Annotated in this window: 63 protein-coding genes, 8 tRNA genes, 2 pseudogenes and 1 riboswitch (1 of these 74 running past the window's edge); of the genes and pseudogenes, 56 read left to right on the top strand and 17 right to left on the bottom strand. The window is 53.7% G+C overall.

The features are described 5' to 3' along the window. The 4 genes in view from pduD to pduA are tightly spaced (at most 18 nt apart) and all read right to left on the bottom strand, a layout consistent with a single transcriptional unit that may run on beyond the window. On the bottom strand, window positions 1–547 hold the 5' portion of the coding sequence (gene pduD, locus APU02_RS16140) for a propanediol dehydratase medium subunit PduD (protein ID WP_042284166.1). It extends 122 nt beyond the left edge of the window; only the first 547 of its 669 coding nucleotides appear in the window; it begins with the start codon at window positions 545–547; its stop codon lies beyond the left edge, outside the window. A 10-nt stretch (window positions 548–557) separates the two neighbouring features. Then, entirely contained in the window at window positions 558–2,222 is a 1,665-nt protein-coding gene (gene pduC / locus APU02_RS16135; RefSeq protein ID WP_060570650.1) for a propanediol dehydratase large subunit PduC, read from the bottom strand. A gap of 18 nt (window positions 2,223–2,240) precedes the next feature. Continuing rightward, window positions 2,241–3,053, bottom strand: coding sequence for a propanediol utilization microcompartment protein PduB (pduB, locus tag APU02_RS16130; RefSeq protein ID WP_042284162.1), 813 nt, complete (start codon window positions 3,051–3,053; stop codon window positions 2,241–2,243). Next, window positions 3,050–3,334 (bottom strand): propanediol utilization microcompartment protein PduA, encoded by a 285-nt coding sequence (gene pduA, locus APU02_RS16125; RefSeq protein WP_042284159.1) that lies wholly within the window; start codon window positions 3,332–3,334, stop codon window positions 3,050–3,052. Before pduA ends, pduB begins: the two co-directional genes overlap by 4 nt. A 523-nt stretch (window positions 3,335–3,857) precedes the next feature. Here pduA and pduF point away from each other — a divergent pair. The 23 genes from pduF to ldtA all read left to right on the top strand — a co-directional run bounded on the left by pduF (window position 3,858) and on the right by ldtA (window position 24,005). Continuing rightward, the gene (pduF, locus tag APU02_RS16120) at window positions 3,858–4,673 is read left to right on the top strand and encodes a propanediol diffusion facilitator PduF (RefSeq protein WP_060570649.1); all 816 of its coding nucleotides are present in this window, start codon (window positions 3,858–3,860) and stop codon (window positions 4,671–4,673) included. A 198-nt stretch (window positions 4,674–4,871) separates the two neighbouring features. Then, complete coding sequence (gene pocR / locus APU02_RS16115) at window positions 4,872–5,789, top strand: regulatory protein PocR (protein ID WP_042284155.1); 918 nt, start codon at window positions 4,872–4,874, stop codon at window positions 5,787–5,789. A 314-nt stretch (window positions 5,790–6,103) separates the two neighbouring features. Then, a riboswitch (cobalamin riboswitch) is annotated at window positions 6,104–6,279 on the top strand. 88 nt (window positions 6,280–6,367) lie between these two features. Further along, window positions 6,368–7,747 (top strand): cobyrinate a,c-diamide synthase, encoded by a 1,380-nt coding sequence (locus tag APU02_RS16110; RefSeq protein WP_060570648.1) that lies wholly within the window; start codon window positions 6,368–6,370, stop codon window positions 7,745–7,747. Further along, window positions 7,744–8,703, top strand: a complete 960-nt coding sequence (cbiB, locus tag APU02_RS16105; protein ID WP_060570647.1) for an adenosylcobinamide-phosphate synthase CbiB — start codon at window positions 7,744–7,746, stop codon at window positions 8,701–8,703. The genes APU02_RS16110 and cbiB overlap by 4 nt, the downstream gene beginning before the upstream one ends. 10 nt (window positions 8,704–8,713) lie before the next feature. Further along, on the top strand, window positions 8,714–9,346 hold the full coding sequence (locus tag APU02_RS16100) for a cobalt-precorrin-8 methylmutase (RefSeq protein WP_042284148.1): 633 nt from the start codon (window positions 8,714–8,716) through the stop codon (window positions 9,344–9,346). Then, window positions 9,343–10,482: a cobalt-precorrin-5B (C(1))-methyltransferase CbiD gene (cbiD, locus tag APU02_RS16095; protein ID WP_060570646.1), complete on the top strand. Its 1,140-nt coding sequence runs from the start codon at window positions 9,343–9,345 to the stop codon at window positions 10,480–10,482. The genes APU02_RS16100 and cbiD overlap by 4 nt, the downstream gene beginning before the upstream one ends. Next, window positions 10,476–11,081, top strand: coding sequence for a cobalt-precorrin-7 (C(5))-methyltransferase (locus APU02_RS16090; protein WP_060570645.1), 606 nt, complete (start codon window positions 10,476–10,478; stop codon window positions 11,079–11,081). The genes cbiD and APU02_RS16090 overlap by 7 nt, the downstream gene beginning before the upstream one ends. Further along, window positions 11,071–11,640, top strand: a complete 570-nt coding sequence (locus tag APU02_RS16085; RefSeq protein ID WP_042284138.1) for a decarboxylating cobalt-precorrin-6B (C(15))-methyltransferase — start codon at window positions 11,071–11,073, stop codon at window positions 11,638–11,640. The genes APU02_RS16090 and APU02_RS16085 overlap by 11 nt, the downstream gene beginning before the upstream one ends. After that, on the top strand, window positions 11,633–12,406 hold the full coding sequence (locus APU02_RS16080; RefSeq protein WP_060570644.1) for a cobalt-precorrin-4 methyltransferase: 774 nt from the start codon (window positions 11,633–11,635) through the stop codon (window positions 12,404–12,406). The genes APU02_RS16085 and APU02_RS16080 overlap by 8 nt, the downstream gene beginning before the upstream one ends. Then, entirely contained in the window at window positions 12,387–13,442 is a 1,056-nt protein-coding gene (gene cbiG, locus APU02_RS16075; protein WP_060570643.1) for a cobalt-precorrin 5A hydrolase, read from the top strand. The genes APU02_RS16080 and cbiG overlap by 20 nt, the downstream gene beginning before the upstream one ends. Beyond that, window positions 13,442–14,167 carry a precorrin-3B C(17)-methyltransferase gene (locus APU02_RS16070; RefSeq protein ID WP_042284130.1) on the top strand — a complete coding sequence of 242 codons (726 nt, stop codon included), beginning with the start codon at window positions 13,442–13,444 and terminating at the stop codon, window positions 14,165–14,167. Before cbiG ends, APU02_RS16070 begins: the two co-directional genes overlap by 1 nt. Further along, a complete protein-coding gene (locus tag APU02_RS16065; RefSeq protein ID WP_060570642.1) occupies window positions 14,164–14,964 on the top strand; it encodes a cobalt-precorrin-6A reductase in 801 nt (266 codons plus the stop codon). Before APU02_RS16070 ends, APU02_RS16065 begins: the two co-directional genes overlap by 4 nt. Continuing rightward, entirely contained in the window at window positions 14,961–15,755 is a 795-nt protein-coding gene (locus APU02_RS16060; protein ID WP_060570641.1) for a sirohydrochlorin cobaltochelatase, read from the top strand. Before APU02_RS16065 ends, APU02_RS16060 begins: the two co-directional genes overlap by 4 nt. Further along, the gene (locus APU02_RS16055; protein ID WP_060570640.1) at window positions 15,752–16,465 is read left to right on the top strand and encodes a cobalt-factor II C(20)-methyltransferase; all 714 of its coding nucleotides are present in this window, start codon (window positions 15,752–15,754) and stop codon (window positions 16,463–16,465) included. Before APU02_RS16060 ends, APU02_RS16055 begins: the two co-directional genes overlap by 4 nt. Then, window positions 16,462–17,199, top strand: a complete 738-nt coding sequence (cbiM, locus tag APU02_RS16050; protein ID WP_060570639.1) for a cobalt ECF transporter S component CbiM — start codon at window positions 16,462–16,464, stop codon at window positions 17,197–17,199. The genes APU02_RS16055 and cbiM overlap by 4 nt, the downstream gene beginning before the upstream one ends. 1 nt (window position 17,200) lies before the next feature. After that, window positions 17,201–17,482, top strand: a complete 282-nt coding sequence (locus tag APU02_RS16045) for an energy-coupling factor ABC transporter substrate-binding protein (RefSeq protein WP_042284121.1) — start codon at window positions 17,201–17,203, stop codon at window positions 17,480–17,482. Beyond that, window positions 17,469–18,146 (top strand): energy-coupling factor ABC transporter transmembrane protein, encoded by a 678-nt coding sequence (locus APU02_RS16040; RefSeq protein WP_060570638.1) that lies wholly within the window; start codon window positions 17,469–17,471, stop codon window positions 18,144–18,146. The genes APU02_RS16045 and APU02_RS16040 overlap by 14 nt, the downstream gene beginning before the upstream one ends. 8 nt (window positions 18,147–18,154) lie before the next feature. Next, a complete protein-coding gene (locus APU02_RS16035; RefSeq protein ID WP_060570637.1) occupies window positions 18,155–18,979 on the top strand; it encodes an energy-coupling factor ABC transporter ATP-binding protein in 825 nt (274 codons plus the stop codon). After that, window positions 18,976–20,496, top strand: coding sequence for a cobyric acid synthase (locus tag APU02_RS16030; RefSeq protein WP_060570636.1), 1,521 nt, complete (start codon window positions 18,976–18,978; stop codon window positions 20,494–20,496). Before APU02_RS16035 ends, APU02_RS16030 begins: the two co-directional genes overlap by 4 nt. Next, the gene (gene cobU / locus APU02_RS16025; protein ID WP_042284113.1) at window positions 20,493–21,035 is read left to right on the top strand and encodes a bifunctional adenosylcobinamide kinase/adenosylcobinamide-phosphate guanylyltransferase; all 543 of its coding nucleotides are present in this window, start codon (window positions 20,493–20,495) and stop codon (window positions 21,033–21,035) included. The genes APU02_RS16030 and cobU overlap by 4 nt, the downstream gene beginning before the upstream one ends. Next, window positions 21,032–21,775, top strand: a complete 744-nt coding sequence (gene cobS / locus APU02_RS16020; protein WP_060570635.1) for an adenosylcobinamide-GDP ribazoletransferase — start codon at window positions 21,032–21,034, stop codon at window positions 21,773–21,775. The genes cobU and cobS overlap by 4 nt, the downstream gene beginning before the upstream one ends. Window positions 21,776–21,800: 25 nt before the next feature. Next, entirely contained in the window at window positions 21,801–22,859 is a 1,059-nt protein-coding gene (cobT, locus tag APU02_RS16015; protein WP_060570634.1) for a nicotinate-nucleotide--dimethylbenzimidazole phosphoribosyltransferase, read from the top strand. Window positions 22,860–23,072: 213 nt separating this feature from the next. Further along, a complete protein-coding gene (ldtA, locus tag APU02_RS16010) occupies window positions 23,073–24,005 on the top strand; it encodes a L,D-transpeptidase (protein ID WP_060570633.1) in 933 nt (310 codons plus the stop codon). Window positions 24,006–24,066: 61 nt separating this feature from the next. Here ldtA and APU02_RS16005 read toward each other — a convergent pair. After that, a tRNA-Asn gene (locus APU02_RS16005) sits at window positions 24,067–24,142 on the bottom strand. Between the two features lie 99 nt (window positions 24,143–24,241). Continuing rightward, the gene (locus tag APU02_RS16000) at window positions 24,242–25,729 is read right to left on the bottom strand and encodes an EmmdR/YeeO family multidrug/toxin efflux MATE transporter (protein ID WP_060570632.1); all 1,488 of its coding nucleotides are present in this window, start codon (window positions 25,727–25,729) and stop codon (window positions 24,242–24,244) included. A 160-nt stretch (window positions 25,730–25,889) separates the two neighbouring features. Between APU02_RS16000 and APU02_RS15995 the strand changes: the two genes are divergently transcribed. Next, window positions 25,890–25,965, top strand: a tRNA-Asn gene (locus tag APU02_RS15995). A 56-nt stretch (window positions 25,966–26,021) separates the two neighbouring features. On the opposite strand, the gene APU02_RS15990 is transcribed toward APU02_RS15995, so the two are convergent. The 3 genes from APU02_RS15990 to APU02_RS15980 form a co-directional block, all read right to left on the bottom strand. Next, complete coding sequence (locus APU02_RS15990) at window positions 26,022–27,476, bottom strand: AMP nucleosidase (RefSeq protein WP_042284105.1); 1,455 nt, start codon at window positions 27,474–27,476, stop codon at window positions 26,022–26,024. A gap of 115 nt (window positions 27,477–27,591) precedes the next feature. Continuing rightward, window positions 27,592–28,908: a shikimate transporter gene (shiA, locus tag APU02_RS15985; protein ID WP_060570631.1), complete on the bottom strand. Its 1,317-nt coding sequence runs from the start codon at window positions 28,906–28,908 to the stop codon at window positions 27,592–27,594. 208 nt (window positions 28,909–29,116) lie between these two features. Next, window positions 29,117–29,192, bottom strand: a tRNA-Asn gene (locus tag APU02_RS15980). Window positions 29,193–29,515: 323 nt separating this feature from the next. Here APU02_RS15980 and nac point away from each other — a divergent pair. Both nac and cbl read left to right on the top strand, forming a co-directional pair. After that, entirely contained in the window at window positions 29,516–30,433 is a 918-nt protein-coding gene (nac, locus tag APU02_RS15975) for a nitrogen assimilation transcriptional regulator NAC (protein WP_060570630.1), read from the top strand. A 101-nt stretch (window positions 30,434–30,534) separates the two neighbouring features. Beyond that, on the top strand, window positions 30,535–31,485 hold the full coding sequence (cbl, locus tag APU02_RS15970; protein ID WP_060570629.1) for an HTH-type transcriptional regulator Cbl: 951 nt from the start codon (window positions 30,535–30,537) through the stop codon (window positions 31,483–31,485). Window positions 31,486–31,518: 33 nt separating this feature from the next. Here cbl and APU02_RS15965 read toward each other — a convergent pair. Both APU02_RS15965 and mtfA read right to left on the bottom strand, forming a co-directional pair. Then, window positions 31,519–31,594, bottom strand: a tRNA-Asn gene (locus APU02_RS15965). 100 nt (window positions 31,595–31,694) lie between these two features. Beyond that, window positions 31,695–32,492, bottom strand: coding sequence for a DgsA anti-repressor MtfA (gene mtfA / locus APU02_RS15960; protein ID WP_060570628.1), 798 nt, complete (start codon window positions 32,490–32,492; stop codon window positions 31,695–31,697). A gap of 93 nt (window positions 32,493–32,585) precedes the next feature. Between mtfA and APU02_RS15955 the strand changes: the two genes are divergently transcribed. Further along, window positions 32,586–32,675 (top strand) — tRNA-Ser (locus APU02_RS15955). 66 nt (window positions 32,676–32,741) lie between these two features. On the opposite strand, the gene APU02_RS15950 is transcribed toward APU02_RS15955, so the two are convergent. From APU02_RS15950 to APU02_RS15935, 6 genes are all read right to left on the bottom strand, one after another. Continuing rightward, window positions 32,742–33,785 (bottom strand): tyrosine-type recombinase/integrase, encoded by a 1,044-nt coding sequence (locus tag APU02_RS15950; RefSeq protein WP_060570667.1) that lies wholly within the window; start codon window positions 33,783–33,785, stop codon window positions 32,742–32,744. Further along, window positions 33,724–34,002 carry a DUF4224 domain-containing protein gene (locus tag APU02_RS25305; RefSeq protein ID WP_072197137.1) on the bottom strand — a complete coding sequence of 93 codons (279 nt, stop codon included), beginning with the start codon at window positions 34,000–34,002 and terminating at the stop codon, window positions 33,724–33,726. Before APU02_RS25305 ends, APU02_RS15950 begins: the two co-directional genes overlap by 62 nt. 69 nt (window positions 34,003–34,071) lie before the next feature. Continuing rightward, entirely contained in the window at window positions 34,072–36,282 is a 2,211-nt protein-coding gene (locus APU02_RS15945) for an exonuclease (protein WP_060570627.1), read from the bottom strand. A gap of 141 nt (window positions 36,283–36,423) precedes the next feature. Next, a complete protein-coding gene (locus APU02_RS15940) occupies window positions 36,424–36,762 on the bottom strand; it encodes an Rrf2 family transcriptional regulator (RefSeq protein WP_239692876.1) in 339 nt (112 codons plus the stop codon). Window positions 36,763–36,802: 40 nt separating this feature from the next. Continuing rightward, the gene (locus tag APU02_RS26695; RefSeq protein ID WP_192841983.1) at window positions 36,803–36,943 is read right to left on the bottom strand and encodes a hypothetical protein; all 141 of its coding nucleotides are present in this window, start codon (window positions 36,941–36,943) and stop codon (window positions 36,803–36,805) included. Between the two features lie 407 nt (window positions 36,944–37,350). Continuing rightward, a complete protein-coding gene (locus tag APU02_RS15935) occupies window positions 37,351–37,737 on the bottom strand; it encodes a helix-turn-helix domain-containing protein (protein ID WP_060570626.1) in 387 nt (128 codons plus the stop codon). Between the two features lie 101 nt (window positions 37,738–37,838). On the opposite strand from APU02_RS15935, the gene APU02_RS25300 reads away from it, so the two are divergent. The 29 genes and pseudogenes from APU02_RS25300 (at window position 37,839) to APU02_RS25290 (ending at window position 53,427) form a co-directional block, all read left to right on the top strand. Then, a complete protein-coding gene (locus APU02_RS25300; protein ID WP_072197136.1) occupies window positions 37,839–38,075 on the top strand; it encodes a Cro/CI family transcriptional regulator in 237 nt (78 codons plus the stop codon). Continuing rightward, window positions 38,063–38,617: a toxin YdaT family protein gene (locus APU02_RS15930; protein ID WP_060570625.1), complete on the top strand. Its 555-nt coding sequence runs from the start codon at window positions 38,063–38,065 to the stop codon at window positions 38,615–38,617. The genes APU02_RS25300 and APU02_RS15930 overlap by 13 nt, the downstream gene beginning before the upstream one ends. A 41-nt stretch (window positions 38,618–38,658) precedes the next feature. Next, window positions 38,659–39,645 (top strand): DnaT-like ssDNA-binding domain-containing protein, encoded by a 987-nt coding sequence (locus APU02_RS26995; protein ID WP_060570624.1) that lies wholly within the window; start codon window positions 38,659–38,661, stop codon window positions 39,643–39,645. Then, window positions 39,557–40,102 (top strand): replication protein P, encoded by a 546-nt coding sequence (locus APU02_RS26260; protein WP_239692875.1) that lies wholly within the window; start codon window positions 39,557–39,559, stop codon window positions 40,100–40,102. The genes APU02_RS26995 and APU02_RS26260 overlap by 89 nt, the downstream gene beginning before the upstream one ends. 14 nt (window positions 40,103–40,116) lie before the next feature. Continuing rightward, complete coding sequence (locus tag APU02_RS15915; RefSeq protein ID WP_060570622.1) at window positions 40,117–40,533, top strand: PerC family transcriptional regulator; 417 nt, start codon at window positions 40,117–40,119, stop codon at window positions 40,531–40,533. 5 nt (window positions 40,534–40,538) lie between these two features. After that, on the top strand, window positions 40,539–40,871 hold the full coding sequence (locus APU02_RS15910; protein WP_060570621.1) for a DUF977 family protein: 333 nt from the start codon (window positions 40,539–40,541) through the stop codon (window positions 40,869–40,871). Continuing rightward, the gene (locus tag APU02_RS15905; protein WP_060570620.1) at window positions 40,868–41,323 is read left to right on the top strand and encodes an ead/Ea22-like family protein; all 456 of its coding nucleotides are present in this window, start codon (window positions 40,868–40,870) and stop codon (window positions 41,321–41,323) included. The genes APU02_RS15910 and APU02_RS15905 overlap by 4 nt, the downstream gene beginning before the upstream one ends. 86 nt (window positions 41,324–41,409) lie before the next feature. Then, a pseudogene (locus tag APU02_RS26990) lies at window positions 41,410–41,994 on the top strand (DUF550 domain-containing protein); the annotation flags it as partial. 178 nt (window positions 41,995–42,172) lie between these two features. After that, on the top strand, window positions 42,173–42,526 hold the full coding sequence (locus APU02_RS15895; RefSeq protein ID WP_060570619.1) for a helix-turn-helix transcriptional regulator: 354 nt from the start codon (window positions 42,173–42,175) through the stop codon (window positions 42,524–42,526). 17 nt (window positions 42,527–42,543) lie between these two features. After that, complete coding sequence (locus APU02_RS15890; protein WP_060570618.1) at window positions 42,544–43,026, top strand: ImmA/IrrE family metallo-endopeptidase; 483 nt, start codon at window positions 42,544–42,546, stop codon at window positions 43,024–43,026. A gap of 364 nt (window positions 43,027–43,390) precedes the next feature. Further along, window positions 43,391–43,498 (top strand): annotated as a pseudogene (locus APU02_RS26985) (DNA methyltransferase); the annotation flags it as partial. A 171-nt stretch (window positions 43,499–43,669) separates the two neighbouring features. After that, window positions 43,670–44,779, top strand: coding sequence for a recombinase RecA (recA, locus tag APU02_RS15885; protein ID WP_060570617.1), 1,110 nt, complete (start codon window positions 43,670–43,672; stop codon window positions 44,777–44,779). A gap of 38 nt (window positions 44,780–44,817) precedes the next feature. After that, window positions 44,818–45,051: a hypothetical protein gene (locus APU02_RS15880; RefSeq protein ID WP_060570616.1), complete on the top strand. Its 234-nt coding sequence runs from the start codon at window positions 44,818–44,820 to the stop codon at window positions 45,049–45,051. A gap of 43 nt (window positions 45,052–45,094) precedes the next feature. Further along, the gene (locus APU02_RS15875) at window positions 45,095–45,496 is read left to right on the top strand and encodes a DNA-binding protein (RefSeq protein WP_060570615.1); all 402 of its coding nucleotides are present in this window, start codon (window positions 45,095–45,097) and stop codon (window positions 45,494–45,496) included. After that, window positions 45,493–45,696: a hypothetical protein gene (locus APU02_RS15870; RefSeq protein ID WP_060570614.1), complete on the top strand. Its 204-nt coding sequence runs from the start codon at window positions 45,493–45,495 to the stop codon at window positions 45,694–45,696. The genes APU02_RS15875 and APU02_RS15870 overlap by 4 nt, the downstream gene beginning before the upstream one ends. Next, window positions 45,697–46,731: a DUF968 domain-containing protein gene (locus tag APU02_RS15865; RefSeq protein WP_060570613.1), complete on the top strand. Its 1,035-nt coding sequence runs from the start codon at window positions 45,697–45,699 to the stop codon at window positions 46,729–46,731. A gap of 12 nt (window positions 46,732–46,743) precedes the next feature. After that, window positions 46,744–47,343: a hypothetical protein gene (locus APU02_RS15860; RefSeq protein ID WP_060570611.1), complete on the top strand. Its 600-nt coding sequence runs from the start codon at window positions 46,744–46,746 to the stop codon at window positions 47,341–47,343. A 338-nt stretch (window positions 47,344–47,681) separates the two neighbouring features. Continuing rightward, window positions 47,682–47,755 (top strand) — tRNA-Ile (locus APU02_RS15855). Between the two features lie 4 nt (window positions 47,756–47,759). Continuing rightward, window positions 47,760–47,836 (top strand) — tRNA-Arg (locus APU02_RS15850). 1 nt (window position 47,837) lies between these two features. Then, a tRNA-Gly gene (locus APU02_RS26610) sits at window positions 47,838–47,909 on the top strand. A 228-nt stretch (window positions 47,910–48,137) separates the two neighbouring features. Next, on the top strand, window positions 48,138–48,326 hold the full coding sequence (locus APU02_RS26980) for a hypothetical protein (RefSeq protein ID WP_060570610.1): 189 nt from the start codon (window positions 48,138–48,140) through the stop codon (window positions 48,324–48,326). 88 nt (window positions 48,327–48,414) lie between these two features. Next, window positions 48,415–48,801 (top strand): phage holin family protein, encoded by a 387-nt coding sequence (locus APU02_RS15840; RefSeq protein WP_060570607.1) that lies wholly within the window; start codon window positions 48,415–48,417, stop codon window positions 48,799–48,801. Next, window positions 48,788–49,069 carry a phage holin family protein gene (locus APU02_RS15835; RefSeq protein WP_072197135.1) on the top strand — a complete coding sequence of 94 codons (282 nt, stop codon included), beginning with the start codon at window positions 48,788–48,790 and terminating at the stop codon, window positions 49,067–49,069. Before APU02_RS15840 ends, APU02_RS15835 begins: the two co-directional genes overlap by 14 nt. Beyond that, on the top strand, window positions 49,069–49,611 hold the full coding sequence (locus tag APU02_RS15830) for a glycosyl hydrolase 108 family protein (RefSeq protein ID WP_053528454.1): 543 nt from the start codon (window positions 49,069–49,071) through the stop codon (window positions 49,609–49,611). The genes APU02_RS15835 and APU02_RS15830 overlap by 1 nt, the downstream gene beginning before the upstream one ends. Beyond that, entirely contained in the window at window positions 49,608–49,877 is a 270-nt protein-coding gene (locus APU02_RS15825) for a hypothetical protein (protein ID WP_053528455.1), read from the top strand. The genes APU02_RS15830 and APU02_RS15825 overlap by 4 nt, the downstream gene beginning before the upstream one ends. A 276-nt stretch (window positions 49,878–50,153) precedes the next feature. Further along, window positions 50,154–51,035 carry a hypothetical protein gene (locus tag APU02_RS26975; protein ID WP_239692874.1) on the top strand — a complete coding sequence of 294 codons (882 nt, stop codon included), beginning with the start codon at window positions 50,154–50,156 and terminating at the stop codon, window positions 51,033–51,035. Window positions 51,036–51,038: 3 nt separating this feature from the next. Beyond that, the gene (locus tag APU02_RS15810; RefSeq protein ID WP_060570605.1) at window positions 51,039–52,505 is read left to right on the top strand and encodes a hypothetical protein; all 1,467 of its coding nucleotides are present in this window, start codon (window positions 51,039–51,041) and stop codon (window positions 52,503–52,505) included. Next, a complete protein-coding gene (locus APU02_RS15805; protein ID WP_060570604.1) occupies window positions 52,487–53,077 on the top strand; it encodes a hypothetical protein in 591 nt (196 codons plus the stop codon). Before APU02_RS15810 ends, APU02_RS15805 begins: the two co-directional genes overlap by 19 nt. After that, window positions 53,077–53,427, top strand: coding sequence for an HNH endonuclease signature motif containing protein (locus tag APU02_RS25290; protein WP_032433023.1), 351 nt, complete (start codon window positions 53,077–53,079; stop codon window positions 53,425–53,427). The genes APU02_RS15805 and APU02_RS25290 overlap by 1 nt, the downstream gene beginning before the upstream one ends. Window positions 53,428–53,540 lie beyond the last annotated feature (113 nt).

Genomic DNA, 53,540 nt, shown 5'->3' with positions numbered 1-53,540 from the left:
GCACCGGTTGCGGCGATTCACGCTTGGCATAGCGCGCGGCGTTTTTACCGATCTGCCGGTAGGTCGCCAGCGTCAACAGCGGCGCCTGCGGGAACAGCTCCAGGTTAGAAAGCGGCGGCAACCCCTGCTGGTGGATCACGGTGGTGCCTTTCGACTGAATGCCGATAGAGATACCGGAGCCACTCAGTCGGTTGCCTTCGACCGCGACAAACGCCACGTCGGAGGATTTAAAGCAGCGAATCACGCGCGCTTTGATGCCTTCTTCTTCAATGCCGGCAATCACTTCGCGCAGGATGCTCTTATGCGGCAAGCCAACAATGTTGACTGTCTGAGAGAGACCGAACGCCGGACCGACCGCAATGACCACTTCGTCCTGTTGCGTGCCCTGTTTCGCCTCGCCGATTTCGGTCAGAAAGCTGTCTCCTGTTGGAGCGGCAGAAGCGGCAGCGCTACCCGGCGCGCGAAAGGAGACCGGCTTATCGCTGGTCTGCATTTCAGACAGCACGTCTTCGATAATCTGGCGCAGCAGTTTTTCATTGATTTCCATTGTTCACCCCTTAGCCAAGCTCGTTGGGATCAAGTGCGCCAGGGATGTTTTTAATCTCTTCCCAGCGTTCGCCCTGCAGGCGATAACCTGTTGCCGGACCGGCATAATCGTTGACGTCATTGACCGCAGAGAGCACTTGTCCGTCGCCGACGATGATGGCGGAGGTGTGCAGATAGTCCCCGGTTAACTTCGCTTTCTGGATGTTAAGCATGTCCTGCGCCACGTCGGTAAAGCCGCCCTGAGCCAGCGCTTTTACGACTTCCAGACCATTTCGGTTCTTATTGATGATCTCCTGAGCGAACTTAATGTCTTCAACGATGTTACGTTCCGGCATATCCTTCGAGCCGTGCGCGTAGGTGGCGGCTTCCACTTCTTCATCGGTGATCGGCGGCAGGCCCATCCCGGAGAATACTGCCTGCAGCGCGCGCGCCGCTTTGTTACGAATGGCGATAACGTCTTCTTCGCGGACCGGACGCAGGCCGCCGTCGACCTTCAGGTCACGTTGAATAACGTTGTAGTCATCGAAGTCCTCTGCGTCTTCGTTGGAGCCGGCAAACATGTTGTCGTAGTTCGGCACCGCGGAATAACCGGACGAGATAAAGTCCGTTCCCGGCAGAAACTGCATCAGCAGGCGGGCGGTCCGGCGCATATCGGAGTGGGTAAAGGTCTGGTCATTACTGGAGGCGCATTCCAGATCCAGTGACGAACAGATCAGGTTTTCAGCCAGTACCGCACGGATCCCGGAAGGAACGGCGGACGGAACGCCGATGCAACTCACCGAACCGTTTTGCAGTCCCTGAACGCCAGCCGCTTTGGTGATGTAAATGCAGCGCGCTTCGAGGTAAAGCATGGATTTCCCTTCCGCGTAGCCCATCTGCACTTCTGAGCCGGAACCGGAGGTGAAGCGCATTTTCAGTCCGCGAGAGGCATAAGAGGACGCGAGAAACCCTTTCGACCACGGCGTATCGTCACCGTCGGTAAATACCGGTTCGGTACCATAAACAGAGATGGTTTCGGCGTAGCAGGTGTGGCCCAGCATACCGAGCTTTAACTCTGTGGCTTCTTCCAGTGAACACTGGGTGAGAACCCCAGGACGCCCCACCTGCGAACCTACGAGCAGAGCGATAGCGTTGAACGGCGCATAGCGCGCGACGGCAACGGTGGTTTCCTGTTCGTCAAAACCGCGCCATGCCCCTTCGGCGGCGTCAGCGGCGATCTGTACCGGGTTATCTTTAACGTTGGTGACGTGGGCCTGCTGAGACGGCGTGCGACGGGCGCGCATTTTCTGCATTGCCATCATCATCTCAACCACGTTCATGTGGGAGACCACTTCGACAATTTTCGCTGGGGTCATTGCGGTGGTGAGCGGCACAATATCGCTGCGCTTCACGTTTGGATCGCACAGCATATTGGCGAGCTTGACGGAGTCCATCGCCATCACCTCTTCCGCGCGCGCCAGGTTAATGCCGTAGCGGGCAATGAAGTGGTCGATCAGGTCAAACTCGCTGACGGATTTGCCATCCAGTTCGGTTACCGCGCCGTTAACGATTTTAATCGAGGGTTTCGGATCGTTCGGGCTTTCCATCGCAATGAAGCCTTCTTCGATCCACTCCTTAACGAACCCGTCCTGGTTAACAGGGCGTTTCGCCAGTGCTTCAAATCTTTTCGATCTCATGAATGAGCCTCACGGATATCAGATATAGGACGGGCGATCGTTTTTCGGTTCGCTACCGAGTGTCGCCAGCACGGTTTTGCCGATTTCACGCGCGGAGATAACCGCCTGACGCACCGCGCCGGAGTCGCCGGAAATCACCAGAATCGCTTCGTTACTGAAGCTGGTGCCATGCGCTGGCGAGCTGTACGCGACAACGTCGACATTGGCGGATTTCAGAGCGGTATCCGCCATCAGCACGCCGACCGATGCCGGCGCGCCGACAATCACGCCGCAGGCGCGGCCAACAGGAGCGCCGAAGGCTTTTTCCAGCGCATAGCTGGCGCGGGCGGTATATTGAAGCTCGATGTGCCCGGCCTCGTTGCCATAGACATCGCCAAAAGTGCGGTCGAGTTCTTTTAATGCGACTTCGATCCCCCGCTTGACGTCAGAAACGTCATTCCCGCCCAAAATGATCAGCGAACCGTGACCGGCGCCGCCTTTGGTGTCGCGCGGCAGTTCAATGCTGACCACTTCGGTGTTGGTGGCTTTTACCGCTTCGTCTGCCGCCATAATGTGCGGACCCGCGCCGGTACGCGCCCCCAGAATGCCGATAGAGCGATAGCGCTTTTCAAGCTTCATTGCTTCAAGTAGAGCGCTGTCGACGTTAGCGATAACCAGACCGACGGTGTCGCCAATCGCGGTGCCTACAAATTCCGTTAAACTGCAGCTTTTCTCTGCCATAGCCGTCTCTCGTTTTGGATGGGGTGTATCAGGGGTACCCGTTTGCGCAGGCGTCGCCACACGGGCGATTACCTGTGCCATGATCTGTTCAACCAGTTCATTGCTGCTCATGGGTTAATTCCCTTCGGTAAGATTTTTTCAACATCGGTATGCGGGCGCGGAATCACGTGTACGGCTTTCACTTCTCCCACGTTGCCTGCCGCGGCAGCACCGGCATCGGTCGCCGCTTTTACGGCGCCGACGTCACCGCGAACGATGACGGTTACCAGGCCTGAGCCAATTTTTTCGTAGCCGACCAGCATGACATTGGCCGATTTCACCATGGCGTCTGCGGCCTCTATGGCGGCAGTCAAGCCTTTGGTTTCTACCATTCCTAATGCTTCTTGTTGCATAAAGACCTCGCGTGGGTTGTCCCGATATTCATGACTATAAAAAGAAGCGAGGAAAAAGAATGGCTGACTTGACAGTATGCGTGGAAAAATAGTTGGCGCTGAATGTGATTAATTTGGTGTGAATTGTTTTATGTGACTGTTTTTAAATGGTGTTGATATTTTTATGAATAGTAAAAATTGGTTTTTGTGATTCCATTTTTACATTTTCAGGCGTGACATAAATAATTTATTTTGTTATGGGCGGGAAAGGGAAGTGTGACCTTTATAGAAAAAAGGAAACCTGCAAATAACGAATTTTTATTATCTTTAAGTTTGCGGTTTAAATGCCTGACTGCGTGGTTAATGCCTGTTTGTGAATAATGCAATGGCAAAAATTTGTTATCTCAACACGATTTTTCAGAGCCCCGGCAGGTTCAGTTTGCCAACAATTTTCAGCCAGCCGTTTTTATAGTAAGTGTCGTTGTACTCTACGGCCAGCAAGGGTCCGCTGGTCAGACACGAACGCTTCTAAGAAGGTGTCACAATGAATGATTCACTGAAAGCGCAATGTATTGCCGAGTTTTTGGGCACCGGGCTGTTTCTGTTTTTTGGCATCGGCTGTCTTAGCGCTCTGAAAGTCGCTGGCGCCAGCCTCGGTCTCTGGGAAATTTGCATCATTTGGGGTCTGGGTATTTCCCTGGCGGTGTACCTGACAGCGGGGATCTCCGGGGCGCATCTCAACCCGGCGATTACCGTCGCGCTCTGGCTTTTTGCCTGTTTTCCGGGGCGCAAAGTGTTGCCTTACACCGTTGCCCAGGTGGCAGGGGCGTTTGGCGGCGCAGTATTGGCCTATCTGCTGTATGGCAGTTTGTTCACCGAGTATGAAACCGCCCACAACATGGTGCGCGGTAGCGTCGACAGTCTGTACCTGGCCAGTATTTTCAGTACTTATCCGGCGGCTGCGCTGAACGTGTGGCAGGCGGCTGGCGTCGAAGTGGTTATCACCTCGATTCTGATGGGACTGATTATGGCGTTGACGGACGACGGCAACGGTGTGCCAAAAGGGCCGTTGGCGCCGCTGCTTATCGGGATCCTGGTTGCCGTTATCGGCGCGTCCACCGGGCCGTTGACTGGCTTTGCGATGAATCCAGCCCGTGATTTTGGCCCTAAGCTGTTCACCTGGATGGCTGGCTGGGGGGATATTGCGATGACCGGCGGGCGGGATATTCCTTACTTTATTGTGCCGATTATTGCACCGGTGATTGGCGCATGCGGCGGCGCAGCCATTTATCGCTTTTTCATTGGCAAAAATTTGCCCTGCAATGCCTGTAAAATTGAGGAAACGAACGCCTCTTCCTGAGCAGCAAGGTTATTATCACGAAATCAATAACGATTTCGTGATCTGCTTTCCCGAACTGACTAAAAAGTCTCCCCAGCCCGGGAGACTTTTGTTATTGTCATTTGGCTTTCAGTCATTAACTAAGGACAGCCGATGACAAAAAGTAAATGTAAAAAATATGTTTTAATTACAACAATGGATTAACTGAGGGATTTTATCATGATTTCTGCGAGTACCCTGAACTCAGAACTCATTAATAAAATCGCACAGGATTTTGCGCAAGCCACAAGCCTGGCCGTTGTGGTTGTCAATATTCACGGTGATGAGATTTCTGAGCTATTTAATTTCACGCCTTTTTGTCAGCTGATGCGTCAACATCCTCAGCACAGCACCCGCTGCCGGATGAGCGATCGCTGCGGAGGGCTGGAAGCCTCGAAATCGGATCAGCCCTGTATCTACCGTTGCCATGCCGGGTTAACCGATTTTTCTATCCCCCTGGTTATCGCCGGGCATCTGGTTGGGTTCGTATTGTGTGGTCAGGTGCGTCTGCGTAACGATGAGGGGGTTGATTTGGTCGATATTCTCAACGTTGACGACCGCTGGCAGGCCGACCCGGAACTGCTCAATGAATTTCGCAACGTCCCGGAAATGGACTACTCGCGAGTGATGGCATCTGCGGATTTGTTGAAGCTAATTGTTGAAAACTGCCTGAAAAAACAGCTGAATTTTGTGGTAATCAAAGACAGCGAACAGAGCGCGGAACCGTCGCGTCCGGCGCGTGCGCCCAGCCCGCATGACAGCAAAATGAAAAAAGCGCTGCGCTATATTGATGCCCATTTGTCCGACGATTTACGCCTTGAAGACGTGGCATCACACGTCTACCTCAGCCCGTACTATTTCAGCAAGTTGTTCAAAAAATATCAGGGGATCGGCTTTAACGCATGGGTGAATCAACAGCGTATGGCCAGCGCGCGGGAACTGCTTTGCCACAGTGACTGGAGCATTGCCAGTATTGCCCGCAATTTAGGTTTTTCTCAAACCAGTTATTTCTGCAAAGTATTTCGTCAGACTTATCAGGTGACGCCGCAGGCATATCGGCAGCAGGCCGCAGAAAATTTACCGGTAGAATCGGCGTAAATAGCAATATTTTGCTATTGCCGATTTTTGGTATTTCCCGTGAGCGCGCCATTATTCGCGGTTTATTTTATTTGGCGCAGCAATAAATTGTCATAGCGCAATAAAATATCAAAATTTGCAGCGTAAACTTCGCCAGTTTTTATTTTTGTGATGAGATACAGTTTCATTGTGAAGGGTTTTCATTATTCTTCTGCGTGTCTTTTCAGAAAGAAGCGTGTTAATCCGGCATTGTTTTGCCGTTGAGGGTTCCAATACCCGCGCGAAAAAGAATGCGTTAAAAAAGAGTTTAAGATGATGAGCAGATGCCAGTCTGTTCATCATTGACGCCGACAGGTTAGACACATTTGTGTCAGGGAAGGGGGTGAAAATCCCCCGCAGCCCCCGCTGCTGTGATGCTGACGACCCCGTAAAGACCACTGATCGCAAGATTGGGAAGGACGGGAGAGGATGACGCTAAGCCAGAAGACCTGCCTGTCGGATACATTCAACAACTTCGGTGGGAAGTGGGTTGCTTTAAAACAGACAGTCGAAAGACTGGATGTCAGTACATCCCTACCACCCTGAACAGGATCAGGGTCATGGCGGCACAGCAGTATGCGTTTGTTCTGGCAGGTACCGGGAGTGGCTGTGGAAAAACCACAGTTACGTTGGGTCTGCTTAGCGCGCTAAAACAACGAGGGCTTCGCGTCCAGCCCTGTAAAGTCGGCCCTGACTATCTGGATACCGCCTGGCATACGGCGGTCTGCGGTACACCTTCCCGTAATCTCGACAGCTTTATGCTTCCCGAACCCGTCCTCAATGCGCTGTTTTGCGAGCAGATGCAGGAGGCGGATATCACCGTTATCGAAGGAGTGATGGGACTCTACGACGGATACGGCACCGATCCCGGCTATTGCAGTACCGCGGCGATGGCGAAACAGCTGGGGTGTCCGGTGATCCTGCTGGTGGATGGCAAGGCCGTTTCGACCTCCATTGCCGCGACGGTAATGGGATTTCAGCAATTCGACCCGACGCTTAACCTCGCGGGCGTGATGGTGAATCGCGTCAACAGCGAAGCGCATTTTCACTTGCTTAAAACGGCGATTGAGCGCTATTGCGCAGTGCCCGTGCTGGGTTATGTGCCGCACGTTGAGGGCGTTACGCTGCCGGAGCGCCATCTTGGACTGGTGACTGCCCGCGAGTCGGTGGTGACACAGCAACCCTGGCTGGATTTTGCCGCTACGCTGGAGCAGACGCTCAATATCGACCACCTTCTAGCGCTAAGCGAAATAGCAACCTTACCACAGGGCGCATGGCCGGAATTACCCGCACAGGACGCCGGAAAGGGACTCACGCTGGCGATGGCCGACGACGAAGCGTTTAATTTTTACTATCCCGATAACGTGACGTTGCTGGAGCGTACCGGCGTGAAGATCGTCCGCTTCAGCCCGCTGCATGACCGGGTTTTACCCGACTGTCAGATGGTCTGGCTGGGTGGTGGCTATCCTGAACTGCATGCCAGCGCGCTGGCGGCTAACGGCACGATGCTGGCGAGTCTGCGCGAAGCGCACCAGCGTGGCGTCGCCATTTATGCCGAGTGCGGCGGGTTAATGTACCTCGGTACGCAACTGGAGGACGCCGGTGGATTCGTGCATTACATGGCGGATATCCTTCCCGGTTACAGCAAAATGGGGGAACGGTTGACCCGCTTTGGCTACTGCGAAGCGCAGGCGCTGCAGCCAACCCTGCTGGCGGCGGAAGGCGAAATCCTGCGCGGCCATGAATTTCACTACTCCGATTTTTTCCCGCAAATTTCCGCTGTGATGGCCTGTTGCAAGGTGCGCGACGGTAAAACGCTGCAGCAGTGGTCCGGCGGCTGGCAGGCAGGTAATACTTTCGCCAGTTATCTGCATGTCCATTTTGCCCAACGTCCGCTCATGCTGACCCGCTGGCTGCAGGCAGCGAGGGAGGCGTTATGACACTGTTTGCGTGGTGTGTCGCCTGGCTCCTCGACGTTATGGTTGGCGACCCGCAGCACTGGCCGCACCCGGTGCGCTGGATAGGCAACCTGATTACCGTCGTACAGCGGACGGTTCGTCGTCATTGCCACAGCGAGCGTGCGCTGCGCATCGGTGGCGGCGTGATGTGGCTGGTGGTGGTGGGGGTGACGTGGGCGGCGGCCTGGGGCGCGTTGACCGCCGCCCGGCTGATCCATCCGTGGCTGGGCGGGTTGGTGGAGGTGTGGATGATTTTCACCGTGCTGGCCGGTCGCTGTCTGGCCAATGCCGCCAGAGACGTGGAACGCCCGCTGCGCGCGGGGGATCTCGCCGCCAGCCGGGAGAAATTGTCGTGGATTGTCGGTCGTGACACCTCGCAGCTGGCTCCACAACAAATAAACCGGGCGGTGGTGGAAACCGTCGCAGAAAATACCGTCGACGGCATTATTGCGCCGCTGTTCTTTCTTATGCTGGGCGGCGCGCCGCTGGCGATGGCCTATAAAGCGGTCAACACCCTGGACTCGATGGTGGGCTACAAGCACGAAAAGTACCGGGCGATCGGCATGGTCAGCGCCCGTCTTGATGACCTCGCAAACTTTCTTCCCGCCCGGTTGAGCTGGCTGCTGCTGAGCGCCGCGGCATTTTTGTGCCGCAACGACGGCGCGCGCGCCCTGCGTATTGGCTGGCGTGATCGCTATAACCACAGCAGCCCTAACTGCGCGTGGGCGGAAGCGCCCGTGGCCGGCGCGCTGGGCATTCGCCTCGGCGGTCCAAATGACTATTTTGGCGAGCGCGTTGAAAAGCCGTGGATTGGCGACGCGCAGCGCGAGATTACCGTAAATGACATTCCCCAAACGATTCGACTGATGTGGGTTGCGTCCACGCTGGCCCTGGCGCTGTTTATGTTGACGCGCTGGCTGGTGGTTGGCATGGCCTGAGGATTAAACAATGCATTACATCCAACAACCGATGGCGATAGAGGCCAAAAGCTTCGACATCATTGGCGAGATCATCCATGAAACGCGCCCGGAATACCGCTTCGCCAGCCCACTGCATGAGGCCATTATCAAGCGTGTCATCCACACCACCGCCGATTTTGACTGGCTCGATATTCTCTGGTTTTCCGATGATGCACTCTCCCGACTTTGTGCGGCGCTGCGTCGTCCGTCAGTGATCTACACCGATACCACGATGGCGCTGTCGGGGATCAACAAAACGCTACTGGCGAAATTCGGCGGTGAGTGCCGTTGCTACATCAGCGATCCGCGGGTGGTGGCGCAGGCGAAAGCACAGGGGATCACTCGCTCAATGGCGGCCGTGGATATTGCCGTGACGGAAGAGAGCGAGAAAGTGTTTGTTTTCGGCAATGCCCCCACCGCGTTATTTCGTCTGCTTGAACATGATGCGGCGGTGAATGGGGTGGTCGGCGTACCGGTCGGATTCGTCGGAGCGGCGGAATCAAAAGAGGCGCTGACGCGCAGCCCATTACCCGCGATTGCCGCCCTCGGACGTAAAGGCGGCAGCAACGTCGCAGCGGCAATTATCAACGCCATCCTTTATCATCTTGAGGGGGCGCGATGAGCGATCAGACGTTTGATGCTCCCGTCTGGCACAACGGTAAAGCGTTGCGAAAAGGCTATACCACCGGTTCGTGCGCCACGGCGGCGGCAAAAGTCGCGGCGCTGATGGTGCTGCGCCAGCATTTGATCCATCAAATTTCCATCGTCACGCCGTCCGGCGTCACGCTGTGCCTTAATGTGGAATCACCGCACATTGAAGGCCAGCAGGCGATTGCCGCGATCCGCAAAGACGGCGGGGATGATGTCGACGCTACACACGGCATGTTGATTTTCGCCCGCGTGACGCTGAACGACAGCGGTGAAATAACGCTGCTGGGCGGGGAGGGGGTTGGCACCGTTACGCGTAAAGGTATTGGTCTGCCGATTGGCAGCGCCGCTATTAACCGCACGCCACGTCATACCATTGAATCGGCGGTGCGAGAGGCGATAGGCCCGGCGCGCGGCGCGGAAATTGAAATATTCGCGCCGGAAGGCGAAGCGCGGGCGCAAAAAACCTACAACTCGCGGTTGGGGATCGTTGGCGGCATTTCCATTATCGGCACCACCGGCATCGTGACGCCAATGTCGGAGGAAAGCTGGAAGCGATCACTGTCGCTGGAGCTGGAGATTAAGCGCGCCGAGGGGCTTGAACGGGTGGTGCTGGTGCCGGGCAATCATGGCGAGCGCTTCGTGCGCGAGCAAATGGGGATTGACAGCAAGGTGGTGGTCACCATGAGTAACTTCGTCGGTTACATGATTGAAGAAGCGGTGCGGCTCGGTTTCCGCCACATCGTTCTGGTCGGTCATCCGGGGAAGCTAATCAAAATCGCCGCCGGGATCTTCCATACCCATAGCCATATTGCCGATGCGCGAATGGAAACGCTGGTGGCGCACCTGGCGCTGCTCGGCGCACCGCTGACGCTGTTGAGAGAGGTCAGCGACTGCGACACTACCGAGGCGGCGATGGAACATATCGACGCGTATGGCTATCAGCGCATTTATGACCATCTTGCGGAACGCATCTGCCTGCGCGTGAAGCAGATGCTGCGCTTTACCAAAACCCCGCCGACCTGCGACGCCATTATGTTCTCGTTCGATAACCAGGTACTGGGAAGCAACCGTCCTCTCGGGGCGATAGCTCAGGAGTTGCAATGTTAACGGTGGCAGGAATGGGGCCTGCGGGCTTGCATCTGATGACGCCTGCCGCGCGGGACGCGGTGGCGAATGCCGACGTGCTGGTGGGAGGTAAACGTCACTTGCAGCAGTTTCCGGCGTTTCAGGGGGCAAGGTTTACGCTCGGCGCCAATATTCCGGCGCTGCTGGCATGGATTGAGACGCAGCAGGATAAAAATGTGGTGGTCCTCGCCTCTGGCGATCCGTTGTTTTATGGCATCGGTACGCGGCTGGTCGCGCACTTTGGCATTGAGCGGGTACGCATTATTCCCGGGATCAGCGCCGTGCAGTATCTCTGCGCCCGGTCAGGTATCGACATGAACGACATGTGGTTAACCAGCAGCCACGGGCGCAGCGTCTGTTTCGATACGCTGGCTGCGCATCGCAAAGTGGCGATGGTCACCGACGCGCAGTGCGGGCCGCGGGATATCGCCGCGCAGCTGGTGGCGCGCGGCAAAGGCGATAGCTGGATGGTGATTGGCGAGAACCTGGCGATGGACAATGAACGGATCCACTGGCTGCGCGCCAGTGAGGTTCAGGCCGACTACGAGATGAATGCGGTGGTGATCTTAGATGAAAGATGAGCTTTTTCTGCGCGGTGGAAACGTGCCGATGACCAAAGAGGCGGTACGGGCGATTGCGCTGGCAAAACTGGAGCTACACCGGGCCAGTCACCTGATTGATATTGGCGCGGGAACGGGCAGCGTCTCTATAGAGGCGGCGTTACGCTATCCCTCTTTGCACGTGACGGCCATCGAACGTAACCCGGCGGCGCTACGGCTGCTGGACGAGAATCGTCAACATTTTGCCTGTCCGAATATCGATATCCTGCCGGGGGAAGCCCCCATGATGTTGACCGAAAAAGCCGACGCGGTGTTTATGGGCGGCAGCGGCGGCCATTTGACCGGGCTTATTGACTGGTCGCTGCGTCAGTTGCACCCGCGCGGACGTCTGGTAATGACCTTCATCTTACAGGAAAACCTCAACGCCGCGCTGGCGCATTTGCAGCAGTTGGACATACACGACGTTGACTGCCTGCAACTGCAAGTGTCGTCCCTGACCGCGCTCGGCAGCGGCCATTTTTTCAAACCGAACAACCCTGTGTTTGTCATCGCCTGTCAGAAGGAAGAACGCTATGTCTGAGACATTTGATCCCCGCTGTGTGTGGTTCGTTGGTGCCGGTCCGGGCGACCGCGAGCTGATTACTCTCAAGGGCTACCGCTTACTGCAACAGGCGCAGGTGGTGATTTATGCCGGTTCGCTGATCAACACCGAACTGCTTGAGTATTGTCCTGAGGGAGCCGAGTGCCATGACAGCGCGGCGTTGCACCTTGAGCAGATCCTCGATCTCATGGAAGCGGGCGTGAAGGCCGGGAAAACGGTGGTACGTCTGCAAACCGGGGACGTTTCGTTATATGGCTCGGTGCGTGAGCAGGGTGAGGAACTGACCAAACGCGATATTCCCTGGCAAGTGGTGCCGGGCGTCAGCGCGTTTCTTGGCGCGGCGGCGGAACTGGGTGTTGAGTACACCGTGCCGGAGGTGTCCCAGAGTCTGATCATCACCCGGCTTGAAGGGCGTACGCCGGTGCCGGAGCGGGAGCAGCTTGAGTCCTTCGCCAGCCACCGTACCTCAATGGCGATTTATCTTTCGGTACAGCGCATTCATCGGGTGGCGGAACGGCTGATTGACGGCGGCTACCCGGCGACTACCCCTGTGGCGGTGATTTACAAAGCCACCTGGCCGGAAAGTCAGACCGTGCGCGGCACCTTAGCGGACATCGCAGACCGCGTGCGTGACGCCGGGATCCGCAAAACGGCGCTGATTCTGGTCGGGGATTTCCTGGGTGAGGAGTACCACTACTCAAAACTGTATGCGGCGGACTTTAGCCATGAATACCGTAAAGCCTGAATCCATTGCCCTGTTTTGCCTGACGCCCGGCGGGGTGCAACTGGCGAAACGGCTGGCGGCGATGCTGCCGCTGACCTGTTTTACCAGCGAGAAGCTGCTTGAGGACGGTTTTTTGCCGTTTGACGGCGGTTTCGCCCAGGCGGCGCGTGACGCGTTTAGTCATTATTCAGCGCTGATTTTTATTGGCGCGACCGGCATTGCGGTCCGCGTACTGGCGCCGCTTGTGAACGACAAGTTCAGCGATCCGGCGGTGGTGGTTATTGACGAACGCGGCCAGCACGTTATCAGCCTTCTTTCCGGCCATGCGGGCGGAGCAAATGCGCTGACCCGCTATCTGGCGGGGATTCTGGGCGCGGATCCGGTGATTACCACGGCGACCGACGTTAATGACATGGCGGCGCTGGATACCCTCGCTTTTCAGCTTAACGCGCGCATGAATGATTTCCGCGCGGCGGTCAAAGTGGTCAACCAGATGCTGGTGAGCAATCAGCGGGTCGGTTTGTGGTGGGATACCGAACTGGACGAAGACGTGCGCCACTGCGACCGCCGCGGATTTATCACCGTGACCGATCTCAGGCAGTTACCCGAGCTGGATGCGCTGGTGTGTATCACCTTGCGTGACGAACTGCCTGATATTCCAGTGCGTCACTGGAAGCTGGTGCCGCAGCGCGTGGTGGCCGGAATCGGCTGTCGTCGGGATACGCCGTTTCCGCTGCTGGCGGCGCTGCTGGCGCGTCAGCTCGCCGCGCAGCGTTTTGACCCGCTCGCCCTGAAAGCCATTGGCAGCGTGTCGCTAAAAAAAGATGAAGAAGGGTTGATTCAGCTCGCGTCATGCTGGCGCGTGCCGTTTGAAACCTTTAGCGCTGACGTGTTGCGTGAACATGAGCACCGCTTTCCGGCATCGTCGTTTGTTCGCCAGACGGTAGGCGTCGGAAGTGTGTCGGGGCCGGCAGCCTGGCTGCTGAGTCATGGGCAGTTGTTAGGCGAAACCCTGCGGGAACAGGGCGTCACTATTACTTTAGGAGTTTCATACTGATGTTAAGCGTAATTGGAATCGGCCCTGGCTCACAAGCCATGATGACCATGGAAGCGGTGGAGGCGTTGCAGGCGGCGGAGATCGTCGTGGGCTACAAAACCTACACCCATCTGGTGAAAGCTTTTACCGGCGACAAGCAGGTCATCAAAACCGGAATGTGCAAGGAGATTGAACGCTGCCAGGCGGCGATTGAGCTGGCGCAGGCCGGACATAATGTGGCGCTGATCAGTAGCGGCGACGCTGGCATTTATGGCATGGCGGGACTTGTGCTGGAGCTAGTCAGCAAGCAGCAACTGGACGTAGAGGTACGTCTGATCCCCGGCATGACCGCCAGCATTGCCGCTGCTTCACTGCTTGGCGCGCCGCTGATGCATGATTTCTGCCACATCAGCCTGAGCGACTTGCTTACGCCGTGGGAGGTGATTGAAAAGCGCATCGTCGCCGCCGGGGAAGCTGACTTTGTTATTTGCTTCTATAACCCACGCAGCCGGGGCCGTGAGGGGCATCTGGCGCGGGCGTTTGAACTGCTTTCCGCCAGCAAAAGCGCGCAAACGCCGGTCGGGGTCGTGAAGTCAGCGGGCCGCAAAAAACAGGAGAAATGGTTGACCACGCTCGGTGAAATGGATTTTACGCCGGTGGACATGACCAGCCTGGTGATTGTGGGCAACAAAGCCACCTATGTGCGGGAGGGGCTGATGATCACGCCAAGAGGCTACGCACTGTGAGTGGCGGCGAGGTGCTGGTGGTAGGGGGAACCAGTGACGCCCGGGCGATCTGCCAGCAACTGGATGCCGCCAACGTGGCGTATACCCTGTCTGTGGCGACACCGACCGGGAAACAGTTGGCGGGGGATATCAAAGGTCAGGTGCGCTGCGGACGGCTGGAGCAGGAACAAATGGTCAACTGGCTGAAGGAAAACGGCACGCGCTGGGTGATAGACGCTTCTCATCCGTATGCCGAAATAGTGAGCCGCAACATCATGCGCGCCTGCGAGCAGGCTGGCGTCTTGCTCAGTCGCTATCAGCGTCCCGAACAGCTCCGTGACTTAACGCATCCGCTGCTTTACACCGTAAACAGTATAGCCGACGCCTGTGAAGTGGCAGGACGGTTGGGCGAGCGCGTTTTGCTGACGACCGGCAGTAAAGATTTGGCGAACTGGCGTGCGGGGTTACCGGAGAAAACCCTGCTTGCCCGGGTACTGCCGGTGCCTGAAGTGATAGCGCAATGTGCAGAACTTGGCTTTGGCGTCGGGGAAATATTCGCGCTTTGTGGTCCATTCAGCGCAGAGTTTAACGCCGCATTTTACCGCCAGTGTCAGGCTGACGTCGTGATAACCAAAGCCTCAGGCGCTGAGGGGGGGTATCAGGAAAAAGTTCAACCCTGTCTGGATGCAGGGATCCCTTGCATCGTCATTACCCGTCCGGCACCGCTGGTGACGGGAGAAGAATTACTGGAAAGTCAGGCCGCATTTGCTCAGCGTCTGTCACGCTGGCTGGCCGCTGCTAAAGGAGTCATACAATGAAAAAAGCGCTTCTGGTGGTCAGCTTTGGCACCAGCTATCACGATACCTGCGAGAAAAACATTGTCTCCTGCGAACGCGATCTTGCCGCAAGTTGTCCCGATCGGGATCTGTTTCGCGCGTTTACCTCGGGAATGATTATTCGCAAATTGCGCCAGCGGGACGGCATCGACATCGACACGCCGTTGCAGGCGCTGCAAAAGCTTGCCGAACAGGGCTATCAGGACGTGGCGATTCAGTCGCTGCACATTATTAACGGCGACGAATACGAGAAAATTGTTCGCGAAGTGCAGACGATGCGGCCACTGTTTTCCCGTCTGACTCTGGGGGTGCCGCTGCTGAGCAGTCATGACGACTACACGCAGTTGATGTGCGCCTTGCAGCAGCAGATGCCCACGCTGGGCGAGGGTGAAAAGGTGGTATTTATGGGCCACGGCGCCAGTCATCATGCCTTTGCCGCCTATGCCTGCCTTGACCATATGATGACCGCGCAGGGCTTTCCGGCCCGCGTCGGCGCGGTAGAAAGCTATCCGGAAGTGGGGGTGCTGATCGACAGTCTGTGTAAAGAAGGCATCCGTGCCGTTCATCTCATGCCGCTGATGCTGGTGGCGGGGGACCATGCGATTAACGACATGGCTTCTGACGAAGAGGATTCATGGAAAACCCTGTTCAATGCGGCCGGTATCCCGGCGACACCGTGGCTGAGTGGACTTGGCGAAAATCCGGCGGTACGTGCGATGTTTGTCGCGCATCTGCAGCAGGCGCTGAACATGGCGATGGAGGCGGCGGCATGAGCGGAAAACTTTACGCGCTGAGCACCGGGCCGGGCGCCGCGGATCTGATTACCGTTCGCGCCGCCCGTATTCTGGGGTCGCTGGATATTCTCTATGCTCCGGCGGGGCGGAAGGGCGGTGACAGCCTGGCGCTTTCCATTGTTCGCGAATACGTCGGCGCGAAAACTGAAATCCGCTGTTGTCACTTTCCCATGAGCGCGGACAGCGCGGAAAAAGAGGCGGTCTGGGACGACGTCGCCGCCGCGCTGGTTCAGGCGGTGACCGCCGGAAAACAGGTGGGTTTCATTACCCTTGGCGACGCTATGCTGTTCAGCACCTGGGTCTTTTTGCTCCAGCGCATCGGCTGCCCGGACTGGCTCGACATTGTTCCCGGCGTCACGTCATTCGCCGCCATCGCCGCGCGGTCGAAAACCCCGCTGGCGATGGAGCAGCAGTCGCTGGCGGTAGTTTCGTGCACGGCGCCGGAAGCGGACATTCTCCGCGCCTTACATCAGCATGACAGCCTGGTACTGATGAAGGTATATGGTCGCTTCGCACGCATTAAGGCGCTACTGAAGCAGGCCGGGTTGCTGGAGTGCGCGCTGATGATGTCGGAAGCCACCCTGCCTGGCGAACAGTGTTGGCGACATCTCAATGAGGTTAGCGACGACCAGCCGTTGCCTTATTTCTCGACCATTCTGGTCAATAAACAGTGGGAGAATGCACAATGAAACGTGAACAGCAGCTGAAAAAGCTGTCATTCAGTGGTCTGGCTGCGGCGCTATTGCTGATGCTCGTGCCCGAGCAGGCGTTCGCGATGCACATTATGGAAGGCTTTTTACCGCCGATGTGGGCGCTCGCCTGGTGGCTGCTGTTTTTACCGTGTCTGTGGTACGGGCTGGTGCGCCTGCGTCAGATTGTGATGGAAGACAGCCATCAGAAGGTTCTGTTGGCGCTGTGCGGCGCGTTTATTTTTGTGCTGTCCGCACTGAAGATCCCCTCTGTGACGGGCAGTTGTTCTCATCCTACCGGCGTCGGGCTGGCGGTGATCCTGTTTGGTCCGGGGGTGGTAGCCGTGCTTGGCGCCATCGTGCTGCTGTTCCAGGCGCTGCTGCTGGCGCACGGCGGCCTGACGACGCTCGGTGCAAACGGTATGTCGATGGCGGTGATTGGCCCGGTTGTTGGCTATCTGGTGTGGAAAATGGCCTGTCGCGCCGGGCTGCGTCGTGATGTCTGCGTCTTTCTTTGCGCCATGCTGGCGGATCTGGTGACGTATTTTGTCACGTCGGTCCAGCTTGGCGTGGCTTTCCCGGATCCGCAGGCGGGGGCCACCGGATCGGTCATTAAATTCATGGGGATCTTCTGCCTGACGCAAATCCCGATTGCTATCGCTGAAGGGCTGTTGACCGTCATGATTTATGACCAGTTGACGAAACGGCAACTCATAACCGCACAAGGACATTAAGATGAAAAAGACGCTGATACTGCTGGCGATGGTCGTTGCCCTCGTTATTCTGCCGTTTTTTATCAACCACGGCGGAGAATACGGCGGCTCGGATGGCGAAGCGGAAAGCCAGATTCAGGTCGTCGCGCCGCACTATGAGCCGTGGTTCCAGCCGCTGTACGAGCCGGCCAGCGGTGAAATTGAAAGCCTGCTGTTTACGTTGCAGGGGTCACTTGGCGCGGCGGTGATTTTCTATATTCTTGGTTATACCAAAGGCAGACAACGCCGTGATGACCGGGCTTGACAGACTAAGCTACCAAAGCCGTTGGCTTCATATAGCACCGGAGCGTAAGTTTGTGCTCTGGTTGCTGATGATGGTGCTGGCCTTTACCCTGCCGCCCTGGGGGCAGGGTATTGAACTGGCGCTGATAGCCGGTTTAACCTGCTGGCTGCTGCGTATTTCGTTTGGCTGTTGGTGTCGCTGGATGGCGCTGCCGTTTGGTTTTTTAGCGGTGGGCGTGATTACCATTCTCCTCAGCATTAGCCGCGATCCGCAGACGTTGCTGGCGGCGTTTCCGGTTGGCGACTTCTGGCTTGGGGTCAGCGCCCAGGGCTTACAGACGGCGAATGAGACGTTCTGGCGCAGCCTGGCTGCGCTGGCCGCTACCTTCTGGCTGGTGCTGAATCTGCCGTTTCCCCAGTTGATCACGTTACTCAGGCGGGCGCATGTCCCCCGCCTGCTGACCGAGCAGATCCTGCTGACCTGGCGCTTCATCTTTATTCTGTTAGACGAAGCGCTGGCGATTCATCGCGCGCAAACGCTGCGTTTTGGTTATAAAAGTTTGCCAAAAGGCTACCGTTCGCTGGCGATGCTGGTGGGTTTACTGTTTACCCGGGTGCTGATTCGTTATCAGCAAATGACTGCGACGCTGGATATCAAACTGTATCAGGGTGATTTTCACCTGTAAGGAATCACATGCTTGCCACCGCCGATCTCTGGTTTCGCTATCAGGAAACGCAGGTACTTAAAGGGCTGACGCTGGATTTTTCAGCACATGCTGTCACCGGGCTGGTGGGGGCGAACGGCTGCGGGAAATCGACGTTATTCATGAACCTGAGCGGCCTGCTGCGGCCGCAGCAGGGGGCGGTACTTTGGCAGGGGAAACCACTGGACTACAGCAAACGCGGCCTGCTGGCGCTGCGTCAGCAGGTGGCGACAGTGTTTCAGGACCCCGATCAACAAATCTTTTATACCGATATCGACAGCGATATCGCCTTCAGCCTGCGTAATCTTGGCGTCGCGGAAGATGAGATCGCCCGCCGGGTTGATGATGCGCTGACGTTGGTGGATGCCCGGCATTTTCGCCAGCAGCCGATCCAGTGTTTAAGCCACGGGCAGAAGAAGCGCGTGGCAATCGCCGGAGCACTGGTGCTGCGCGCGAAATATCTGTTGCTGGATGAACCGACGGCGGGGCTGGATCCCTCTGGTCGTCGCCAGATGATCGACATCATTAAACGTATCGTGGCGCAGGGAAATCACGTGGTGATTTCCAGTCATGATATCGATCTCATTTATGAAGTTAGCGATGCCGTCTATGTGCTTAACCGTGGTGAAGTGCTGGCGTACGGTGCGCCGGGCGACGTTTTTGCCCAAAGCGCGTTAATTGAACTCGCCGGATTAACCCCGCCCTGGCTGGTCAAACTGCACGCGCAGTTGGGGCTGCCGCTGTGCAAAACCGAAGATGAATTTTTTAGCCGCATGCGGCAACACACTTTTCATTCGATCAAGGAGGCGTCATGACGCAGGCGATTATGTTGCAGGGGACGGCGTCTGACGTCGGTAAAAGCGTGCTGGTAGCGGGACTGTGCCGCATCTTTTATCAGGACGGTCTGCGCGCCGCGCCGTTTAAATCGCAGAATATGGCGCTTAATTCCGGCATCACGCCGGACGGTAAAGAGATGGGGCGCGCGCAAATTTTCCAGGCGGAAGCTGCTGGCATTTCCCCTGATGTACGGATGAACCCGGTGCTGTTAAAACCGACCAGCGATCGCAAGGCCCAGATAGTGTTGATGGGGCAGGTGGCGACTGACATGGATGCCGTAAGCTATCACGACTATAAACCGCGCCTGCGCGAGCAGATCCTCTCGGTGTATACCAGTCTGGCGCAGGAATTCGACGTCCTGGTGTTGGAAGGCGCGGGCAGTCCGGCGGAAATTAATCTCCGTGACCGGGATATCGTCAATATGGGCATGGCGGAGATGGCGAAGTGCCCGGTGATCCTTGTTGCGGATATCGACCGGGGCGGGGTTTTCGCCTCAATCTTTGGCACGCTGGCGCTGCTGCGCGAACATGAGCGCGCGCGGGTGAAAGGGGTGATCATTAATAAATTTCGCGGCGATGTGGCGCTACTTTATTCCGGCATTGAGCAGATCGAAAACCTGACCGGCGTCCCTGTGCTGGGCGTGATGCCATGGCTGGATGTCGATCTGGAGGATGAGGACGGTGTGGCGCTGCAAAAAGGAAAGTATCTGCGTACCGACAGACGCGACATCAACATTGCGGTGATTCAGGTACCGCACATCTCCAATTTTACCGATTTTAATGCGCTGGCGGCGCAGCCGGACGTCAGAGTGCGCTACGTTCGTCAGCCGGAGGAACTGGCTGATGCTGACTTGCTGATCCTGCCTGGCAGCAAAAACACGCTCGGCGATTTAGTGTGGTTGCGGGAAAGCGGCATGGCGCACGCGGTGATGCAGGCGCACCGGAGAAATGTACCGGTCTTCGGGATCTGCGGCGGTTATCAGATGCTTGGGGAAAGCATAATTGACGAGGTGGAGTCGGGGCTGGGCACCCTTCCGGGGCTGGGACTGCTTGGCACTGTGACCCATTTTGCCTGGCATAAAACCACCACCCAGGTGGATGCGACACTGTCGGCCTCGCTGCCCGGGTGGCTGTCAGCAGCGGCGGGGCTGCCGGTGCGCGGTTATGAAATTCATATGGGCGAAACGACGCTGACCGGAGACAGCCAGCCGGTGATGCAACTGCATAAGAACGGGGAGCACGTGGCGGATGGCGCAGTAACCGCTGACGGGCTGGCGTTTGGCACATATCTGCACGGCCTTTTTGACAGCGATGATTTTACCCGCGCGCTGATTAATGGGTTGCGTATGCGTAAAGGGCTGGAACCGCTGGATTCCACCTTTCAGTACGCGCAATATAAATCGCAGCAGTTTGATCTGCTGGCGGATGCGATGCGGCAACACATCGATATTGAGAAAATCTATACCATCATGCAAAACCATCAGGAGCCCGTATGATTCTCGTCACCGGCGGCGCGCGCAGCGGGAAAAGCCGTCATGCGGAAGCCTTGATCGCCGAATGCCCCCACGTATTGTACATCGCCACCTCGCAAATCGTTGACGAGGAGATGGCGGCTCGCATTCAGCATCATCGCGACGGGCGTCCAGCGCACTGGCGTACGGCCGAACGCTGGCAGCGTCTGGATGAGCTGATTGGCGCAGATAACGCGCCTGACGACGCTATTTTGCTGGAGTGCATTACGACCATGGTCACCAATCTGCTTTTTGCCTGTGGCGGCGACAGCGATCCCGACGGCTGGGATTATGCCGCGCTGGAAAAGGCGATTGACGCGGAGATCCAGACGCTCATTAGCGCCTGTCAGCGCTCACCGGCAACGGTTGTGCTGGTGACGAACGAAGTGGGGATGGGGATCGTTCCGGAAAACCGGCTGGCGCGCCATTTTCGGGATATTGCCGGGCGCGTTAATCAGCGTCTTGCGGCTGCGGCGGATGAAGTCTGGCTGGTGGTATCAGGCATTGGAGTCAAAATTAAATGAGTAAGTTGTTCTGGGCGATGCTCTCTTTTATCACCCGTTTACCGGTTCCGGCGCGCTGGTCGTCAGGGCTGGAGTTTGAGCACTATTCGCGCGGGATTATCACCTTCCCGGTCATTGGCCTGTTGCTTGGGGGACTGAGCGGTGCGGTGTTTTTGCTGTTTGAGAATTGGTGCGGTATTCCGTTGGCGGCGCTGTTCAGCGTGTTAGCGCTGGCGTTGATGACCGGCGGCTTTCATCTTGACGGCCTGGCGGATACCTGTGACGGCGTTTTCTCCGCGCGCAGCCGCGAGCGGATGCTGGAGATCATGCGTGACAGCCGCCTCGGCACCCACGGCGGGCTGGCGCTGATTTTTGTTCTGCTGGCGAAAGTGCTGGTGGTCAGTGAGCTGGCGCTACGGGGCACGCCGATGCTGGCGGCGCTGGCGGCGACCTGTGCGGTGGGACGAGGTTTAGCCGTTCTGCTGATGTACCGCCACCGCTATGCCCGGGAAGAAGGCCTGGGGAATGTGTTTATCGGCCACGTCACCGGGACCCAGACCTGTATCACTCTCGGCCTGTCAGTGATTTTTGCCGCTGTTCTGCTCCCGGGAATGCACGGCGTTGGGGCAATGATTGTGGCTGCCGCAGCTATTTTCCTGCTTGGACAACTGTTGAAACGCACGCTGGGCGGGCAAACCGGCGACACGCTTGGGGCAGCCATCGAACTGGGTGAGCTGGTCTTCCTGCTGGCTCTGCTGTGAGTCAGCCAACATAACGAGAACCCTTATGCAGACGTTAACCTCTTTACTTCACCACATTCCGCCGACAGACCGTGATGCAATGGCGCGTGCCCAGCAGCATATCGATGGCCTGCTTAAGCCGCCGGGCAGCCTTGGTCGCCTGGAGGCCCTCGCTGTGCAACTGGCGGGAATGCCGGGCCTGAAGGGCGTACCGCACGTCGCGGATAAAGCGATGCTGGTGATGTGTGCCGATCATGGTGTATGGGACGAAGGGGTGGCGGTTTCGCCAAAAGCGGTGACCGCTATTCAGGCGGCTAATATGACGCGGGGTACCACGGGCGTGTGTGTGCTGGCGGCGCAGGCAGGAGCGAAGGTACATGTGATTGACGTGGGCATTGACGCCGACCCGATACCCGGCGTGGTAAATATGCGCGTGGCGCGCGGATGCGGCAACATCGCCAGCGGCCCGGCAATGAGTCGCGGCCAGGCAGAGGAACTGTTGTTGGAGGTGATTCGTTACACTCGGGAGCTGGCGCAAAACGGCGTGACCTTATTTGGCGTCGGCGAACTGGGAATGGCAAACACCACGCCTGCCGCGGCGATTGTCAGCGTGATCACTGGTAGCGAAGCCGAAGCTGTGGTGGGCATTGGCGCGAATTTGCCGCTTTCGCGCATTGGCAATAAGGTGGCGGTGGTTCGCCGCGCCATTGCCGTTAATCAGCCCGATCCGCGAGATGGCATCGACGTATTAGCCAAAGTCGGCGGCTTTGACCTGGTCGGTATGGCGGGAGTGATGCTGGGGGCGGCGTCCTGTGGATTACCGGTGCTGCTGGACGGCTTCCTTTCCTATTCCGCCGCGCTGGCTGTTTGTCAGATCGCCCCACAGAGTAAGCCCTATCTGATCCCTTCGCATTTTTCGGCTGAAAAGGGCGCGCGGATAGCACTGGGGCATCTGGAGCTGGAACCTTATCTTAATATGGGAATGCGGCTGGGCGAAGGCAGCGGCGCGGCGCTGGCGATGCCGATTGTCGAAGCTGCCTGCGCGATGTACAGCAATATGGGACAGTTAGCTGCCAGCAATATTGTTTTACCCGACGGCAGATAATCTGCCCTGCGCCAGCATTGACGTTCTCCGGCCTGAACATCTCGTGGTGTCAGGCCTTTCTTATGTTGATCAACAAAACCCGCCCGCGAGCCAGATCGCAAAGATTCTGTACTTTTGTATCGGGGCGCTGGCCGTGCGGGATCGCCAGGAATTAGATAATACAGTTATAAAAGCTATAATTTCCCGATATCTGTCGTGATTGAGGAAAGGGAAATGAGACCTCGAGTGAAAGGCTTCTGTTCGTTATTACTGCTGCTGGCCGGGCAGAGCGCGCTGGCGGTGACTTATCCGTTGCCGCCGGAAGGCAGCAGACTGGTGGGCACACCGCTGACGATAACGGTGCCGGAGAATAATACCCAACCGTTGGAGGCGTTTGCCGCTCAGTATGGACAGGGCTTAAGCAACATGCTGGAAGCGAATCCGGATGTTGACGTCTTCCTGCCGACGTCTGGCTCTACGCTGGTGGTGCCGCAGCAGCTCATTCTGCCCGCCACGGTGCGTCAGGGGATTGTGGTTAACGTTGCGGAAATGCGGCTGTACTATTATCCGCAGGACAGCAATACGGTTGAAGTCCTTCCGATTGGCATTGGTCAGGCGGGACGTGAGACGCCGCGTAATTGGGTGACCACCGTGCAGCGTAAGCAGGAAGCGCCGAGCTGGACGCCGACGGCGAATACCCGGCGCGAATACGCAAAACGAGGGGAAACGCTGCCAGCGTTCGTGCCAGCCGGGCCGGACAATCCGATGGGGCTGTATGCGATCTATATCGGTAAGCTGTATGCCATTCATGGCACAAATGCGAATTTCGGTATCGGCCTGCGCGTGAGTCAGGGCTGCATTCGCTTACGTAATGACGATATTAAGTATCTGTTTGATAATGTTCCGGTTGGCACACGGGTACAAATTATCGATCAGCCGATAAAAATGACGGCTGAACCGGATGGAAGCCGTTGGGTTGAGGTGCATGAACCGCTTTCGCGTAATCGTGTGGAATTCGAGTCTGACAAAAAAGTTCCGCTGCCTGTCACCCCTGTTATGCGCACCTTTATGGCGGGCGAGGGCGTGGATGTACATCGGGTCAGCGAGACGCTTGAACGCCGCTCAGGTATGCCGGTGAAGATCACTCACGAACACGTCGGTATCTGAAGCTAAACAGACGAAAACGGAAAAAGCAAAAAGCCCGCTAAAAAGCGGGCTTCTTTAAATCTGGCTCCTCTGACTGGACTCGAACCAGTGACATACGGATTAACAGTCCGCCGTTCTACCGACTGAACTACAGAGGAATCGTGTGAACGGGGCGCATATTAGCGACGCTGAATGTTAATGTCAAAGCCTGAATACGCTTTTGCGTTTGTTTGCCGAAATATTCTTCATTTCGCTGTTTATTCCGCCGCGACCGGCGTTTTTGTCGCCTTTTCGCGTTCCGGACGTGGGTATTTCCATAGCCAGCGACCGCTGACCATACGCCAGTAAAACAGCGCTGCGCGTACTGCCCAGTCAAAAAACATCCCCATCCACACACCGACCACGCCCCAGCCCAATACGATCCCAAGCGCATAGCCCGCCACAACGCGACAGCCCCACATTCCCAGCATCGATACCCACATAGCAAAGCGCGCGTCGCGTGCTCCTTTAAATCCGGAGGGTAGCACCCACGATGCTGCCCAGATAGGCATAAACGCCGCGTTGAGCCAGATAAGAACCACGACAACGTCTTTGACGTCCTGATCGTGGGTATAAAATGATGCCATAAGTCCAGCAAACGGGGCGCTCAGCCAGGCGATGGCGGTTAAGCCAATAGTTGAAAGCCAGAACACGTGGCGCAACTGGATTTCCGCCTGTGCGATCTGACCATTTCCCAGACGTCTGCCGGTAATAATCGTCGATGCTGACCCCAGCGCGTTACCGGGCAGGTTGATCAGCGCGGCAATAGAAAAGGCAATAAAATTACCCGCGATGACGCTGGTGCCCATGCCAGCAACAAACATTTGCGTTAGCAGTTTGCCGCCGTTAAACAACACTGACTCAATGCTGGCAGGGATGCCAATCCCCATCACTTCCCAGATAATGGCGAAGTTAAGCGGTTTGAAATAGCTTTTGAGCGGAATGCGTAGCGCAGGATTAAAGCCAATCATCAGCACCCAGATAATGGCCGCCGCGCCAATATAGCGTGAGATCGTTAATCCGAGCCCCGCACCGACAAAGCCAAGACCTTGCCATGAAAAAATACCGTAAATAAGGATGCTGCTGATAATGATATTGAGGATGTTCATCCCGCCATTAATCAGCAGTGGGATTTTTGTGTTGCCCGCGCCGCGTAGCGCGCCGCTGCCAATGAGGGCAATGGCAGCGGCAGGGTAGCTGAGGACGGTTAATTCAAGGTACGTCAGCGCCAGCGCTTTAACTTCCGTTGTCGCCTCTCCGGCGACGACATTGATAATCTGCTCGCCAAAATAGTGAATCACCGCCGCCAGTATCACCGCGAACAGCGTCATGATGACCAGCGACTGTCTGGCTGCTGCCCGGGCGCGTCGGCGGTCGCGCTTACCGAGGCTAAACGCCACCACAACCGTCGTACCCAGGTCGATAGCCGCGAAAAACGCCATAATGACCATATTGAAACTGTCGGCAAGGCCGACGCCCGCCATGGCTTCTTTACCCAGCCAGCTAACGAGGAACGTACTGAGTACGCCCATGAGCAGTACGCAGGTATTTTCAAGAAAAATGGGGACGGCAAGCGGGGTAATTTCTCGCCAAAAAAGCACCTTATAACTCTTGCGTTTAGCGTACCAGGGCGTGCGGGCGACGGCCTGGCGTAGAGCAGTGGAGACGTTCAAAATTGACCTTAGAGAAGAAAGTTGAAACCACATTTCAAATGATGAGGGAGAAAGTAAAAAGCTGCAAAGTTTTTTCCCTGGAAAATGGCCGTAATTGCAACAAATTGTTGAGAGAAACGGCAACTGAACGTTGTTGTTGGAAATGGGGTTTGACAAAAGATTTTTCGCCGTTAAGATAAGCCTCCACAACGATTCCTCTGTAGTTCAGTCGGTAGAACGGCGGACTGTTAATCCGTATGTCACTGGTTCGAGTCCAGTCAGAGGAGCCAGATTTAAAGAAGCCCGCTTTTTAGCGGGCTTTTTGCTTTTCGGATTCAGAAGAAAATCAACGGAACGGTGGTTCGTTGAAGGTACGCAGCTTGCGTGAGTGCAGGCGGTCGCCTTCCGCGCGCAGCAGGTCAATGGCGCGAATGCCGATTTGCAGGTGCTCTGAGATCGCGCCCTCATAGAAACGGTTCGCCTGGCCGGGCAGTTTGATCTCGCCATGCAGCGGTTTATCTGACACGCACAGCAGCGTTCCATACGGCACCCGGAAGCGATAACCCTGTGCGGCGATGGTCGCGCTTTCCATATCAATCGCGACTGCGCGGCTCAGGTTAAATCGCAGCGCCGAGGCTGAATAACGCAGCTCCCAGTTGCGATCGGAAGTGGTGACCACGGTACCGGTACGCAGCCGCTGTTTCACCTCTTCACCCGGCATACCGCTGACCAGCTTCGTGGCGTCATACAGCGCGCGCTGGACTTCCGCGATGCTTGGGATTGGAATATCCGGGGGCAGTACCGCATCCAGCACCTGATCGTCGCGCAGGTAAGCATGCGCGAGCACATAATCGCCTATAGCCTGACTTTCGCGCAGACCACCGCAGTGGCCAATCATCAACCAGACGTCAGGGCGCAGCACCGCCAGGTGATCGCAAATGGTCTTGGCGTTTGACGGACCCACCCCAATATTCACCAGCGTAATGCCTTGCCCATCGGCGGTGATAAGGTGCCAGGCGGGCATCTGATGCTTTTTCCACGCCAGATCCGAAATCGCTTCTTCGGGCGCTTCTGTTTCTGCCGTAATCCAGATACCGCCCGCGCAGGAAAGGGCAATATAAGGACTGTCCGGATCGAGGATCTGACTGCATCCCCAACGGACAAACTCATCAACATAACGGGTGTAGTTAGTGAACAAGACAAACGGCTGAAAATGCTCCACCGGGGTACCCGTGTAATGGCGTAGCCGCGCGAGGGAAAAATCGACCCGGCGCGCATCAAAATGCGACAGCGGCGAAAATTCTGCCGGATGATAAATACCGTCTGCCGTTTCATCACCAATCTGCGCCAGCTCAGTGGTGGGGAAGTGTCGGGTTAACCCGGCGCTCATGGAACGGTCCAGCGTCAGCTCGGATCCGTCAATCACGTAGGGGTAGGGGATCTCATGCTGTGAAGGCTCTACGGTGATATGCGCGTCGTAATCCTGATAAAGCAGTGTAAGCTGTTCTTCAAGATAGCGACGGAACAGCGTCGGGCGAGTGACGGTAGTTGAGTAACATCCCGCGTGAGTGAAGCGACCATAGGCGCGCGTTTTTGGCGGGTTGGTGGCATTACCGTCCCAGCTCACGGAAAGCGACGGATAAACAAAAAGACCTTTATTGCGGGCGGTGATATCGGGAAGCTCCCCGGTTTCAATGTACTGGCCAATGGCACTGCGCAACGCCTGAACCGACTGCTCATATAGCGCGTCAAGTTTTTCCAACGCTTGCGCTGGCGTCAGGCTGGAGCCCTTACTCTTCATCTGTGTCTCCTTGTTTTACAGGTGTACTGCTCACCCGATAGTATGTCAGGCGTTTATGAAACAAAAGTGAGAGTTTTTGAGAGGATGCGAGAGCCGAATGGCTCTCGCAATACGATCAGGCGTGTTGCTTATCTTTCATAAATAATGCGGTGAGGGTTGAAATCAGGCAACCTGCCAGTAAATAGAGGGCGACACTGTGCCAGCTCCCACCAAAGAAGGCGACCAGCGCAGCGGCGATGAAAGGCGTAAAGCCGCCGCCCACGACGCTCGCCACCTGGTAACCGACTCCCGCCCCGCTGTAGCGATAACCTGCGCCAAACATGCCGGTAAACATCGGCTGCTGAACGCAAACCACCATGTCATGCGCGATGTTGGCAAGCATGATGGAAAAGAACACAATCCAGAACAGAGATTGCGCTTCAAGCGCCATAAAGAAGGGAAACGCGCTGAGCGTCCCTATCAACGCTCCGGTAATATAGACGCGACGACGACCAAAACGATCGGCCATCCAGGCGAAAAGAGGGATGGTCAGGCAGCTTAATCCACCGACCAGCAGGCCGATATTCAAAAAAAGCTCACGTGGCAGACCGAGATTCTGCGTCGAATAGTTCAGCGCAAACGCGGTAACGATATACATCGTCAGAAGCTCACACAGGCGCAGAGCGATAATTTTCAAAAACGCGCCAGGATGTTGTGCGAGCGCTTCGAGAACCGGCAACCGCTTTTTCGCCTCGGGCGCTTGTTCTCTTTGTTGCTCAAATTCGGCGGATTCTTCCATTCCGTTTCGCACCCACAGCGCGCCCAGCACCAGAACGATGCTGAACAGGAAGGGTATACGCCAGCCCCAACTCAGAAACTGCTCATCGGTAGTCAGATAGCTGATTAACGACACCAGCCCCGTCGAGAGCAACAGACCGACGCCGTATCCCACTTGTACGCCACTGCTGTAAAACGCTTTTTTGTGTTCTGGCGCACTTTCAACTGAGAGTAACGCCGCGCCGCCCCATTCGCCCCCCACGGCAAAGCCCTGAATCGCGCGCAGCATGACCAGCATAACTGGCGCCCACCAGCCGATAGTGGCGAATGAAGGCAGGATACCGATTAGCGCAGTGGCAATTCCCATCATCCAGACGGTGAGCATCAGCATCCGTTTGCGCCCCAGACGATCGCCGAAGTGGCCGAAAATCACCCCACCAAGCGGGCGGAACAGGAACCCGACGCCAAAGGTCGCAAAGGCAGCGAGCGTACCCATCGCCGGACTGACCTGAGGGAAAAATTCGCTATTAAAGACCAGCGCGGCGGTGATGCCATAAAGCAGAAAGTCATACCAGTCGACAACCGCGCCGGCAAAACTGCCCAGCGCAGCGCGCCGGGCACGATGAAGTGAAGGTGTTTGCTCCTGCGCGGAAGCGGAGATGAGGGTGGAATCCATAGTAATCCTGTCAGTACTGTTTTTATTATTAGTATGGGAATCAAGGTCACACACATTGCGGCCGACGTATAAGTGGCTGTTATGAGACTACCGCGACAGGCTGAAAGAGAAAACGATTTTTATTCTTGTTTGGCGAAGAACAGGAAAATATAGGCTTTATGGTGAGAAGGAAAGCAAAAAGCCCGCTAAAAGCGGGCTTTTTTAAATTTGGCTCCTCTGACTGGACTCGAACCAGTGACATACGGATTAACAGTCCGCCGTTCTACCGACTGAACTACAGAGGAATCGTGTGAACGGGGCGCATATTAACGAGGGTGCCCGATGTTGTCAAAGGGGGAAATACGATTGTGCGTTTGTTTGTCGACAAAACCAGCAAAGCGGCGAACTTCTGATCGTTGATCTTGCCCTCTTCTGGTGCAGTGCTACCCCGAATGGGGCAGATCAAAAAGTGCTGACGGCACAGGGCCATAAGCGGAACAATCATAAGCGCTTATTTTTTGGGAGGTTAAGACGCGCGAAAACCTTGATAAGAAACTGGCAAGCATCTTGCAATTCTCTCCTGACATCACTGCCAGCATAGGTTCTGGCATTCCCGACAGGAGGCAAAATGAACTTCAGACGACTGAAATATTTCGTGAAAATTGTCGATATTGGTAGCCTGACCCAGGCCGCTGAAGTATTGCACATCGCCCAGCCTGCTTTGAGTCAACAGGTCGCCACGCTGGAGGGTGAACTGAACCAACAGTTATTGATACGCACCAAGCGGGGTGTAACCCCGACCGAAGCGGGGAAGATCCTTTATACTCATGCCCGCGCGATCCTGCGTCAATGCGAGCAGGCGCAACTGGCGGTCTATAACGTGGGCCAGACCCTGACGGGGCAGGTGTCGATTGGACTGGCGCCGGGAACGGCGGCCTCGTCGGTGACCATGCCGTTGCTCCAGGCCGTACGCGCGGAACTGCCTGAAGTACTGGTTTATTTACATGAAAACAGCGGCGCAGTGCTCAACGATAAGTTACTCAGCGGTCATCTGGATATGGCCGTATTGTATGAGCGTTCACCGCTGGCGGGTATTTCCAGCCAGCCATTGCTGAAAGAAGATCTGTTTCTGGTCGGCACCCGTGATTGCCCTGGCCTGAGTGTCGACCTCACCGCCGTCGCTCAGATGAATCTGTTCCTGCCGCGCGACTACAGTGCCGTGCGTTTGCGGGTCGATGAGGCTTTTTCACTGCGTCGCTTAACCGCGAAGGTCATCGGAGAGATAGAATCGATCGCCACCCTGACCGCCGCGATTGCCAGTGGAATGGGGGTCACCGTATTGCCGGAATCCGCTGCGCGTTCATTATGCGGTGCGGCAAACGGTTGGATGGCGCGGATCACAGCGCCGTCCATGAATCTGTCGTTGTCGCTGAATATATCGGCACGAGGCAGTTTGTCGCCACAGGCGCAGGCGGTGAAAGAGATCCTGCTGTCATTGGTCAGTAGCCCGGCACTGGCAAATCGCGAGCTGCAACTGGTCAGTTAGGCCTTATTCCCTGACGGAATAAGTTGCGGGTTTTTATTATTTGTTATGCCGGACGTCAGACTTTAACAATAGCGTAATGTCTGATGTTTCCGGAGCAACACGTGAATTTCCAGCAGCTAAAAATTATTCGGGAGGCGGCCCGTCGGGATTTCAACCTGACCGACGTTGCCAATATGCTGTATACCTCGCAGTCAGGCGTCAGTCGACATATTCGGGAACTGGAGGATGAGTTAGGCATCGAAATCTTTATCCGCAGGGGCAAGCGTCTTCTTGGCATGACCGAACCGGGTAAGGCGCTGTTAGCGATCGCTGAGCGGATCCTTAATGAAGCCAGTAACGTCCGGCGTCTGGCGGATCTGTTTACCAACGACACGTCCGGTGTGCTTACTGTCGCCACAACCCATACCCAGGCGCGCTATAGTCTGCCAGACGTAATCAAAGCGTTCCGCGATATTTTTCCGGAAGTTCGTCTGGAGTTGATTCAGGGCACGCCACAGGAAATTGAAACCTTACTGCACAATGGTGAGGCGGACATTGGTATCGCCAGCGAGCGGCTGAGTAACGATCCGCTATTGGTCGCATTTCCGTGGTTTCGCTGGTATCACAGTCTGCTCGTGCCTGTCGAACATCCGCTGACGCAGTCCTCTCCGCTCACGCTTGAAGCCATCGCACAGTGGCCGTTGATTACTTACCGTCAGGGCATTACCGGGCGTTCGCGTATTGATGAGGCGTTCGCACGTAAGGGGCTGCTGACGGATATCGTGCTTAGCGCGCAGGATTCCGACGTAATTAAAACCTACGTCGCACTGGGGTTGGGCATAGGTCTCGTGGCGGAACAGTCCAGCGGCGAGCGGGAAGAGGGGACGTTGGTGCGCCTGGATACCCGGCATCTCTTCGACGCGAATACCGTTTGGCTGGGGTTGAAACGTGGGCAGTTACAGCGCAATTACGTCTGGCGATTTATTGAGTTATGTAACGCGGGCCTGTCGGTTGAGGAGATTAAACGGCAGGTGATGGAACCGGACGAGGTAGTGATTGATTACCAGATTTAAAGAAGCCCGCTAAAAAGCGGGCTTCTTTAAATCTGGCTCCTCTGACTGGACTCGAACCAGTGACATACGGATTAACAGTCCGCCGTTCTACCGACTGAACTACAGAGGAATCGTGTGAACGAGGCGCATAATACTGGCCGCACTACAGCGTGTCAACAGTAAAATTAACACGCTTTTTCAATTGGTTAATTAATCCTCAAAACAATGAATTAATGAACCTGCGAAGGTGGAGGCGCGTCCTCTTCCTGGCTGTCGCGTAGCCGTTGCAGCGGGTCCTGCTGATAGAACTGGCAAAACCGTTGCCAGAGTGCAGGGAAGCGTGGGGCGAAAAGCTCCGGCGCGCTGAAAAAGTACTCCGACAAAACAGCAAAACACTCGGCGGGATCGCTCGCTGCGTAAGCGTCGATGCTTGATGCTGTTTCGCCCACCAGATCAATTTCATCCTGAATATTGTTCATTGCCGCGTGCAGGTCATGCTCCCAACTGGCCACTTCGCGCAGTGGGATGAGCGGAATACCACTGGCGCGATCGCCGTTACGCATGTCCAGCTTGTGCGCCACTTCGTGAATGATCAAATTGAAACCGGAAGCATCGAAGGAGTCCTGAATATCCAGCCAGTTCAGAATAATCGGCCCTTGCTGCCAGCTTTGTCCAGACTGCACGACCCGCTGGTTATGCACCAGACCAATGTCGTCTTCCCATTCATCATCGACGACAAACGGAGCAGGGTAGATGAGCACCTCATGGAAACCATCGAGCCATTCGATGCCCAATTCCAGTACCCGAAGACAAAAAAGCAGGGCAATACGCGCGCTTTTCAATGCGTCGAGTTCGAATCCCTGAAGTGCGACCAGCCTTTTTTGCTGTAAGAATCGTTCCGCCAGCGCGATCAGTCTGGCTTGTTCCTGCGCGGTTAGGGTCATCAGCAAGGGGATAGCGAGGGCTTCCTCCCACTGAGCGGACGCATTTTGCGCGTTATCTTGTGCTTTCCAGGGCCACTTTATCATCGTTTTGCTCGCAAACTCGTCACTTGAACAAAATTGAAGGGACAGGGTCTGTTAAAATGCCAAATTACCTGGCATCATGGCAACCATCAAAACGGAGAGATGCCGGAGCGGCTGAACGGACCGGTCTCGAAAACCGGAGTAGGGGCAACTCTACCGGGGGTTCAAATCCCCCTCTCTCCGCCACTATTCAAGCACTTAGCTCATTTACATTCAACGACACCCGTCACACTTGGTATAGTGTTGGTATATTCACTTGGTATATTTCTCGCCTTCATCATCTTCCGAATCTCCCAAAACAGGAAGATCCAGGGTCGGTGAAACTTTCACTTTGCGATCATAAACAAGAACCTGACTTTCCGTTTTATGACCCGAGAATAGCTGTTTCTCTCTGCTGGAACCTTCGTAGTCAGATATGCCTTTTGCCTTGAGATCGTGAAAAGTGCAGTTCAGTTTTCTGCCCAGAACTATCCCTGCCGATTCCCGCGCTGCCTCCCATAAATCGTTAAACCCACTTTTAGAATATTTCGTTTTCTTGCTGCTGCAGATAACCGTGGTTTCACCGCCTAATGTCCTGGCTAAAGCGATCGCATTTTGCAACCGGACTGTCCATGCCTTGATCTGCTTTGTTCCGGTTTTACCTTGCTGGATAAAAATTCCTTCATCGCTGACCTGAGACCAGCGCAACGAGAGAACGTCGGAAACGCGAGCTGCGCACAGATAGGCGATTTCCATCCCGACACGCAGAGCCGGTGCTGCTTCAAGATAAATAGCCTGGTATTCCTCATCAGTGATGTAAACCTCCCGGGGCTTTAGCGTAAATTTACGAACCCCTTTGCAGGGGTTCCCCTTCACATAGCCTCTTTCAAATCCCCATCCGTAGACGCGGGACATGCTGGATATTTCCTGATTAGCCTGATTTTTACTTGTAAGCCCACGCCTGTCCATATAGACACGTATCTGCTCAATTTTGATATCATCTGCTCTCATCTTTCCGAACACTGCCAGCAATTTTTTCTGATGCTGACGATAGTCTGTCTGCGTCCTGACTGATAAATCAGTGAACGTCGGGCTGTCCAGAAACATCGACCATAATTTCGAGAACGTCATCACATCATGACGTTTTGCCTTTTCTTCTTCATAGCGCTGCCAGAGCCTGGATATGCTGGTATCCCGAATTTTCCCCAGTGTAACGCTGAGTTTCGTTCCCTTCGGTTTCCAGACATAGCTGTATTTATTTCTGGTAACCCGCGGAGGCAGATGGGCGTCCTTTGGATTCTTGCGTGGTCTTCCCATAAATGGCGTCGAAGTTGGGTTCTGTTGCAACATACTCGTCAACCTTTGGTAATTCAGTCGTGTTTGGTGCCAGATTCCGACGCAGAACAATTGGCCTGTTCTTCCCGTCTGTAGTGAACGGGATCCCGTGGCAACGCAACTGCCGTTGCTGTTCTGTGTACCGTCTGTAGCCCGTAATTTCTGTAATTTCCGCTGGTGACAGTGTGAGTTCATACATGGCTATCACCTCAGATAGCCAGCCGGTGAAAGATAACCGGCTGGTGGTCGTAATTCTGAAAATCGAAAATCAGTTTGTCGTCAGTCGTTGCCAGATAACTGATACGTATTTGACCTGGTGTCTGGCATCGGACAACGCATTGTGCATGTCACCCTCAAACTTGATGTCATAGCGGGGATTAATACCAACGGCTTTTCCAAGTTCGACCATTGTCCGGACATCCCGGTCATTCCAGTATTTCCATGGACAGTCGATACCAGTACGAACATAAGACTCGCGGAGGATGACGTTGTCGAATGAGGCACCATTTCCCCAGACCTGCATTATCTCAGGTCCGTTTGCGGCATTTTCTGCAATAAAGTCATTAAGCTGGTGCAGGGCATCATCAAGCCGAATTGAATCATCCATAACGATCGCAGAACGCGCTTCTGATGATTGTTTCATCCACCAGATGATGGTTGATGCATCCGGTACACCACCATGCGACATAGCAGATTCCAGACTGACAACTTTGTAGAACTCCGCGCCGGTATCACCGGTCGACGGATCAAAAAATACGGCACCGATGGAAACGACAGGGGCGTTAGGTTTATTACCCATCGTCTCCAGATCCACCATCAGATGGGAATACAGTTTGTCCGAATTTTGCCCGATATTTTGATGAACGGTTTCATTATTCAGGGTATCTGTTTGCTCACCAACTGAATCAGCGCTTTCATCTGGCGAAGTTGCTGTTTCGCCCGGAGGCACTTCAATACCAGCTTTGGTTTCATCGTTGCCACTTTCTTCCATCTGCACATCGCTGGCGATCTCCTCTTTTTTATCCCCATTCATTTTTTCTTCCGCGGAGTTCTGGCGAAGCTGGTCAACAACAGATAAAGGCTGTGCCGGCGGGGTATTAAGCAGGTTTTCTAAAGAAAAAACGCCATTGCCCAGGTTTTCTATGCCCGGTTGCTCAGTGCGAGACCGAGCTTCAGTAATAAGTTTTTTACCAACAACGGCATATTCTTCGCCCACCCCATCAGGGATTAACGTTTCTTTGTGACCGTCAATCGCACCCTTAACTGCTTCCAGGGTTACCGCCGCTGAGTTTATCTGGCGCGCGGCTACAAGAATTTCTTCAGTTGGTTTTTCGTGATTGCTTTCTGTCAGGCTTGCGTTGATATAGGCACGCAGCCGACCAGGAAATTTAACCAGTTCGGATGATGTACCACGGATCAGCGCGAAAATAGCAGCGCGGGAGTAATCCAGGATACCGGGAGTTGCGCGCAGTGCTGCGGACCATTCTTTCCATGGGCTCTCTCTTTTTGCGATGAGCTCTTTTGTACGTCGATGAATGGATAACGGAATATTGTAAATATCAAAATCCATCGGCAAAGTGGCCGCTGCAATTTCATAATCAAGAGTTTCGAGAGTATGTGTGTAATCAGGGTTGCGGTCAGTTTTTATTCCACCACCAGCGTTCGCCCCACAGGATGTTTTCTGAATGCAGGATACGCGATTCCCTTTACTCCATTCTTTAACCAGTAGTCCGCGGTCAATATGTTCTGTATTAAACCATGCAGTAAAGAACTGAATAACGGTAGCCAGATCCGGGATTTTTCCATTGGCAGGAAATACCTGTTTAGCTGCGCTAACTACTCTGTGGATGTCAATCTCCGGTGCTTTTTTAAATAGTTCCACATTTTCGGCTGCGAGAAGAATATTCTGTACATACGAATTATCAGTGTCCATTTCCAGAGCGATAATCGCTTTTTTCTGCGCAACGTCAACGTGATATACATACTCGTTATCTGTCAGGAACTGGGCAAGGATACGATGCCGGAATGGCATTGTCGCAACAACGGTTAATTCGGGCGGGACAGGCGGGTTGCCGTCTTCTTCCCCTTTATCATGGTGTTGTTGAGTGCTCACATCATCTTCGGCTATTGTTTCGGAATTATCATCCTGCGATTTATCCGTTACTGCGGCTTTTTCTGTGTTGCCAGTATTGTCGGATACAATTTTTATCCAGCTAATCCCATCATCAGCAAGCTCGTAACGATCACACCAGGTATCATCCAGTGCCCCTTCGTCCGGCAGATCGTCAACAACTAACCAGTTAGTACGAATTGGAAGCTGATGGTCTGCGCCACGACCGACTTCAACTCCGGCGTCTTCCAGTATATTGAGAATTTCGCGTTCAGCGCGTGAGTCTGATTTTGCAGAGAACCAGCAATACAAATTTTTAGCGTCAGCAGCTTTGGCCTTTGCTTTAATGAGATACGCATAGTTGTTCATTGCGTTCGGGCTCCTTAAGGTTGTAAGATACCCGGCAGCTGATGATTGCCGCCTTTGGTAGTGGTCATTGGTCAAAACTCGTTCCGGAAAGCTTTGGTCGGCTGACCGGGTACTTAACCCGCCTTGCGCGGGTTTTGTGCTTTATGAGGCAGTGGATTTTCCCTGCGACAGCTGCGCAACAGGAACCCACTCGAGAGCATTCAGCACGGGTTCAAATGAATCAGGTGTGCGCGTTACAGCGCGAACGACGTCAGCCACGCTGGGATTTGTTTTTATCAGGTGGTACCCGCCGCCCGGACCACGCTGGCTTGCCACGATATTGCTTACGCGCAGCCTTGAGAAAATTTGCTCCAGGTAGGAAACGGACAGGTTTGATTCTTTACTGATGGCCGCTATCGAAACTGGCTTACCTCCATATATTTTGTTCAGTATTGCTACGGCCTGGACAGAGGCCACAACGCGCTTCATTCCAAATTCCATCTTTTATCCTTACTGGTCATAGCCATTGGTCAAAACTCGTTTATGGACGTCTTGCAGTCTGCTGGTCTACAGACGGATCGCCTTTCTGGGCGAGGGTGTAGCAGATAAGGCGGATTATCACTTCAACCCGGTTAAGCAATACGGCCTGCTGCCGCACTGGCTTACTTGCGAAATCAATCATGGTAAATCCTCGCTTTGTGCCTGTAACGCTGGCTGGCGGAACGTTGGTACCTGCTGCGCATTGATTTTGCGTACTTTGCTGGTGAGTCAGTAACGCGTTGGTCGTCTCGTTCATCCCCTATAACTCGCAATTCAGGCCGAGAACTGATACTGGCTCACCGCAAAGTACGCGTTCTTGTCATCTCATCCGGTGTTTCGTATGCCGCCGGCAGCTACTTCGTGGGCGTCCTGCCTCGATGACTCAGTGCTTGATAATGATTAAAGCACTGGTTTATACGTATTGTCAATATTGGATTTATAGTGAGTGTAAACTTTAGGTTTGTGGGGGGGGATGAAGTGAACGCAGCAGTAGCAGGGCTAAAAAAAAACCGGCGGGAGCCGGTTTCTATAAGATAGTGTCAATACCAATCACTCATCGTTCGATTTGAATCGTCCGCGCAAATACTTCTCGACATATTCATCGATCTCTCTGAGCCGAAGGGTAAAGAGATCTATCATTTTGTCTTGCTCGCTTTCGGGTAGCTGTCTGAAGAGGCTGAGCATCTTAGTTTCATTTGGTTTCAGGCCTGAATCCTCAGCAACTTTTTCACCGAGCAACCAAGTTACAGACACATTAGCAGCGTCCGCAATAGCGATTGCAGACTTTTTGCTTATTACCCCTTTCTTAAACCACCCATTTACAGCCTGAGGAGTAACCCCTGCGATTCGAGCCATTTCAGCTTTGCTGATGCCTCTGTGAGTGATTTCTTCTAAGCGAGCAACCAGTTGGTTATCAAACTCTTCATTCTGTTTCATACAGTCATTGTAAATGTTTGGTTTATACTCACAATAAATTAAGTGTTTGCATTTGGTGTAAACCTATGCTTTATTGTGTCCATCATAACGAGGAGAAAAACATGACGGCTCTTGATAACGCAATTCGGATTGCTGGCTCAGCCAATAAATTAGCCACTGCAATTGGGGTAAGTGGCATGGCTGTAAGCCAGTGGAAAAGTAAAGGCTCTGTTCCTTCAACGCGTGTTTTGAAAATCTACAGTGTTACTGGAATTACACCGCATGAGCTTCGTCCCGACCTATATCCGAATCCATCTGATGGGATACCGCAACAAGGAGTTCAACAATGCAATCCGTAACGTATGAACATCATAACCAACGGCTATCTGTCCAACTGAAAACTCAAAATCATTATGAGCCGCGACGCCGCGACACGATCCGGCACAGGGCGATTTTTAACGCCGTCAGGGAATGGGAATCCACCTTGCCAGGGCAGGCACAGGAAAAAATCGCTCAGCTGGTGGCCGAACAGTGGGCGAAAGAGGGAGGGCGTGGAATATCGGTAAACAAACAAAACCTGTTTCGCTACCTGAAGAACGAGACGAACTCCAGCAAATATACAGGCTATGTCATGCAGCTCTCGCACGCGATTGCAGAGGTTATGCCGATTGAGATAGCCAGAACATACGGGCTACGGCAGGGAAAAACAGAAAATGAACTGGTGGCTTGCGCGATTAAAGAATGCGGCGAGGCACATCAGGCCAAGTTAATCGGGGCTCCGCTACAAAGGCTTGAAAAGGAGATCCGCGAAGCGGCAATCGCGTTATTCAACATGTTGCCAGCAGAAGCGGCGGGACCACTACTGGCGAGTATCAGCGCCGTAGCGCCGCAAGTTTTTTAACGAGTTTTTACCAATGAGCAGGCTATACACGGGGAGGCTACATGAGCATTGATGCAATGCGATGGGCCAAAAAAGTTAAAACCGGAAAATCTTCCAGTAAGGCGATTCTTACCTGGCTGGCAGATATGTGCGGGGCTGACTTATGTGCATATCCATCTGTTGCTGCACTTGCAGAGGCAACGGAACTGGACAAAAAAACCGTGCAGGCTGGTTTACGGCATTTGATCGAAATCGGACTTATTGCCGACACCGGGGAACGAAAGGGGCGAACCAAACAGATACCCGTATACAAATTACTAGGTGTCGAAGAAAGCGTTGTTGATTCTGAATACACCCAAAATCGGGAGCCTTTAAAGGCACCCAATAACGGTAGGCTTAACGATAAGACACCCGAAAACGGTTGTCTTAAAAATGACCAAAGACACCCGTTTTTTCCGTCAAAGACACCCAAAAACGGGATCGGGAATCTACCAAGGAACCATAAAGATCTAAACCCCACACATAGCGAAGTGGTCGAACCAGTTTTTCCGGAATATCCGGATCAGCCAGGCATTGCATTTGGTAACGCGCAGACTTTCGGAAAGTTTGGAATGTACCCGTCCTGGAAACCATCCTCTGATTTTCGACGAATGGCTGAACTGTGGGGAATGCCGTTAAAGCCAGGTATTAACCTTCCGGCAGAACTGAACAGCTTCATCGCCTACTGGCAAGCCGAAGGGAAGGTATTCCATCAGGTGCAATGGGAGCAGAAGTTCGCACGACATTTAGGGCGGGTCAGCACAGTAATCAAACCAGCAACCGGAGGTGATAACAATGTGGGAGCACGACCAGAATCAACAGCATCCAGAGCTGTTCAGTCAATACAGTCAGCCCATGCAGAATGGAGGCGCCGTAACGGACTTGATGGCAACGGAAACGGCCTGGCGATTGTGGCAGGTGATGGGGGAAATATTCTCGAACCGGTGGACGCAGAAAAATGGGGCAGAGCCAACAGCCCTCTGGATAGCTCAGATAGGTTCAATGACTGAGTATCAGATCAAGCGGGTCTGCCAACAGTGCATGGAGCGTTGTGCAGTCGGGAACACATGGCCGCCGGATCTTGCAGAATTTGTTTCGCTGGTATCTGAGAGTGGCGCTAACCCGTTCAACCTCACTTCAGAGAAGGTAATGGCTGAATACAAGCGCTGGCGTAATGAGTCTTACCGTTATTCAGGCAGTGACAAATATCCGTGGCCGCAGCCAGTGCTATATCACATTTGCATTGAAATGCGCAGGACTGGAGTTGAACGTCAGATGACTGAGGGGGAATTAAAAAAACTGGCAGAAAAATTACTTACGAAATGGACCAGACATGTCAGCAATGGCCTTTCTGTTCCGCCGATACGTCGACAGCTGGCGGCACCACACCATCCGGCAGGACCAACTCCGGCACAGTTGCTGATGGATGAATACAAACGCCGCAAAGCGGCAGGATTAATCAACTAAACGAGTTTTGACCAATGACCAAAGAACTTACACAAAAAGACCAGGTGGCGGTTGTTGTTCGCCATATTCCGGGATGTGTGCTGCGTGATGTCTGCGAGGCGCTGGATGTTCCTGCAGGAACGGCTGGCCGTCTCCTTCGGGCGCTGACAGTTAACGGGACGATAACCCGAAGCCATAACGGTACTCAGTATGTTTACAACGCGGTGCCAGGGGCGGGGATACCGGAGGTTACCCTGCCATTTATGAAAGAAAAAAGCGATCCCGTTAAAACGCGCAAGGCTGAAAGTATTGCCCGAAATCTGGAGTCCCGCGGGCTGTGGCGCCGCGCAGCTACGGTTTATACCGACATGTTGGCTATTGCCCGTAATTCCGTCGAAGTTTCCCGCATTGCTCAGCGGCGCGAAGAATGCCTGCGCATGGCCAGGAGATAACCCGGATGGCCCGACCAAAAACACAAAGAGAACGAACAATGATTATCGATCGGATTATCCACATGGTGAAAGCGCACGGACACATGACGACGTCAGAGGTGGTTTCGCTGTTCGGCCTGCATCGCGGTACTGCAGAAAAATATCTGCGTATTGCGCTGGAGCGCGGCGGCTTCATTCGTCATGGTCGTTGCGGCATTTTCCGCGACCAGCGTGCGGTGATTGATTATGACCTCAGGCGATACAGCAGCAGTCAGGAAAAGGGATTTTCAGCGCTGCCGGCGCTGGAGAAAAGCCCTGTGATGGGGCGTGTAATGCAGGTTTATGGAGCATCAGTATGACAATCGACAAACAGGCGCTGCGTGCTGATGCAGTTCGCGCAGGTGGTGTGAAGTGGCAATACATGCGCGCGACGCAACATTCGAAAGCATACATAACAGACGAAACCGGCTCGACGGTCATCAACTGCACAGATGGTGATGTTCCTGCAAAGTGCGTCGGGTTCCTGACGTCTGCCAACCCCGCCACCGTGCTGGCGCTGCTGGATGAGTTGGACAGCGCCAACGGTTACGCCAGCGCATACGAGGCTGAAAAATGGCATTACCACGGACTGGCTGAGTCTGAGGGTGAGCGAGCAGATCGGGCAGAAAAGCAAGTGGAAGAATTAACGATGTTGGTTAAACGCCTGTCCTATTCACTCAGAAACGCCAGACCAGACAGCAAGTTACACGGCGCCGCAATGGACTATTTGAGCCGAAAAGGTTTCATCAGTGTAGAGGATGTATTGAGATGACCGCTATTACCAAAGATTCCATCACGGACACAATCGAAGGGCTGGAGCAGCTAAGTAATCTCGGCATTCAGTCTGTCTACATCGATATGGCGATAGCTGGTATGCGTCGTCTGCTGGCATCGCTCGAAGCTGAGCTTGTGGCGTGGACCGACGAGCAGGAATTACGGGACGTTGAGAAAGACGGGTTAGGTTACCTGTTTACTGTCAATCCCATAACGCCGAACGCAGACTCGCGCCGCGTCATTAAGCTATACACCGCCCCTCCAGCGCCGGTAGTGCCTGATTTAAAGCCTGACTGGATGATTAACGAATTTCATGCAGGCTGGAAGGCCTGCCGCGCCGCCATGCTTCAGGGTAGCCAACCTGTAAATGATCGCGATGAGTTGCGCGAACAGGTTCGCCGTGAGCACGCTGAATGGTCTGATGCCACGTTCGGCAATGTTGGTCCCGTCGGTCCACTTAAGCACCTTTCCAAAGAAACGCTCGAGGCTGCTGCTGAACCCGGCGACCTTAGCGAATGGGCTGACATGCAATTCCTGTTATGGGATGCGCAACGTCGTGCTGGTATCAGTGACGAGCAGATTAACCAGTCGATGGTAGAAAAGCTGGCAGTGAACAAGCAGCGCGAATGGCCTGAGCCGAAAGATGATGAGCCGCGTCTGCACATCAAGGGAAGTTAACACTAGGTGGAAGTGATGGTTAATAATGACTACCAATCCGTGAAAAAAAATTAACTAAATTGGTTTACAAAAAAATATGTTGTGGTAAATTCATCATCATGGCACTTGGGTATCTAACAGATTTGGTTGTTATCACATCTGTACACATAAGCAAACTGAGGATTGGACTATGGCGCTCACTGAATTCGGTAAGGCCGTCAGAAAAGCGAGGATTGATACAGGATATACCTTACTCACTATGGCTAAGGCCTTGGGAACGACTTCTGCATTTTTAAGTGGTCTAGAAACCGGCTCTAAAAAAATACCTGCCAAGTGGGTATCGGCAATCAATGAGCTTTTCGCTGAGCAAGGTTATTATATTGATGATTTGGATGTGCTTGCTAACATTTCAAATGAGTCTGTACCAATAGAAGGCTTATCAAAGCAACAGCAAATGCTTGTCGCTGGATTTGCTAAGTCAGAGTTTACTCGCGAAGAGTTAAAAAAATTCGCTGAGTTGCTCGCAGAAATCAATAAGAAATAATTATGTAGGATAATTTTATGTATCAAATGCGTGGTACACGTGTTCGCCCCTTGGGTGAAATGGATATTAAATTAAGAGCTGTTAACGCTTGTTTTGCTCTTGGTTTTACAAGCAAATATAAATACAAACGTAGGCCACGTAGATTTGATATTGCGTTGGAACAGCTGTCCGAATGGAACATTGTCCTTGATCCAATGGATGATGATGAATGGTTCAAGGAAACTCTTGGGTTAACTATTGGGCATTGTGAACCAGAAAACTTAACCATCAGGGTACCAAATCATATATATGAAATGGCATGTGCAGGGGAGCAGTCCGCTTTGTTCGTTATTTTTCACGAATTAGGACATTTACTCCTTCAGCATAAACCTGTTCTACATTTTGCCAATAAACAACCAGCGATAAATGAAGACTCTGAATGGCAAGCTGATTTGTTTGCAGAAACGATGCTGGATAAGCTCGGTTATCAAACTAAGCAGCTTTGTTTCGAGTTCTATTGAAAAAGCCCTGTTAGGTACAGGGCTTAAGGGGCGGAAAGCCTAGGAACTTTCCGGTGTGTATGGAGGCAACCCACCGCTACACTTAAACTTGACAAAATGAAGTTTAGCGGTTCTCCCAACAAAACGCAATCTGTATGGGTTTACAGGTATGCAGGGAAACCTTAGCTATGGCAATGGGAACCTGTAGTAAATGCGGGAAGACGTGCGAAATTATTTTTCGCTACTCTGTTTGTATCAATGGGGTAATGCGTCATGCGAGAAAGGGCCACCCTTTCCCAATTCCTGTGTGCAACTGTTCTGAACTGAACGTTGCATAATCTATCCATCCAGAGAAACCCGCTTCGGCGGGTTTTTCATAGTCTACGATAAACACTTGACTAAGTGAGTTAACGCGGTACCGCCGCCGTTCGCTGAGGCGCTGGTGCGCGCCAATTTGCCCGAGTTGTGCCAGACGAAAGAAATCGCTGCTTAAAAACATCATTGTATTCAACCCGCTACGGCGGGTTTATTTTTCCCCTCCTGACAGATGGATTAACAATTTGTGCTCTTAAAGCGTTGATCATTTCATTTTTTAGGTGTACTGTTTTTATATACAGTATGGATATGCATACAGTTAACCCATTAGGTGTAAGGAGATGACACGATGGCTGCTGACAAGAAAAAATCTGTTTTACCCGACAATACAAGACCATCAACGAAGGAAGAAAAAGAAAAGGCGTTGGCCTCAGCAATGGGACACATTGAGAAACAGTTTGGTAAAGGTGCGATAATGCGTCTGGGTGACGGTTCTCACTTAAACGTCGAAATGGTTTCAACGGGTTCTCTTGGATTAGATATTGCTCTTGGTGGTGGTTTCCCGGTTGGTCGTATCTCTGAAATTTACGGTCCTGAATCATCCGGCAAAACAACAGTTGCGCTTTCTGCTATTGCCAGTGCGCAACGTGAAGGCAGACAGTGTGCTTTCATCGATGCCGAACATGCTCTTGATCCCCGTTATGCAAAGCAGTTAGGGGTTGATATCGACAATTTGCTTATATCGCAACCCGATACCGGAGAGCAGGCGCTTGAAATCACTGATGCACTGGTACGTTCCGGTGCTGTCGGTCTGATTGTCGTTGATTCGGTAGCTGCCCTGGTGCCTAAGGCTGAACTTGAAGGAGAAATAGGCGATGCGCAAATGGGGCTTCAGGCGAGAATGATGGGGCAGGCTATGCGCAAACTTGCCGGAGAAATTAGTAAAACCAAAACCATCGTTATATTCATCAATCAGCTCCGTATGAAAATTGGCGTCATGTTCGGTAATCCGGAAACCACTACAGGGGGGAACGCCCTCAAGTTTTATGCTTCCGTTCGCCTTGATGTCAGATCCCGAACTATCAAAGAAGGTGATCAGGTCACCGGAAAAGATACCACGATCAAGGTCGTCAAAAATAAAGTGTCACCTCCATTCAAGCAGGCATCATATCGTCTCCTTTTTGGAAAAGGGATTTCCCGCGCAGATGAGATCCTGGAACTTGGTGTTCATCTTAAACTGATTAATAAAATGGGTGCATGGTACGATTACAATGGTGAAAAGCTTGGCAACGGTAGAGCCAAAGCAGCTGCATGGCTTGAAGAGCATCCGGAAATGGCTGCTGAAATAGAGCGCCAGATCCGGGAAAAAGCACTGAATAACGATCCGACCTTAGCCGCCATCCAGTGTGCATCCGATAATGAACCAGAAGCAGTGACTGAAAATTTTGAAAACGAGTAATGTTGCACTGGAAGTGAGAAAGATAAAGAGGAGGGGGCATGGAGGATCTACCGGATACCGGTTTTGCATTAATTCGTTGTGCGGACAGGGCGGTAATTGCTTACTTTGAAAGTTTTCCCCAGTGTGACCGTGCTCTGATGTACCGTAAGGGCGACATGTATTCGTTCATGCCGCTAAGGGACGATGAAATAATTGGCACACCGTCTCTCTTTACCAAAATGCTGGAGAAGGCTGGCTATCGTCCTTCTCCCCCCTCTGATATACTCGCTTAGCTGGCCTGAACAACCGGCACCTGCTGCGCCACGGAGAGATACCATGGCGCTAACTACCAAGATCAAATCTGAAACACGACTTTCTGGCGAGTCTTCTGGCTGCGTCGGTTTTGTCGCATCTTCTGAAAAACAACTCACACCAAGACAGCAGGAAGTTATGGATCTGCTGGTGGGTTATGTCAATTCCCACGGTTACCCGCCGACCTGCCAGGAACTGGCGGGGTTGCTTGGCGTGTCTTCTCCTAACGCCGCCCTGACACACCTCAAAGCTCTGGAAAGAAAGGGCGCCATCACACTGTCACCTGGTATTTCCCGCGGCATAAATATTAACGGACGAAAAGAACCTGTAATGGCTTTGCAGCTGTTACAGGAGCTGGTCAATAACGAACCAGGAGCCAGGGCTCGTGCTGTTGAATTTCTGAAAATGTCCGGGGTTTTTGAATGAAAAAGAGCTGGTTCCATCATACCGGACTGACTGAAACACAGGCGGATGAACTTCTGTCGCGATACAGAGCGAATAATGTCAGGGCGGAAAAATCTCTGGCGCCGGACTACTTGTCATGGATCGTCATCGCATTTCTGCCTGAATCCCTGAGGCCGCCACGGCAGGATCGCCGCTATCAGCAATCGACGTGGAGAGACTGAATGCGAGCGTTACTCAGACCTGTTATTGCCCGGGAGCTTGGTGTGGTTCTGCTGAAACCAGGTAGCGAACTGATGTCGCTGTTTAGCTGTGAACGCGTTCTGGTCGAGAGCCAGCCGGCAAATATGGCAACGCTGGCGACGGGACGTGTTCCTGATGCACGCCAGCCCCTTCTCGAAGATGAATCCCTGATGCCATTCTTTCTGGACAAGTCGGTTATTGCTGCTGCTGGTGGACTCAATGGCCTGGATTATTGGTTGCTCCGTTATGGTGGCGGTGTCTGCCAGTATCAGCACAGTAATTACCACTATCACGAACTGACGACGATGAGGTACGAACCGGGTTCGGTTCTGCTTTGCTGCTATTGTGATAATCAACTGCGCGACCACAGTGCAGAAGATCTGGAGCGAATAGCAAAGCTGAACGTTGCCCGATGGATTTTAGACACCGTCCGTATTGCGTTGAAATCTGGCAATGAACGGGAAATATCGCTTGCTGAACTATGCTGGTGGGCTGTTCTTTCAGGAATAACATCTGCTATTCCGGAGTCTGTTGCGTGTGCTGCGCTCGGTAATCGCCCGGAGGAGTTTTCATCGGTTATGCGGGAAAGTGATATTACCCCTTCATTGTCGGCCACACACATACTGGCTAACCGGGTCAGGGAGTTTAACTCAAGAAATGACCAGCAGGCTGTGGACTCGCCGGTTGTACGTATGGCTGTTGATCCTGAGCCACCAGCTTCATTTTTTGCGAGGCCAAAGCGCTATCGCTGGCAGAACGATGACTATATCTCATGGGTGAAAATGCAACCGTGCAGTTGCTGCGGTAACCGGGGAGGTGACGCACACCATCTGATCGGACACGGTCAGGGGGGCATGGGAACGAAGGCCCATGACAGTTTTACTATCCCTCTGTGCCGTAAGCACCACAGAGAATTGCATAACGACCCGGTCAAGTTTGAACAAAAGTATGGTTCTCAGCTTGAAATGTTAAAAAGCGTGCTGGATCTAGCATTCGCGCTTGGCGTGCTGGCATAAGGAGACATAAAAATGACGCCACGTCAGAAACGTACACATCGTGCAGCGCTGGAAAAAGCTGCAGCAGCACCACGAAAAAGCTGGCTGGGGAAATGTACTCTCCTGACGGGGATCCAGTCGGCATGGATAAAATCATTGTTAACAACCTGGGGTGAAGGCGTAAGAGGAGGAACCGGACCAAAAATGCCGCGGGGGCATGATTGCTGGAATGTTCTCAGAGGTGGTCGCTGGTCGGATAAAGCGCTGGAGCGTTTTACGGCGGCGCTCAATCAGGCTCGCAGTGAAGGATTTAAGGGGGAACAGGCGCTGAATCGTGCTCATTCTATTTTATGGCCCAAAGCCCCCTCCGGCATTATTGACGAAGCCCTGCATAATGATGATGTCGATTTCGTTGAGCAATCCGTACTGCAGGCGCTTGATATAAACGACCCTGTATATGTTGTTGGGCTTCAGTATTACACCACCAGAAAAAAAATCTCTGACATCACCAGAGAATTGCAATCTCTGGCACCATGGTTAACAGAATGGGAGGCGCGGAAGCGTGTGCGCTGGTGTCTGGAAATATTCAGGGCGAAGGTCTTTTTGTCGTCACGAAAGCTTTTATCCGAATGAGCATCAAAACATATTTTTTAGCAATTCGTGCTAATTAAGATTGTGGACGTTGAAAACGGGCCAGTAAATTAGATAATCAGTTTATGCTTGGCAGAGCTGCGCCGCGATGGCAGCGTTGAGAAGCGACAATCTGAATATGACGAAAGCCCCGCCAGTCGGGGCTTTTGCTTTCCGGCGATACGACAGGGGTATTCGCGAACGTGCTACGGCACAGTACCCCTGTCATATCGCCGTATTGCATTTGGGCTCGGCAATAAAACCAAACCTTGTAGCGTTCACTGCATTGAAAGCGCATTGAGTTTGAATGGTTAGTTTCACTTAGGTATTATCTTGCTCACGGCCCTTTAGCTCAGTTGGTTAGAGCGTGCGACTCATAATCGCCCGGTCGCTGGTTCAAGTCCAGCAAGGGCCACTTACCGCCACTAGCTCATCGGGATAGAGCATCAACCTTCTAAGTTGACGGTGCGAGGTTCGAGCCCTCTGTGGCGGACCATGCGGTCATCGTATAATGTCTATTACCTCAGCCTTCCAGGCTGATGATGCGGGTTCGATTCCCGCTGACTGCTCAAGTTTTGAATGGGCGCTGCTTTTTGCAAAATTGCTGTGTAAAAATACTGACCTTTGGGTTCAGCGCTCATCCAAAAGCACTCCGTTAATATCCGTACAACCGTGGGTGGTTTGTTGGATGGAGTGCCTCATATTAATGCCGATTTGTTTAAACACATCTATTATTCAGTCTGCTATGGCGTTGCCGTACCGCTATACTGTCTACTCTATCAGTGATGAGGTGACCTATGCAGGAAGGGTTCTACTGGATTAAGCATGTTGACTCTGTCCAGGTGGCTTATTTCAAGAGTGAAGAATTCGAAGATATATCAACCGGCGAAATTGTACCTGGCGTATGGCACTTAACCCGGGATGATGCAATTTGTCACAACAGTGAAGTCAGTATCCTGGCTGGTCCGTTAGAGCCACCAGTTTAAAAAACTTATTTTGATCAGGCTGCCTCCGGGCGGCCTTTTTTATTTCCCCTCAATTCTGAGAGGACTCACAGCAATAAGAGGGGGCTAAATGTCCGATCCGATTTCCGGCACTGGGCTGGCTGGTGGTGCACTGACGGGGGCCAGTATCTATGGACTGCTGACCGGAACCGATTACGGTGTGGTATTCGGCGCATTTGCAGGGGCTGTATTCTACATTGCAACAGCTTCAGACCTGAGCGCGTCACGTCGGCTGGCATATTTCATCGTGTCGTATATCGCTGGAATTATTTGTTCCGGTCTGGTGGGATCAAAGCTGGCGGCCTGGACTGGTTACACCGATAAACCACTGGATGCCATCGGCGCCGTAATCGTTTCTGCATTAGCCGTCAAAATCCTGACGTTCCTGAGTAACCAGGATGTTGGATCGCTGGTGGCGCTGATAACGCGCCGGGGAGGTTCCGGTGGTACTAAATGACCCGACAGCAACGTTTAACGCGCTGTTATGCGCGGGGGTGGTAATAACGTTAATGTTTTACCGTCGCGGCAATTCCCGGCACCGCCCGTGGATTTCACGTCTGGCATGGCTGATTACCGTCTTGTACAGCGCTGTACCGCTTGCCTACTTGTGCGGTATTTATCCACATTCATCATGGCCTACGATCGGGGCCAACATCATTTTTCTTTCCGTGCTGGTGGCCGTCAGAGGCAACGTTGCACGTCTGGTTGATCACCTGAGGCACTAATGACCAAAGACGAAATATTTAATGCCATCCTCGGCAAAGAAGGCGGGTACGTTAATCACCCCGACGACAAAGGCGGCCCAACAAACTGGGGAATCACTCAAGCGGTAGCTCGCGCCCACGGTTATAACGGTGATATGCGTAACCTTACCCGCCAGCAGGCGCTGGATATCCTGACGGCTGACTACTGGATAGGGCCACGCTTCGACCTTGTTTCTGAGGTATCACCAGCCATCGCCGCCGAACTGTGCGATACCGGCGTTAACATGGGCCCATCGGTTCAGACCAAATGGTTTCAGCGATGGCTGAACGTATTCAACATTCAGGGGACGCTCTTTCCCGATCTGATTGCTGATGGTTTTATCGGTCCACGAACTATCAGCGCGTTAAAAAGCTATCTTGCCCGGCGAGGAAAAGAGGGAGAGCTGGTTATGCTCCGTGCCCTGAATTGCAGCCAGGGTCAGCGTTATCTCGAACTGGCAGAACAGCGCAGCGCGAACGAGACATTTGTTTATGGCTGGGTAAAGGAACGGGTGGTTATATGACGCTTGAGATGATCACCGGACTCGTTGTAGCAGTATTTGCTGCTATTGCTGGAGCTTTTGGCCTGGGCCACCTACGTGGTACCAGCAAAGCTGAAGCGAAAGCAGATAAGCAGCGCACCGAAGAAAACGCGGCGGCCACCGTTGCGGCGGCAGAACGTAAAGCGGAAGTCACTAAAGAGGCGAGCAATGTACAGCAGACTGTTAACCATATGCCTGATGACGATGTTGATTGCGAGCTGCGCGCAAACTGGACCCGCAAGGGTTGAAGTGGTTGATACGGCTTGCGACTGGGTTAAACCCATCTACGGGACGGCTCACGACTGGGACCTAATGGACCGCCAAACGAAGAAGGACATCCTGGCGCATAACAAAGCGTGGCAGGCTAACTGCCAGAAACAAACCAGAGCCTCGCAATAGCGGGGCTTTTTTATGCGCATCGCACGCGCACATCAAAGAAAGTCTTTCAGCTGTGAGCTTGGGCAAACCGTTAACTTTCGGCGGCTTTGCCGTGCGACAGGCTCACGCCTAAAAGGAAATAAATCATGGGTCAGAAAATCATTACGTTGTCCGGCGCTGCAACGGATGTTCTTTATGCGCTGTTTTTCCGTGGCGCGCTTCAGTCTGGTGACCTGCCAGCTAAATCTGGTGCTGCTGAGCTTCGGGAACTGGGATTCGCTGAAACACGCCATACCGCGACGGAGTATCAAAAGGAAAATTATTTCACCTTCCTGACTGCTGAAGGGCAAAAGTTTGCTATTGAGCATCTGGTCAATACGCGTTTTGGTAAGCAGGTGGATCAGCAATATTGCGCTGCAATCACTATTGGCGTTGAGATGGACACTACAGACGCACAAAAGGTTATTGATGAACTGGACGAAAAAATCCGTAACAGCGAAGCATTTAAGGCTCTGAAAGATGGCTGGTCGCACGACAAAAACGGAACGATGATAATTAATCACGGCCAGGTATTTATTCGCGACGCGATGATCCAGGACGGTAGCATCACGAATGCGAAGATCGGAAGCGCGCTGACTTCAAACAATGGTAGTGTCAGCACAACCTATGAGATGAAAATTGGCATTGAGCGTGGTACCGACGAGAACGTCGAAGGTATTTTGAAAAATGCGCTGAAAAATGCTGCTCAGTCTGCTGCTCAAGATGGAGCTAAGCGTGCTGGCGAAGACCTAAAAAGCAAAACCAAAGATATCCAATTAGCGATGCTATACAACGGTGATCACTTCTCTGGTATTGGCCTGGCTGTAGATGGTCAGCTGCTTTCTGACCAGCTCGATGCAAAAATCCTGCAGTCTGTTGGTGCCCAGGCTCCTGCGAAACTTCAGGTTACCTTCATGCTTAAAGAAAAGAGTACAGGAAAGCCGATACGTATCGATCTCGCTGAGCTCCGAAATTCCCGCGGGTGGTAACTCATGCAACACAATGTTCTGGTGGATGGGGTGCCTTACATCCCGTTCAGCTCAGTATCGAAGCCACGAATTGGAGTTGCCATCACTACTCACAACCGACCAGACGTTTTAAAGCGTGCCATTGAGCAGCACCAGAAGCATCTGCCAGCAGGTGCGCTGGTGGTTGTTGTTGATGATGGTTCAAAACCTGCCGCCGTCGTGCCTGACTGCGTGCAGCTGCTTCGCCATGAAACATCGATCGGCATTGTTGCTTCGAAGAATGCCAGCCTGTCAGCGCTGATGGATGCCGGATGCGAGCATCTTTTTTTATGGGATGATGACGCCTGGCCTATTGCTGATAACTGGCATCTGCCTTACATCGATTCCCAAGAGCCGCATCTGGCTTATCAGTTTCTCGATCTGGCTGGTCCGCGAAAGATTAACGATATGACCGTTCTGTACCGGGATGATAAGCATATTGCTTACACCGGGCAGCGTGGCGTGATGTTGTACTACCACCGCAGCGTTATCGAGAAGGTGGGCGGGTTCGATCAGGTATATGGGCGCGGTATGTACGAGCATCCCGATCTGGCGCTACGCATTCACAATGCAGGCTTAACGTCGTGGGCGTTCGCTGATGTGGTTGGCTCTGAAAAGCTGATTCATTCAATGGACGAGTACGAAGAAGGCGCTCGCAGTATACCCAGGCCTGAACGTGAGGCGCTCGATAAGAAAAACGCTGTGATTTACGGGCGGCGCCGGGATTCAGGATATACAGGCTATGCCGAATATCGATCTCAGCGCGACGTGGTTATCACTACGCTACTGACCAGCCAGCCCGACCCGCAGCGCGGTACGAAAATGACCGCCTCTCCTGACATGCTGGCTAAATGGGCCTCATCACTTCGGAATTGTGGGCGTGTCGCGCTGGTGGATGAACTGCAGGCGGCTCCGGCAAACGTTGAGCTTTACCGCGTTGTTGACGTGAAGATGAATGTCTACTTCCGGCGCTGGCTGCATATCTGGCAGCATCTGCGCGATCACCCTGAATACCGGTTGGTCTGGTGTACCGATGGAACCGATGTCGAAATGCTTCGCGCGCCGTGGGAAGACATGAAGCCCGGGAAGGTGTATGTCGGTTCAGAACCAAAGACCTACGCCGACACCTGGGCAAAGCAGAATCACCCGGAGAGCATCTATCAGGAGTTCATTGAAGCGCACCGCAACGATGTGATGCTTAACGCTGGGCTGCTGGGTGGTACCCGCGCTGATGTGATGGCGTTTGTTCACGGCATCATCCGTCTTTACTACCGGATCGAGAGTTATCGTTTCTGGAAGAAAGAACAGGCTGGCGCCGCGGTGGGCGACATGCTGGCGTTCGGTATTGTCGCGCAGTCATTCGCTGACAGGCTGGTCACCGGCCCTCAGGTACATACCGTTTTCAAAACTGATGGTATCGGTAAGGAGGCCGCATGGTGGAAACACAAGTGAAGTTTGTTGTGGTTGGCCACCACTCACGACATAAGCAGGCATTGTGTCTGGCTGAATCTCTCGGTGCCGTCCTCCTGATTGATAGTGGTAACCACGGTGCGAACTGGAATCACCGCCGTGCGCTTGAATGGGCTGACGGGCAGTCATGCCGCGTTGTAGTGGTCGAAGATGACGCGCGTCCTGTCGCTGGATTTACTGAGCTGGTGGAGCAATGGCTATCCCGTTTTCCCGAGGCACTCGTAAGCTTTTATCTGGGCACCGGGCGCCCGCCTCAGTACCAGAAGCATATAGCCGAACGGCTAATTGTCGCTGATAAGACTCGATCTGACTTTATCTCATTGCCGCGGCTGATACACGGCGTGTGCTACAGCGTACCGACTAATTCAATCAGGCATGTTTTGTCGCGATGGGATAGTAGCAAGCCTGCTGATTATGCTGTAGGTGATGCCTGGGGATGGGGCGTTATCTATCCGTGTTACTCGCTGGTGGATCATGCAGACGACGAACCTGTAGAGCGTCACCCAGACTCAGCGCCACGAACAGAACGCCGCCGGGCGTGGAGGTTAGCCTGATGCCTGCTTTAATACCGAGAGCATGCCGCAAGCGTGGCTGCCCTGGAACAACTACAGACCGCTCAGGCTATTGCCCTAAGCACCTTAACGAAGGCTGGCAGCAGCATCAGCGAGGACAAAGCAGGCATCAGCGAGGTTATGGCAGCAAGTGGGACAGGCTGCGTCCAATGGTTCTCGACAGAGATAAACACCTTTGTCAGGAATGCCTGCGAAATGGAAGGTATACACCTGCTGAGACGGTGGACCACATCACCGCCAAAGCAAATGGTGGGACCGATGACCTGTCCAACCTCGAAAGCCTTTGCAAGCCCTGCCACAGGGCGAAGACAGCGGTCGAAAGACTCAAATGACATAAATTCTCATTTGATGCGACCAGAGGGGAGGGCGGGTTGAAAGTTCAGGAACGACGCGCCAAAGGACCGCCGCCCAACCTCTTTTCACATCGCCGCAGGTTAGAAAACTT

This window comes from Citrobacter sp. 50677481 (assembly GCF_001463265.1).
Classification (GTDB): Bacteria; Pseudomonadota; Gammaproteobacteria; order Enterobacterales; family Enterobacteriaceae; genus Citrobacter_A; species Citrobacter_A sedlakii.
The sequence above is the reverse complement of the archived record's forward strand: the minus strand, read 5'-3'. Positions and strand labels throughout refer to the sequence as shown.

Excerpts from the sequence above, each read along its gene's own strand:
- APU02_RS15810 (WP_060570605.1), top strand. The coding sequence starts at position 51,039 with ATGCAACACAATGTTCTGGTGGATGGGGTGCCTTACATCCCGTTCAGC.
- APU02_RS15860 (WP_060570611.1), top strand. The coding sequence starts at position 46,744 with ATGACGCCACGTCAGAAACGTACACATCGTGCAGCGCTGGAAAAAGCT.
- APU02_RS26995 (WP_060570624.1), top strand. The coding sequence starts at position 38,659 with ATGAGCATTGATGCAATGCGATGGGCCAAAAAAGTTAAAACCGGAAAA.
- pduC (WP_060570650.1), bottom strand. The coding sequence starts at position 2,222 with ATGAGATCGAAAAGATTTGAAGCACTGGCGAAACGCCCTGTTAACCAG.
- APU02_RS26260 (WP_239692875.1), top strand. The coding sequence starts at position 39,557 with ATGGGGGAAATATTCTCGAACCGGTGGACGCAGAAAAATGGGGCAGAG.
- APU02_RS16100 (WP_042284148.1), top strand. The coding sequence starts at position 8,714 with ATGCATTACATCCAACAACCGATGGCGATAGAGGCCAAAAGCTTCGAC.
- pocR (WP_042284155.1), top strand. The coding sequence starts at position 4,872 with ATGATTTCTGCGAGTACCCTGAACTCAGAACTCATTAATAAAATCGCA.
- APU02_RS15930 (WP_060570625.1), top strand. The coding sequence starts at position 38,063 with ATGCAATCCGTAACGTATGAACATCATAACCAACGGCTATCTGTCCAA.
- pduB (WP_042284162.1), bottom strand. The coding sequence starts at position 3,053 with ATGAGCAGCAATGAACTGGTTGAACAGATCATGGCACAGGTAATCGCC.
- APU02_RS15940 (WP_239692876.1), bottom strand. The coding sequence starts at position 36,762 with ATGGAATTTGGAATGAAGCGCGTTGTGGCCTCTGTCCAGGCCGTAGCA.
- mtfA (WP_060570628.1), bottom strand. The coding sequence starts at position 32,492 with ATGATAAAGTGGCCCTGGAAAGCACAAGATAACGCGCAAAATGCGTCC.
- shiA (WP_060570631.1), bottom strand. The coding sequence starts at position 28,908 with ATGGATTCCACCCTCATCTCCGCTTCCGCGCAGGAGCAAACACCTTCA.
- ldtA (WP_060570633.1), top strand. The coding sequence starts at position 23,073 with ATGAGACCTCGAGTGAAAGGCTTCTGTTCGTTATTACTGCTGCTGGCC.
- cobT (WP_060570634.1), top strand. The coding sequence starts at position 21,801 with ATGCAGACGTTAACCTCTTTACTTCACCACATTCCGCCGACAGACCGT.
- pduA (WP_042284159.1), bottom strand. The coding sequence starts at position 3,334 with ATGCAACAAGAAGCATTAGGAATGGTAGAAACCAAAGGCTTGACTGCC.
- APU02_RS15915 (WP_060570622.1), top strand. The coding sequence starts at position 40,117 with ATGACCAAAGAACTTACACAAAAAGACCAGGTGGCGGTTGTTGTTCGC.
- APU02_RS16030 (WP_060570636.1), top strand. The coding sequence starts at position 18,976 with ATGACGCAGGCGATTATGTTGCAGGGGACGGCGTCTGACGTCGGTAAA.
- APU02_RS15865 (WP_060570613.1), top strand. The coding sequence starts at position 45,697 with ATGCGAGCGTTACTCAGACCTGTTATTGCCCGGGAGCTTGGTGTGGTT.
- APU02_RS15950 (WP_060570667.1), bottom strand. The coding sequence starts at position 33,785 with ATGGGAAGACCACGCAAGAATCCAAAGGACGCCCATCTGCCTCCGCGG.
- APU02_RS25290 (WP_032433023.1), top strand. The coding sequence starts at position 53,077 with ATGCCTGCTTTAATACCGAGAGCATGCCGCAAGCGTGGCTGCCCTGGA.
- cbiM (WP_060570639.1), top strand. The coding sequence starts at position 16,462 with ATGAAACGTGAACAGCAGCTGAAAAAGCTGTCATTCAGTGGTCTGGCT.
- APU02_RS26695 (WP_192841983.1), bottom strand. The coding sequence starts at position 36,943 with ATGATTGATTTCGCAAGTAAGCCAGTGCGGCAGCAGGCCGTATTGCTT.
- cbiG (WP_060570643.1), top strand. The coding sequence starts at position 12,387 with ATGAATACCGTAAAGCCTGAATCCATTGCCCTGTTTTGCCTGACGCCC.
- APU02_RS26975 (WP_239692874.1), top strand. The coding sequence starts at position 50,154 with ATGGGTCAGAAAATCATTACGTTGTCCGGCGCTGCAACGGATGTTCTT.
- APU02_RS15880 (WP_060570616.1), top strand. The coding sequence starts at position 44,818 with ATGGAGGATCTACCGGATACCGGTTTTGCATTAATTCGTTGTGCGGAC.
- APU02_RS16035 (WP_060570637.1), top strand. The coding sequence starts at position 18,155 with ATGCTTGCCACCGCCGATCTCTGGTTTCGCTATCAGGAAACGCAGGTA.
- APU02_RS15990 (WP_042284105.1), bottom strand. The coding sequence starts at position 27,476 with ATGAAGAGTAAGGGCTCCAGCCTGACGCCAGCGCAAGCGTTGGAAAAA.
- APU02_RS15830 (WP_053528454.1), top strand. The coding sequence starts at position 49,069 with ATGACCAAAGACGAAATATTTAATGCCATCCTCGGCAAAGAAGGCGGG.
- cbiD (WP_060570646.1), top strand. The coding sequence starts at position 9,343 with ATGAGCGATCAGACGTTTGATGCTCCCGTCTGGCACAACGGTAAAGCG.
- cbiB (WP_060570647.1), top strand. The coding sequence starts at position 7,744 with ATGACACTGTTTGCGTGGTGTGTCGCCTGGCTCCTCGACGTTATGGTT.
- APU02_RS16000 (WP_060570632.1), bottom strand. The coding sequence starts at position 25,729 with ATGTGGTTTCAACTTTCTTCTCTAAGGTCAATTTTGAACGTCTCCACT.
- APU02_RS15905 (WP_060570620.1), top strand. The coding sequence starts at position 40,868 with ATGACAATCGACAAACAGGCGCTGCGTGCTGATGCAGTTCGCGCAGGT.
- APU02_RS16085 (WP_042284138.1), top strand. The coding sequence starts at position 11,071 with ATGAAAGATGAGCTTTTTCTGCGCGGTGGAAACGTGCCGATGACCAAA.
- recA (WP_060570617.1), top strand. The coding sequence starts at position 43,670 with ATGGCTGCTGACAAGAAAAAATCTGTTTTACCCGACAATACAAGACCA.
- APU02_RS16080 (WP_060570644.1), top strand. The coding sequence starts at position 11,633 with ATGTCTGAGACATTTGATCCCCGCTGTGTGTGGTTCGTTGGTGCCGGT.
- APU02_RS15895 (WP_060570619.1), top strand. The coding sequence starts at position 42,173 with ATGGCGCTCACTGAATTCGGTAAGGCCGTCAGAAAAGCGAGGATTGAT.
- APU02_RS15870 (WP_060570614.1), top strand. The coding sequence starts at position 45,493 with ATGAAAAAGAGCTGGTTCCATCATACCGGACTGACTGAAACACAGGCG.
- APU02_RS16045 (WP_042284121.1), top strand. The coding sequence starts at position 17,201 with ATGAAAAAGACGCTGATACTGCTGGCGATGGTCGTTGCCCTCGTTATT.
- APU02_RS25305 (WP_072197137.1), bottom strand. The coding sequence starts at position 34,002 with ATGTATGAACTCACACTGTCACCAGCGGAAATTACAGAAATTACGGGC.
- APU02_RS15910 (WP_060570621.1), top strand. The coding sequence starts at position 40,539 with ATGGCCCGACCAAAAACACAAAGAGAACGAACAATGATTATCGATCGG.
- nac (WP_060570630.1), top strand. The coding sequence starts at position 29,516 with ATGAACTTCAGACGACTGAAATATTTCGTGAAAATTGTCGATATTGGT.
- APU02_RS16055 (WP_060570640.1), top strand. The coding sequence starts at position 15,752 with ATGAGCGGAAAACTTTACGCGCTGAGCACCGGGCCGGGCGCCGCGGAT.
- APU02_RS15805 (WP_060570604.1), top strand. The coding sequence starts at position 52,487 with ATGGTGGAAACACAAGTGAAGTTTGTTGTGGTTGGCCACCACTCACGA.
- APU02_RS15825 (WP_053528455.1), top strand. The coding sequence starts at position 49,608 with ATGACGCTTGAGATGATCACCGGACTCGTTGTAGCAGTATTTGCTGCT.
- APU02_RS16110 (WP_060570648.1), top strand. The coding sequence starts at position 6,368 with ATGGCGGCACAGCAGTATGCGTTTGTTCTGGCAGGTACCGGGAGTGGC.
- cobU (WP_042284113.1), top strand. The coding sequence starts at position 20,493 with ATGATTCTCGTCACCGGCGGCGCGCGCAGCGGGAAAAGCCGTCATGCG.
- APU02_RS16040 (WP_060570638.1), top strand. The coding sequence starts at position 17,469 with ATGACCGGGCTTGACAGACTAAGCTACCAAAGCCGTTGGCTTCATATA.
- APU02_RS15935 (WP_060570626.1), bottom strand. The coding sequence starts at position 37,737 with ATGAAACAGAATGAAGAGTTTGATAACCAACTGGTTGCTCGCTTAGAA.
- APU02_RS16070 (WP_042284130.1), top strand. The coding sequence starts at position 13,442 with ATGTTAAGCGTAATTGGAATCGGCCCTGGCTCACAAGCCATGATGACC.
- pduF (WP_060570649.1), top strand. The coding sequence starts at position 3,858 with ATGAATGATTCACTGAAAGCGCAATGTATTGCCGAGTTTTTGGGCACC.
- APU02_RS15875 (WP_060570615.1), top strand. The coding sequence starts at position 45,095 with ATGGCGCTAACTACCAAGATCAAATCTGAAACACGACTTTCTGGCGAG.
- cobS (WP_060570635.1), top strand. The coding sequence starts at position 21,032 with ATGAGTAAGTTGTTCTGGGCGATGCTCTCTTTTATCACCCGTTTACCG.
- APU02_RS15890 (WP_060570618.1), top strand. The coding sequence starts at position 42,544 with ATGTATCAAATGCGTGGTACACGTGTTCGCCCCTTGGGTGAAATGGAT.
- APU02_RS15945 (WP_060570627.1), bottom strand. The coding sequence starts at position 36,282 with ATGAACAACTATGCGTATCTCATTAAAGCAAAGGCCAAAGCTGCTGAC.
- APU02_RS15840 (WP_060570607.1), top strand. The coding sequence starts at position 48,415 with ATGTCCGATCCGATTTCCGGCACTGGGCTGGCTGGTGGTGCACTGACG.
- APU02_RS26980 (WP_060570610.1), top strand. The coding sequence starts at position 48,138 with ATGCAGGAAGGGTTCTACTGGATTAAGCATGTTGACTCTGTCCAGGTG.
- APU02_RS16060 (WP_060570641.1), top strand. The coding sequence starts at position 14,961 with ATGAAAAAAGCGCTTCTGGTGGTCAGCTTTGGCACCAGCTATCACGAT.
- APU02_RS16090 (WP_060570645.1), top strand. The coding sequence starts at position 10,476 with ATGTTAACGGTGGCAGGAATGGGGCCTGCGGGCTTGCATCTGATGACG.
- APU02_RS25300 (WP_072197136.1), top strand. The coding sequence starts at position 37,839 with ATGACGGCTCTTGATAACGCAATTCGGATTGCTGGCTCAGCCAATAAA.